The 55939-nt window shown below is 63.6% G+C and carries 55 protein-coding genes, 1 tRNA gene and 1 pseudogene (1 of these 57 only partly in view); 20 read left to right on the top strand and 37 right to left on the bottom strand.

The genetic code is table 11. The annotated features are described in order from the left end of the window. The 5 genes from C484_RS02830 to C484_RS02850 all read right to left on the bottom strand — a co-directional run. A protein-coding gene (locus C484_RS02830) for a glutathione-independent formaldehyde dehydrogenase (RefSeq protein ID WP_006824465.1) crosses the window boundary here: on the bottom strand, window positions 1-1085 show its 5' portion. The gene continues 73 nt to the left of window position 1, outside the view; 1085 of the gene's 1158 nt are visible here — the first part of the coding sequence; it begins with the start codon at window positions 1083-1085; the stop codon falls past the left edge of the window. A 165-nt stretch (window positions 1086-1250) separates the two neighbouring features. Beyond that, window positions 1251-2150, bottom strand: a complete 900-nt coding sequence (pstB, locus tag C484_RS02835) for a phosphate ABC transporter ATP-binding protein PstB (RefSeq protein WP_006824466.1) — start codon at window positions 2148-2150, stop codon at window positions 1251-1253. A 2-nt stretch (window positions 2151-2152) separates the two neighbouring features. After that, window positions 2153-3043 carry a phosphate ABC transporter permease PstA gene (pstA, locus tag C484_RS02840; protein ID WP_006824467.1) on the bottom strand — a complete coding sequence of 297 codons (891 nt, stop codon included), beginning with the start codon at window positions 3041-3043 and terminating at the stop codon, window positions 2153-2155. Then, entirely contained in the window at window positions 3043-3966 is a 924-nt protein-coding gene (gene pstC, locus C484_RS02845; protein ID WP_006824468.1) for a phosphate ABC transporter permease subunit PstC, read from the bottom strand. Before pstC ends, pstA begins: the two co-directional genes overlap by 1 nt. Further along, window positions 3963-4937 carry a PstS family phosphate ABC transporter substrate-binding protein gene (locus C484_RS02850; protein WP_049914991.1) on the bottom strand — a complete coding sequence of 325 codons (975 nt, stop codon included), beginning with the start codon at window positions 4935-4937 and terminating at the stop codon, window positions 3963-3965. Before C484_RS02850 ends, pstC begins: the two co-directional genes overlap by 4 nt. A 393-nt stretch (window positions 4938-5330) precedes the next feature. On the opposite strand from C484_RS02850, the gene C484_RS02855 reads away from it, so the two are divergent. Then, window positions 5331-6326 (top strand): phosphate signaling complex PhoU family protein, encoded by a 996-nt coding sequence (locus C484_RS02855; RefSeq protein WP_006824470.1) that lies wholly within the window; start codon window positions 5331-5333, stop codon window positions 6324-6326. A 111-nt stretch (window positions 6327-6437) separates the two neighbouring features. On the opposite strand, the gene C484_RS02860 is transcribed toward C484_RS02855, so the two are convergent. The 5 genes from C484_RS02860 to C484_RS02880 all read right to left on the bottom strand — a co-directional run bounded on the left by C484_RS02860 (window position 6438) and on the right by C484_RS02880 (window position 12900). After that, the gene (locus C484_RS02860) at window positions 6438-6764 is read right to left on the bottom strand and encodes a hypothetical protein (protein WP_006824471.1); all 327 of its coding nucleotides are present in this window, start codon (window positions 6762-6764) and stop codon (window positions 6438-6440) included. A 304-nt stretch (window positions 6765-7068) separates the two neighbouring features. Then, a complete protein-coding gene (locus tag C484_RS02865; RefSeq protein WP_006666300.1) occupies window positions 7069-7443 on the bottom strand; it encodes a 30S ribosomal protein S8e in 375 nt (124 codons plus the stop codon). Window positions 7444-7509: 66 nt separating this feature from the next. Further along, window positions 7510-8904 (bottom strand): outer membrane protein assembly factor BamB family protein, encoded by a 1395-nt coding sequence (locus C484_RS02870; RefSeq protein ID WP_006824472.1) that lies wholly within the window; start codon window positions 8902-8904, stop codon window positions 7510-7512. Between the two features lie 163 nt (window positions 8905-9067). Next, window positions 9068-10414 (bottom strand): NAD(P)/FAD-dependent oxidoreductase, encoded by a 1347-nt coding sequence (locus C484_RS02875; RefSeq protein WP_006824473.1) that lies wholly within the window; start codon window positions 10412-10414, stop codon window positions 9068-9070. 236 nt (window positions 10415-10650) lie between these two features. Continuing rightward, the gene (locus C484_RS02880; protein WP_006824474.1) at window positions 10651-12900 is read right to left on the bottom strand and encodes an NADP-dependent malic enzyme; all 2250 of its coding nucleotides are present in this window, start codon (window positions 12898-12900) and stop codon (window positions 10651-10653) included. 138 nt (window positions 12901-13038) lie between these two features. Between C484_RS02880 and C484_RS02885 the strand changes: the two genes are divergently transcribed. Beyond that, entirely contained in the window at window positions 13039-13506 is a 468-nt protein-coding gene (locus C484_RS02885; RefSeq protein WP_006824475.1) for a phosphopantetheine adenylyltransferase, read from the top strand. A gap of 202 nt (window positions 13507-13708) precedes the next feature. Here C484_RS02885 and C484_RS02890 read toward each other — a convergent pair whose 3' ends face one another. Continuing rightward, window positions 13709-14017: a transcription factor TFIIB cyclin-like protein gene (locus C484_RS02890; RefSeq protein ID WP_006824476.1), complete on the bottom strand. Its 309-nt coding sequence runs from the start codon at window positions 14015-14017 to the stop codon at window positions 13709-13711. A 571-nt stretch (window positions 14018-14588) separates the two neighbouring features. On the opposite strand from C484_RS02890, the gene C484_RS02895 reads away from it, so the two are divergent. From C484_RS02895 to C484_RS02910, 4 genes are all read left to right on the top strand, one after another. Continuing rightward, a tRNA-Leu gene (locus tag C484_RS02895) sits at window positions 14589-14673 on the top strand. 217 nt (window positions 14674-14890) lie between these two features. Further along, window positions 14891-15898: a hypothetical protein gene (locus C484_RS02900; RefSeq protein ID WP_006824477.1), complete on the top strand. Its 1008-nt coding sequence runs from the start codon at window positions 14891-14893 to the stop codon at window positions 15896-15898. Between the two features lie 139 nt (window positions 15899-16037). Further along, the gene (gene dacZ / locus C484_RS02905; RefSeq protein ID WP_006824478.1) at window positions 16038-16859 is read left to right on the top strand and encodes a diadenylate cyclase DacZ; all 822 of its coding nucleotides are present in this window, start codon (window positions 16038-16040) and stop codon (window positions 16857-16859) included. Window position 16860: 1 nt separating this feature from the next. Next, window positions 16861-17625 carry a mechanosensitive ion channel domain-containing protein gene (locus tag C484_RS02910; protein WP_006824479.1) on the top strand — a complete coding sequence of 255 codons (765 nt, stop codon included), beginning with the start codon at window positions 16861-16863 and terminating at the stop codon, window positions 17623-17625. Window positions 17626-17664: 39 nt separating this feature from the next. Here the strand turns inward: C484_RS02910 and C484_RS02915 are convergent, their stop codons facing one another. After that, window positions 17665-18486 (bottom strand): nucleoside phosphorylase, encoded by an 822-nt coding sequence (locus C484_RS02915; RefSeq protein WP_006824480.1) that lies wholly within the window; start codon window positions 18484-18486, stop codon window positions 17665-17667. 60 nt (window positions 18487-18546) lie between these two features. Here C484_RS02915 and C484_RS02920 point away from each other — a divergent pair, with 60 nt between their 5' ends. After that, window positions 18547-18972: a DUF488 family protein, N3 subclade gene (locus tag C484_RS02920; protein ID WP_006824481.1), complete on the top strand. Its 426-nt coding sequence runs from the start codon at window positions 18547-18549 to the stop codon at window positions 18970-18972. A 25-nt stretch (window positions 18973-18997) separates the two neighbouring features. Here C484_RS02920 and cdd read toward each other — a convergent pair whose 3' ends face one another. From cdd to C484_RS02955, 7 genes are all read right to left on the bottom strand, one after another. Next, window positions 18998-19471, bottom strand: coding sequence for a cytidine deaminase (cdd, locus tag C484_RS02925; protein ID WP_006824482.1), 474 nt, complete (start codon window positions 19469-19471; stop codon window positions 18998-19000). Between the two features lie 188 nt (window positions 19472-19659). After that, on the bottom strand, window positions 19660-20706 hold the full coding sequence (locus C484_RS02930; protein WP_006824483.1) for an ABC transporter permease: 1047 nt from the start codon (window positions 20704-20706) through the stop codon (window positions 19660-19662). Beyond that, window positions 20699-22000 carry an ABC transporter permease gene (locus C484_RS02935; protein WP_006824484.1) on the bottom strand — a complete coding sequence of 434 codons (1302 nt, stop codon included), beginning with the start codon at window positions 21998-22000 and terminating at the stop codon, window positions 20699-20701. Before C484_RS02935 ends, C484_RS02930 begins: the two co-directional genes overlap by 8 nt. Then, entirely contained in the window at window positions 21997-23673 is a 1677-nt protein-coding gene (locus C484_RS02940; protein ID WP_006824485.1) for an ABC transporter ATP-binding protein, read from the bottom strand. Before C484_RS02940 ends, C484_RS02935 begins: the two co-directional genes overlap by 4 nt. 4 nt (window positions 23674-23677) lie before the next feature. After that, window positions 23678-24727 carry a BMP family lipoprotein gene (locus C484_RS02945; RefSeq protein WP_049903726.1) on the bottom strand — a complete coding sequence of 350 codons (1050 nt, stop codon included), beginning with the start codon at window positions 24725-24727 and terminating at the stop codon, window positions 23678-23680. A gap of 156 nt (window positions 24728-24883) precedes the next feature. Then, window positions 24884-26263 (bottom strand): phosphoglucosamine mutase, encoded by a 1380-nt coding sequence (locus tag C484_RS02950; protein ID WP_006824486.1) that lies wholly within the window; start codon window positions 26261-26263, stop codon window positions 24884-24886. Between the two features lie 72 nt (window positions 26264-26335). Continuing rightward, window positions 26336-26605 carry a hypothetical protein gene (locus C484_RS02955; RefSeq protein ID WP_006824487.1) on the bottom strand — a complete coding sequence of 90 codons (270 nt, stop codon included), beginning with the start codon at window positions 26603-26605 and terminating at the stop codon, window positions 26336-26338. 294 nt (window positions 26606-26899) lie between these two features. Between C484_RS02955 and C484_RS02960 the strand changes: the two genes are divergently transcribed. Together C484_RS02960 and C484_RS02965 are read left to right on the top strand one after the other, a co-directional pair. Further along, the gene (locus C484_RS02960; RefSeq protein ID WP_006824488.1) at window positions 26900-27565 is read left to right on the top strand and encodes a 20S proteasome subunits A and B; all 666 of its coding nucleotides are present in this window, start codon (window positions 26900-26902) and stop codon (window positions 27563-27565) included. Beyond that, a complete protein-coding gene (locus C484_RS02965; protein ID WP_006824489.1) occupies window positions 27562-28431 on the top strand; it encodes an archaeal proteasome endopeptidase complex subunit alpha in 870 nt (289 codons plus the stop codon). Before C484_RS02960 ends, C484_RS02965 begins: the two co-directional genes overlap by 4 nt. Before the next feature lie 5 nt (window positions 28432-28436). Here the strand turns inward: C484_RS02965 and C484_RS02970 are convergent, their stop codons facing one another. From C484_RS02970 to C484_RS02980, 3 genes are read right to left on the bottom strand one after another with little or no spacing between them, the layout of a single operon-like run. Further along, complete coding sequence (locus C484_RS02970) at window positions 28437-29501, bottom strand: DUF7351 domain-containing protein (RefSeq protein WP_006824490.1); 1065 nt, start codon at window positions 29499-29501, stop codon at window positions 28437-28439. A 41-nt stretch (window positions 29502-29542) separates the two neighbouring features. After that, window positions 29543-30058, bottom strand: a complete 516-nt coding sequence (gene moaC / locus C484_RS02975) for a cyclic pyranopterin monophosphate synthase MoaC (RefSeq protein WP_049915004.1) — start codon at window positions 30056-30058, stop codon at window positions 29543-29545. Continuing rightward, window positions 30051-31520, bottom strand: coding sequence for a bifunctional ADP-dependent NAD(P)H-hydrate dehydratase/NAD(P)H-hydrate epimerase (locus C484_RS02980; protein WP_049915005.1), 1470 nt, complete (start codon window positions 31518-31520; stop codon window positions 30051-30053). The genes moaC and C484_RS02980 overlap by 8 nt, the downstream gene beginning before the upstream one ends. Before the next feature lie 74 nt (window positions 31521-31594). On the opposite strand from C484_RS02980, the pseudogene C484_RS02985 reads away from it, so the two are divergent. Then, window positions 31595-32092: pseudogene (locus C484_RS02985) on the top strand (hypothetical protein). A gap of 16 nt (window positions 32093-32108) precedes the next feature. On the opposite strand, the gene C484_RS02990 reads toward C484_RS02985, so the two are convergent. From C484_RS02990 to C484_RS03005, 4 genes are all read right to left on the bottom strand, one after another. Next, window positions 32109-32393, bottom strand: a complete 285-nt coding sequence (locus C484_RS02990; RefSeq protein WP_006666325.1) for an acylphosphatase — start codon at window positions 32391-32393, stop codon at window positions 32109-32111. A gap of 56 nt (window positions 32394-32449) precedes the next feature. Further along, the gene (locus C484_RS02995) at window positions 32450-32776 is read right to left on the bottom strand and encodes a DUF3784 domain-containing protein (RefSeq protein WP_006824493.1); all 327 of its coding nucleotides are present in this window, start codon (window positions 32774-32776) and stop codon (window positions 32450-32452) included. Between the two features lie 182 nt (window positions 32777-32958). Further along, entirely contained in the window at window positions 32959-33177 is a 219-nt protein-coding gene (locus tag C484_RS03000; RefSeq protein ID WP_239640913.1) for a hypothetical protein, read from the bottom strand. 142 nt (window positions 33178-33319) lie between these two features. Beyond that, window positions 33320-34201 carry a DNA-3-methyladenine glycosylase family protein gene (locus C484_RS03005; protein WP_006824495.1) on the bottom strand — a complete coding sequence of 294 codons (882 nt, stop codon included), beginning with the start codon at window positions 34199-34201 and terminating at the stop codon, window positions 33320-33322. A 130-nt stretch (window positions 34202-34331) separates the two neighbouring features. Here C484_RS03005 and C484_RS03010 point away from each other — a divergent pair, with 130 nt between their 5' ends. Continuing rightward, window positions 34332-34826, top strand: coding sequence for a DUF555 domain-containing protein (locus C484_RS03010; protein ID WP_006824496.1), 495 nt, complete (start codon window positions 34332-34334; stop codon window positions 34824-34826). A 220-nt stretch (window positions 34827-35046) separates the two neighbouring features. Here the strand turns inward: C484_RS03010 and C484_RS03015 are convergent, their stop codons facing one another. The 3 genes from C484_RS03015 to C484_RS03025 all read right to left on the bottom strand — a co-directional run bounded on the left by C484_RS03015 (window position 35047) and on the right by C484_RS03025 (window position 36916). Further along, complete coding sequence (locus tag C484_RS03015) at window positions 35047-35283, bottom strand: UPF0058 family protein (protein WP_006824497.1); 237 nt, start codon at window positions 35281-35283, stop codon at window positions 35047-35049. A gap of 235 nt (window positions 35284-35518) precedes the next feature. Next, window positions 35519-35698: a DUF7836 family putative zinc-binding protein gene (locus C484_RS24140; protein WP_006108603.1), complete on the bottom strand. Its 180-nt coding sequence runs from the start codon at window positions 35696-35698 to the stop codon at window positions 35519-35521. A 135-nt stretch (window positions 35699-35833) separates the two neighbouring features. Continuing rightward, a complete protein-coding gene (locus C484_RS03025) occupies window positions 35834-36916 on the bottom strand; it encodes a transcription initiation factor IIB (RefSeq protein ID WP_006824498.1) in 1083 nt (360 codons plus the stop codon). A 313-nt stretch (window positions 36917-37229) separates the two neighbouring features. On the opposite strand from C484_RS03025, the gene C484_RS03030 reads away from it, so the two are divergent. The 3 genes from C484_RS03030 to C484_RS03040 all read left to right on the top strand — a co-directional run bounded on the left by C484_RS03030 (window position 37230) and on the right by C484_RS03040 (window position 39838). After that, window positions 37230-37934 carry an MBL fold metallo-hydrolase gene (locus C484_RS03030; RefSeq protein ID WP_006824499.1) on the top strand — a complete coding sequence of 235 codons (705 nt, stop codon included), beginning with the start codon at window positions 37230-37232 and terminating at the stop codon, window positions 37932-37934. Between the two features lie 165 nt (window positions 37935-38099). After that, the gene (locus tag C484_RS03035; RefSeq protein WP_006824500.1) at window positions 38100-39452 is read left to right on the top strand and encodes an Nramp family divalent metal transporter; all 1353 of its coding nucleotides are present in this window, start codon (window positions 38100-38102) and stop codon (window positions 39450-39452) included. Window positions 39453-39526: 74 nt separating this feature from the next. Continuing rightward, window positions 39527-39838, top strand: coding sequence for a nucleoside triphosphate pyrophosphohydrolase (locus C484_RS03040; protein ID WP_006824501.1), 312 nt, complete (start codon window positions 39527-39529; stop codon window positions 39836-39838). 26 nt (window positions 39839-39864) lie between these two features. Here the strand turns inward: C484_RS03040 and C484_RS03045 are convergent, their stop codons facing one another. Both C484_RS03045 and C484_RS03050 read right to left on the bottom strand, forming a co-directional pair. Continuing rightward, window positions 39865-40956, bottom strand: coding sequence for a DNA topoisomerase IV subunit A (locus C484_RS03045; RefSeq protein WP_006666334.1), 1092 nt, complete (start codon window positions 40954-40956; stop codon window positions 39865-39867). After that, window positions 40953-43418 (bottom strand): DNA topoisomerase VI subunit B, encoded by a 2466-nt coding sequence (locus C484_RS03050; protein ID WP_006824502.1) that lies wholly within the window; start codon window positions 43416-43418, stop codon window positions 40953-40955. Before C484_RS03050 ends, C484_RS03045 begins: the two co-directional genes overlap by 4 nt. Window positions 43419-43648: 230 nt before the next feature. Between C484_RS03050 and C484_RS03055 the strand changes: the two genes are divergently transcribed. Then, on the top strand, window positions 43649-44293 hold the full coding sequence (locus C484_RS03055; RefSeq protein ID WP_006824503.1) for a helix-turn-helix domain-containing protein: 645 nt from the start codon (window positions 43649-43651) through the stop codon (window positions 44291-44293). 142 nt (window positions 44294-44435) lie between these two features. On the opposite strand, the gene C484_RS03060 is transcribed toward C484_RS03055, so the two are convergent. Then, window positions 44436-45545, bottom strand: coding sequence for a M24 family metallopeptidase (locus tag C484_RS03060; RefSeq protein WP_006824504.1), 1110 nt, complete (start codon window positions 45543-45545; stop codon window positions 44436-44438). A 327-nt stretch (window positions 45546-45872) separates the two neighbouring features. Between C484_RS03060 and C484_RS03065 the strand changes: the two genes are divergently transcribed. From C484_RS03065 to C484_RS03075, 3 genes are all read left to right on the top strand, one after another. After that, window positions 45873-46724, top strand: a complete 852-nt coding sequence (locus C484_RS03065) for a hypothetical protein (protein ID WP_006666338.1) — start codon at window positions 45873-45875, stop codon at window positions 46722-46724. A 129-nt stretch (window positions 46725-46853) separates the two neighbouring features. After that, window positions 46854-47705: a helix-turn-helix domain-containing protein gene (locus C484_RS03070; protein ID WP_006824505.1), complete on the top strand. Its 852-nt coding sequence runs from the start codon at window positions 46854-46856 to the stop codon at window positions 47703-47705. Window positions 47706-47788: 83 nt separating this feature from the next. Then, window positions 47789-48454, top strand: coding sequence for a uracil-DNA glycosylase family protein (locus C484_RS03075; protein WP_006666340.1), 666 nt, complete (start codon window positions 47789-47791; stop codon window positions 48452-48454). A gap of 4 nt (window positions 48455-48458) precedes the next feature. On the opposite strand, the gene C484_RS23860 is transcribed toward C484_RS03075, so the two are convergent. From C484_RS23860 to C484_RS03110, 5 genes are all read right to left on the bottom strand, one after another. Beyond that, complete coding sequence (locus C484_RS23860; protein WP_193364798.1) at window positions 48459-50096, bottom strand: J domain-containing protein; 1638 nt, start codon at window positions 50094-50096, stop codon at window positions 48459-48461. A gap of 126 nt (window positions 50097-50222) precedes the next feature. After that, the gene (locus tag C484_RS03095) at window positions 50223-51671 is read right to left on the bottom strand and encodes a DNA polymerase Y family protein (RefSeq protein WP_049915007.1); all 1449 of its coding nucleotides are present in this window, start codon (window positions 51669-51671) and stop codon (window positions 50223-50225) included. Between the two features lie 79 nt (window positions 51672-51750). Further along, the gene (locus C484_RS03100; RefSeq protein WP_006824510.1) at window positions 51751-52074 is read right to left on the bottom strand and encodes a transcription factor S; all 324 of its coding nucleotides are present in this window, start codon (window positions 52072-52074) and stop codon (window positions 51751-51753) included. Window positions 52075-52142: 68 nt separating this feature from the next. After that, entirely contained in the window at window positions 52143-53207 is a 1065-nt protein-coding gene (locus C484_RS03105; protein ID WP_006824511.1) for a beta-ribofuranosylaminobenzene 5'-phosphate synthase family protein, read from the bottom strand. A gap of 216 nt (window positions 53208-53423) precedes the next feature. Beyond that, window positions 53424-53753: a hypothetical protein gene (locus C484_RS03110; RefSeq protein ID WP_006824512.1), complete on the bottom strand. Its 330-nt coding sequence runs from the start codon at window positions 53751-53753 to the stop codon at window positions 53424-53426. Between the two features lie 188 nt (window positions 53754-53941). Here C484_RS03110 and ilvD point away from each other — a divergent pair, with 188 nt between their 5' ends. Both ilvD and C484_RS23535 read left to right on the top strand, forming a co-directional pair. Next, window positions 53942-55678 (top strand): dihydroxy-acid dehydratase, encoded by a 1737-nt coding sequence (gene ilvD, locus C484_RS03115; RefSeq protein ID WP_006824513.1) that lies wholly within the window; start codon window positions 53942-53944, stop codon window positions 55676-55678. Window positions 55679-55753: 75 nt separating this feature from the next. Next, on the top strand, window positions 55754-55909 hold the full coding sequence (locus C484_RS23535) for a hypothetical protein (protein WP_006666350.1): 156 nt from the start codon (window positions 55754-55756) through the stop codon (window positions 55907-55909). The last annotated feature ends 30 nt before the right edge of the window (window positions 55910-55939 follow it).

Raw genomic sequence — 55939 nt, forward strand, 5'->3', positions numbered from 1 at the left:
TTGAGTTCAACCTCGTGGGAGACGAGAAAGCCTGGTTCAGCCCGGCCGGAGACGATCATGTCGCGGAGCCGTCGGTTGTAGCGCTTGACCGGGCACTGTCCGGTTCCGAACTGGAGGCCTTTTTCGAAGGCGATGCCGAGATCGATGTTGAGTAATCCCTGTTCGTCGACCTGCTCGGGCGGGTCGGGTTCCTCCGAGATGTAGAGGCCGACGATGCCGATCTTGCCGGTCGCTTCGACCGCTTGAATCAGTTGGTTGATCACGAGCGAGGGATTCTCGCGTTCGTGATCGTAGGGGCGGTCGCCGTCGCGTTCGCTGTCGATCGCCTGGTAGCCGACGGCGTCGACGCCCTTGTCTACCGGGCCGCCGTGGGCGTCGACGATGGCCTCGGCTGCATCTACGTCCTCGAAGTTGATCGCCGTCGCGTCGCAGTGGTCCTCGGCCAATTCGAGGCGACTCTCGACTCGATCGACGATGTAGATTTCCGAGGCTCCCTTGAGCTTCGCGCTGTAGGCAGCCATGAGGCCGACGGGACCAGCGCCGAAGACGGCGACCGATTCGCCGGGCTGGAGGTCGGCGAGTTCGGTGCCGTGCCAGCCGGTGGGGAACACGTCGGCGAGCATGATGAAGTCCTCTTCGTGGCCCTCCTCGGGTAAGGAGAGGGCGTTGAAGTCGGCGTAGGGGACGCGGACTTTCTCGGCCTGCCCGCCCTGATAGGGACCCATCTTGACGTAGCCGTAAGCGCCGCCGGGCGTCTCTGCGACGGACTCGCAGTAGTTGTAGTTCCCTTCCTCGCAGTTTTCACAGAACCCGCAGGCGATATTGAACGGGAGGACGACTCGATCGCCGGGTTCGAGCGTGTCGACGCCCTCGCCGACCTCGGCGATTTCGCCCATGATTTCGTGGCCGAAGACCATCCCCTCGTCGGCACCGGCCCGTCCCTCGTACATGTGTAGGTCCGAGCCGCAAATCGCGCTCGTCGTCACGTCGAGTATCGCGTCGTTCGGGTGTTCGAGCGTCGGTTCGTCGATTTCATCGACCGATACGTCGTGAGAGTTGTGGTAGACAACGCCTCTGATGGACATCGATGACACCTACCGGTCGCGACTTCGACCCTGTCCCTAAAGATTCGCGGTGCACGTGCAACTCGGTCCCGGTGTGGATGATCAGCACGGGAGACGCGAAATAGCGAGCACGGGACGACGGAGAACAGCGAATGAAACACGGCAAACGGAGACTGAACTCCCAAGCTACCCGAACTTGCCCGTGATGTAATCCTCGACCCGATCGCTCTCCGGATTCTCGAAGATTTTCGTCGTGTCGTCGAACTCGACGAGGTTCCCCCCGGTGAGGAAGACGGCGGTCTTGTCGGAGATACGCGCCGCCTGCTGCATGTTGTGGGTGACGATAATCACCGTGTACTCCTCGGCCAGATCCTCGATCAGATCCTCGATCTTCGAGGTTGCGACGGGGTCGAGCGCCGACGCCGGCTCGTCCATCAGGATGACCTCCGGGTCGGGCGCGATCGCTCGCGCGATACACAGGCGCTGTTGTTGGCCGCCCGAGAGATCGAGGCCGCTCGAGTCGAGTTGGTCCTCGACCTCGTCGAGCAACGCGGCGCGTTCGAGGGCCGTGTGGACCTTCTCGTCTAAGTTGTCGTCTTGGCCCTGCACTCGAAGCCCGTAGGCGACGTTGTCGTAGATGCTCTTCGGGAACGGATTCGGCGACTGGAACACCATGCCGATCCGCCGGCGCAGCGCAACCGGGTCGACATCGTCGTCGTAGACGTTCTTCTCGCGGAAGAACAACTCCCCGTCGACGCGGGCGATATCGATGAGGTCGTTCATGCGGTTGATCGAGCGCAGGAACGTCGATTTCCCGCAACCCGAGGGCCCGATAAGTGCCGTCACCTGCTGTTCCGGAATCTCCATCGAAATCCCGTTCAGCGCCTGGTCGTCGCCGTAGTACACATCCAGATCGCGCGACTCGATGATCGTTCGGTCGGTCACCGTCGCCGGGTCGTCTCGTGAACTCGTCTCGACGCCGATATCGGTTCCGCGGTCCGCGAGACTGTCGGTGCCCGGCGTGGGATTGGGTTGCTGGTCGTCAGTCTGTTCCGTTTCCGAGGACGTCATCTGTTTGTTAGTCATTGTCAGGTTCGCTGTTGATATCGATTCCGGATGATGATCGCGACCGAGTTGATCGTTAGCAGGATCACGAGCAGCGTCACGACGCCAGCCGCAACGACGCCGTACTGGAACTCCGTCTGTGGGTACGACGCCCAGTTGTAGATTTGTAAGGGCATGGCGCTAACCTTGCTGAGAAGGCTGTTTGGAACCCCGAAGACGGTCGTCGGTGCCGCGATCATGATCAGCGGTGCCGTCTCGCCGATTGCGCGACCGAGTGCGAGGATCGTCCCAGTCATGATCCCGGGCATTGCCCGTGGAAGAACGACGTTCCGGATCGTCTGCCACTTCGTCGCGCCCATCCCGTAGGATGCCTGTCGCTGCGAGTCGGGAACCGATCGTATCGCTTCCTGTGCCGAGATGATCACGATCGGCAGGATGAGCAAGGCGACGGTAAACGCCGCGGCCAGCACCGACCCGTAGCCGATGTTAAACAGTCCCACGAACAGTCCCAGTCCCAGCAGGCCGTAGACGACTGAGGGGACACCTGCAAGGTTGGCGATGTTGAGCTGGATGAACCGCGTGAGGTAGCCGTCACTGGCGTACTCTTCGAGGTAGATCGCAGCCCCGACACCGAGCGGGAAGGTGACGAGCGCGATCATGATCATAATCGCGATGGAGCCGACGATCGCGGGCAGGAATCCGGCATTGTTCGGGTTCGGATGGGGCGGGTTCGTGAGGAAACTCCAGTCGAGCCAGCCGACCGCGTCGACGGCGACGTTCAGGAGCAACGCCGCGAGCGAGACGATGCCGATGAGCGTCGCCGCCAGTGCGAGCAGCCGAAACGCCACGTCTTTCGTGCGGCTGATCTGGCCGAACCCGGAGTCGACCGATGCCTCCTGCGTATCGGCAGCCATTAGCGATACACCTCCCGATAGCGCGAGGCGACGAGTTCACTGACAAGGTTCATGACGAAGGTGATGACGAACAGAGTGAGCCCGACTGCAAAGAGGCTCTTGTAGGCGGCTCCCTGACCGACGATGTCGCCGGTGCCGATCTGGACCATGGCAGAGGTCATGGGTTGGATCGAATCCAGGAACATCCCCGCCGGATCGGTCAGATCGACCATCCGCGGTGTCTGCCCCGCTGCAATCGCGACGATCATCGTTTCGCCGATCGCCCGCGAGAGGGCGAGGATGAACGAGGAGATGATTCCCGAAAGTGCTGCCGGCACGACGACGGAAGTCGAGACGGTAAACTTCGTCGCCCCGAGTCCGTAACTGGCCTGTCGAAGCGAGTCCGGGACTGCGCTCATCGCGTCCTCGCTGATCGAGGACACCATCGGGATGATCATGATCCCGACCATGATCGACGCCGAGAGTGCATTGAACGTCGAGAGCGGCAAGATCGTGTCTAGCGCCGGCGTCACGTAGACAAGCGCGAAGTAGCCGTAGACGACCGTCGGTACGCCAGCCAGCACCTCGAGCGCCGGCTTGAGGTAGGCTCGTCGGCGCTCGGAGGCGTACTCGCTGAGGTAAATCGCGGTCAGCAACCCGATCGGCAGCGCGACCAGCGCCGAGCCGAGGGTGATGATCAGCGTGCCCGAAATCAGCGGTAGCACGCCGAACGCGACCGGGTCGTTCGTCGGACTCCAGCGCGTTCCCGTAAGGAACTCGATCGGCGAGACGGTCGCGAAGAAATCGACTGCGTCGATGAGAAGCGTCGCGACGATGGCGACGGTGGTCAGGATCGATAGGAGCGCACACAGCATGAAGAGATAGCGAAATGCCGTGCCGCGGGCGGTGCGGATGCCGTCGTGAGAGAAGTCCGGCTGGCTCATTCGGTCACCTCGGCGATCGCCTCGTCGAGTTTCGCTACGTTTTCATCGCGTTGGTCCTCGGTGATCGGGACGTAACCGACCTCGGAAACCAGATCCGTCGCAGCTCGTTCCATATAGAAGCGAGCGAAGTCGCGGACGGCCGAATCCGCGAGCGATTCCTTCGCGACGTAGATGAACAGCGGCCGCGAGAGCGGGGTATACTCACCGGACATCGCCGTCTCGATCGAGGGCTCCACACAGGTGCCGTCGTCGTCGATCGAGAGCGCCTTGATCGAGTTCGGATTCTCGCTGTAGTACGAGAAGCCGAAGTAGCCGATCGCGTACTCCGATCCCTGCACGCCCTGTACGATCGTTCGGTCGCGCTCGGTCGCGTGGTAGTCACTTCGGTGGTTTTCCTCCTCGCCGATGACCGCCTCGTTGAAGTAATCGAACGTGCCGGAGGTCGTCGCAGCGCCGTACAGTTCGAACTCCTCGTCGGGCCAGTCCTCGTTGATATCGCTCCAGCGCTCGGCTCCACCGGCGCGCCAGATATCGTGGAGTTCGTCGACGGTAAGGCAATCGACCCAGTCGGCCTCGGGATTGACGACGACCGTCAACGCGTCCGTCGCGACCTGGAACTCGATCGGCGTAATATCGTTCTCTCCACACTGTTCGGTTTCGGCGTCGGCGATCGGCCGACTCGCGTTGTTAATGTCGGTCCGTCCCGCACAGAAGAAGTTCCCGAACCCGCCGCCGGTCCCGGTTTTACTGAGCGAGAGGTTAACGGTCGGGTTTTCCTCGGAGAATGCGGAGCCGATCGCCTCGGTCACGGGAAACACGGTACTGCTTCCCGCGATATTCACTTGATCGCCCTCTTCGGCGAAGACACCGGCACAACCGGCCATTCCGCCGGAGAGAGCAACACTTGCCGCGGCGAGAAAATCACGCCGACCGAGTCCGGTCGGCAAGGACGCCGTGGTATCTCTCGACATCACTGAAGAATCGCCAGCACCCAAATAAGTACTCTACTATGATGGCTATATATCTATATATAATATCCATCCTGAGTTTCCGCAATGAGCTAGATAGCCAGTCTGGTCGTCACCCCCGCCATGCGCCGGGATGACGAACGATTACGAACCTGTTACGAATCAGTAGTCTTAACATAGCTTTGGATATCTATACTGCATTGCTGTCGTCTCACATACAGACGGAACTGTTCCGGAGTGATCCACAGTTATATGTATCTAGTTACCCCATTCGTTCTGATGGCCATAGTGATCGGTGAATGGCCAATTTCTGGGCCCAATACATCCATTTTATAGCTGGCAGTGATCTCTATAGATAGCAGGGTATTTATATTCGAACGCTCAAACACCTCCGGTATGGAAACGCGGAAGGTTCAGGTGACCGGCGGATCGACGTACACCGTCTCACTGCCCAAGACATGGGCGACCGAAAACGATGTCGAGGCCGGAACGACAGTCGAGTTCTATCCAGAGGATGACGCGCTCTTGCTCACGCCGGCAAGCGATATCGAGCGCCAGGAAGGAACGCTCGACGTCTCTGATCTCGAAGGCGAACGCCTGACCAGGGCCGTGATGACCATGTACGTCAGCGGGTTCGACCTCATCCGGCTCGAGGCGACCCGGATCACGACCGACCAGCGCCGGGCGATTCGGAACGCCACGCAGAGCCTCGTCGGTGTCGAAGTCCTAGAGGAGACCAACGACAGCGTCGTCATCCAGGATCTGCTCGACTCCGCCGAACTCTCGATCGTCAACGCCGTCTCGCGCATGCGCCTGATCGCGAGTTCGATGCTCGCGGATGCGATCACTGCCCTCGTCGAGAACGACGACGACATCGCACTCGACGTGATCCAGCGCGACGACGACGTCGATCGCCTCTGGCTCGTCGTCTCTCGTATCTTCCGGGCGACGCTGCGCTCCCCGCGCGCCGCGGAAGAACTCGGCGTGCCCCGCGAGGACTGTTTTGACTACCACTCGAGCGCGCGCCAACTCGAGCGCATCGCCGACCACGCCACCAAGATCAGCAATCTCGCGCTCAAACTCCAAGAGATTCCGGAATCGGTCGCCGAGGCGGTCGTTGCGCTTCACGAAGACGCTGCCGACGTCCTGGAGAAGTCGATGGACGCGCTGGTCGCCGACGATTCCGAGGAAGCGAATCGACTGGGACACGCCGCCCGCCAGGCCGTCGTCGAAATCGACGAACACACCCGAACGATCGACGACATGCTCCGTGAACTCGATCCCGTCCAGGCCCAGTCGCTCGGGCTGATCGTCGACTCGCTTTCGCGAAGCGCAGACTACGGTGGGAACATCGCTGAGACGGCGTTGCAGAAGGCGGCTCCGCGGCCCTAATCGTAATCGTAACTCTAACCGGCACTCCGAGCGCCAGCGTTCGTTCTCCGCACTGTTCCGCCGCGGCCGGTTTGACTCGAATTCAATTGAAATCCGGTGTGCAATCCACGATCACGACCAGCGGTCGGAGACGCGACGGGCCAGCGGTCCCGTCTCGGCGTCAATCTGTCGGTGAAACAGGTACTGGGCGAACGCCGGGAGTGCCCCGAAGATACCGATGAGTCCGAGTACCGTCATCTGGGAGACGGCATTCGTGGCGATTGCAACCAGTCCGCCCACGCCGAGTAGCACCAAGAGGAGGACGGAACCGAGATATATGCGCGACCGGACAGGGGCCGCCGCCTTCTCGTCCGCATCGTATAGGAAGAACTCGTAGAGACAGAGGACCCCCGCGAGCACGACGATGAACGAGAGGACGGCGGCGAACGGAGCGAGCATACGTACTAGTTAGCGAGGCACTACTATAAAATAACCGACCTCACCGATCCCTGCGGTAGTGACTGGTGCGGGTGTCGGCGTGAGAGGCAACCTGAAAACAAATCGTCGGCGTAGCGAGAGCGGACGGATACGACGAGTCACCGCGTATTGGTCCTGCTGTCCCGTCTGCAACCGGTCGCAGTTCTCAGTAGTTGATTCGTTCGTGGCTGCCAACAGGGATCCGACAGGGCCACAGAATAGGCGTCTGATTCGGCCACTGCTGGAGCTACAGAACCAGCATCGGAGAGAATCGAATCGGCGCCGATCAGTTATCGAGCAGCACGGCGTTGACCTGGCCGGTCTGGCCGGGCCGGGACGTAACGCGGGCCTCACCCTCGGAGGTCGCGATAACGGCACCCTTCGTGATGATGTTTCGGCGGACGTAGTTCGGGTTCGCGTCGTTCTCGACGACGTCCTCGATATCCGCGGCGACCGTCTCGTCGCCGGTGTTGACGCTTGCAACGTCCGTCGCGAGCGCACGCGTCTTCGTGTCGTTACCGCGGACATCGACGGTCCGGAAGCGCGGTTCGCCGACCTGCGTCTCCGTCGGCAGTCGGCCGAGTTCATCCTTTCGGCGCTTGCGAACGTTCTTCAGTCGACCGCCGGTTCGCTTTCGCGTAGAGCGTCCCTGATCTTGCATACGCGGGAACAATCCCGGCAAATACTTGAATGCACGCTTTCGTACCGGCGAGACTGGTACTGAGTCTCAGTCGTCGGCGACCAGACAGTAAGCGTGCCCCGGTTCCTCGAGCGTCGTCGTCTCCTCGTCATCGTCGTAGTAATTCGAAATCACGCCGCGCTCGGCGTAGTAGATCCGCCCGTCGACGGGGACTGGAGCGCTGGTGACCCGCCCACGGTTTTCGACGCGCCAGCGACGGTCTCCAGTTTCCTTGTCCAGAGCGTACAGGTACGAATCGTACGAGCCGGCGAGTACCGTCTCGGCCGTGACCGTCAGCGCTCCGATGACGCGCCCGTTGACGTTCGTCGACCACAGTTCCTCGCCAGATTTGGCATCGAGCGCGTAGACGTAGTTGTCATCGCTTCCCATGTAGACGATATCTTCTTCGACATCGACCGCCGGATTCGACATCACCGACGCTCCCGTCTCGAACACCCACTCCTCCTCACCGTCCGCCAGATCGAGACAGTAGAAGTTGTTGTCCCAACTCCCAACGTAGCCGTAGCCGTCGTGGGCCGCGACGGTCCCCTTGATCTGGGCACCCTTCCGAAACGCACCGTCCGCGCTTTCTTCGCCGTCCGCGTCGGCCTGATACTGCCAGCTGAACTCGAGTTCAGGGAACTCCCAACAGTAAACGGCACCGTCGTTCGAGCCGGCGAGTATCCGCCCGGCGTCGAGGTCGATCGTCGGCGACGGGTGGGCCTGGCCCCAGATTCGGTCGTCGCTCCATGTGGGCTCGCCGGTGTTGGGATCGATCGCCCAGAGCGCGCCGCTCGAGGGCGGGGCGAACTCGGAGATGACGTAGAGCGTGCCGTCGTGGTAGGCCGGGCTCGAGCCGATCGCGAGCGCGCCGTCGAGTTCAGCGGAGCGGGTGCGCCAGACGATGTCGCCGCTTTCGGTGTCGAGCGCGTAGAGGTCGCCGTCGTAGCCGCCGATGTAGGCGGTATCACCGACGATGGCGGGGGAACCGTGGAAGCCGAGTTCGGTCGCGCCGGTTTGAGTCGTCCAGCGTAGTTCGCCTGCGGGTGTGTAAGCGTGAACGCGGCCGGTGTCGCCGGCGAACAGGATTGTATCGCCGTCGGGCGTCGGGAGGGGGCTAGATTTGGCTGCGGTGTGGCCGACGTAGTTGATCGGGAAGGTCCAGTCGACGTGTACGGCATCGGGGACGACCTCGTCGGGGTAGTAGCCGAGCCGACGCAGGTCGTTCTGGAACAGGGAGACGTCTTCGGAGCCGTTGACGAGGCCGCCGAGCGTGTTCGGCAGGTCGACGCAGCCGGCGAGGCCCGTCGCCGCGGCGGTTGCAGTCGCGGTCGCGCCGAGAAAACGGCGTCGCGATGCGTTCGCCTCGCCGTCGGCAGGGGAGGTTCGAGAGCGAGGGAGGGTTCGGGATCGACGAGATCGAGATCGGTGTGGCGGTTCCATAGCGGGCTCTAGCAACAGCCACGGTTGAGACCGGCTAAATACCGGCGATTTATTGTGCGAGTCGCCTGATGAGTGGTGCCGGGGAGAAAGCGGAGGCGAAGATACCACGACGAGTATGTGGTGTTCGCTTTACGGGAACGAAGAGCACGCGGTCTGTATTCACCTATGGCTTGAACACGCGCCAGACGACGCGGGGATGCAGTAGTGCGGTCGGTGGTTTCTCCATCATTTGCACACTGAAGAAGAGTTCCCAGAGTTCGCCGTCGGTGTGGGCCTTCCGAAGAAAGCGAGACAGATACCAGTTCAGGAAATCCGTTCCGCGCGGTTTCGGCCCCTCGGTTTGGGGGAACTGGTGGTCGCTGCCGACCGCCAAGTTCCACGCCAGATCCACTGTCTCCTCGATTCGGTCGAAAAACCGAGGCGCGAGATTCGTGTGACTATCCGCCACGAGCGCGTGTTGGAGCTGGGCGGCCTCGAAGGCCGCCACCGACATGCCCTGGCCATAGATGGGATTAAAGCTGGCGACCCCATCGCCGATAACGATCAGTCCCTCCGGGAATCGGTCAAGGTCCTCGTATCGGCGGCGAAGGTTGGACGGAAACGGGTAGTGTGCGATATCGTCGGTTCGCCACGGCTGGTCGTTGAGCATCCGCTCCAGGTCGGGGACGGGGAGACTGGCTGCAAAATTTGCGAAGCCCGCCGGATCGGTTGGGGGAGCATCACCGTGCATTCCCCATAATGTCATCACCCATCGTCCATCCTCGACAGGGACGAACGTGCCGCCACGAGGGCGCTGCGGTGAGGGTGCCACGATAATACCGCGGCGGTCGGTGGCAGGACGCTCGACAATGGTGCTGCTGTAGGCCACGTCGATACGAACCTCGTCAACGGACGGCCGAGTGTAACCGTGCTCGTCCAACCACCGCGGGGTCCGGCTTGTGCGGCCGGTGGCATCAACGGTCAGGTCGGTAGTGATCTCCGTCGTCTCCCCGCCTTCATCCTGTACCAGAATACCCGTTACGCTCGTTGCTGCATCGGTAACGAGGTAGTCAGTGAACTGGCTGTTCGAGCGGAAGTGAACGCCCTCGAGAGCAGCAACCTGCTCGCGTACTACCTGCTCGTACAGTGGCCGGGTCGCACCGTACACAGTGCAGCGCCGGGGACCGTTTGCGAGAAAACCACCTTCCATGTAGAATTTTACGTCACGCGCGGCATCGTGTGACACGCCGCCAGCCGAGAGCAGTTCCTCGCCGAAGCCCGGAAACAGGTCCTCCAGCGTGGCCCGTCCTCCTTCAAGAAGGACATGGATGTGTTGGGACTGGGGAACCCCGCGGCGGGTAACGGGCTTGTCGGACAGCGAATCCCGCTCGACGATCGTGACTTCGGTAAACCCGTCGGCGAGAACTCGAGCGGCGCACAGACCGGCCATTCCGGCCCCGATAACCGCAGCACGGTCACCACTCTCGAAACTCCGAGTCGGATCGTACCGGGAAACGGTTTCGAGAGTCATTGTGACTGCCCCCTCGGTATGTAGTTCTCGGATTGGTGTGTTAAATGCTATCACACCATGCGTATTTGATGCGTAGACTACTGCTGAACGCAGACAGCTATTCCGCACAATCCGCTGAAAACAGTCGAAACCGCACACAGTGTCCACCAGTACAGTTGAACAGATACTGATCGGACAGCACTCCGTTCAACCGTTTCGAACGGAAGAATCCGCCTTCCAAACGCCGGTGCTCGTCGCTACTCCTGTTGTGCGTCGACGACCGCGACGCTCGCCAGATTCACGATGTCCTTGACCTCGTCGCCGCGCTGGAGGACGTGCACCGGACGGTCCATGCCGACCAGCATCGGGCCGATGGCGTCCGCGCCGCCGAGACGCTGGAGGAGTTTGTAGCCGATGTTCCCCGATTCGAGGTTCGGGAAGACGAGCACGTTCGCCGGCTCCTCGAGTTCGGAGAAGCCGTAGGTACCCTCGAGAATGTCGTCGACGACGGCGGTGTCCGCCTGCATCTCGCCGTCGACGGGGAAGTCGACCTCGGGATCGTCCTGTAGCATCGTCGCGGCGCGACGCGGTTTACGCGTGCCGTCGTTGTCGACGCTGCCGAAGTTCGAGTACGACAGCAGTGCGGCGCGCGGTTCGACGTTGAACCGGCGGGCGAGTTTGCCGGTCTGTTTGGTGACCTCCGCGAGGACCTCCTCGTCGGGAGCCTGATTGACCGTCGCGTCGGCGACGAAGACGACGCGATTCTTGAAGGTGAGCATGTAGACCCCGGCGGCGTAGTCGACGTCGTCCGCGGTGCCGATCACCTGCAGCGGCGGTCGCAGCGCCGACGGATAGTGATGGGAGAGGCCGGTCAAGAGCGCGTCAGCGTCGCCCTGTTCGACCATCACGCTGCCGAAGTAGTTCGAATCGCCCTCGATGAGTTCGCCGGCTTCCGTTCGCGTGATACCCTTGCGTGCGCGCAGGTCGTGCAGGCGGTCGGCGTACTCCTCGTAGTCGCCGACCGAGGGGTCCGCGACCTGCGGCGTGAACTCGAGGCCGAGACTCGATGCGGTCTGGCGAATCTCGGACTCGTCGCCGATGAGAATCGGTGCGGCGATGCCTTGCTCCTGAATCTGGTAGGCCGCCCGGATCATCTTCTCGTTTTCGCCCTCCGCGAGCGCGACCGTCTTGGGGTCGCTCTTTGCCTTGTTGAGGACGACGCGCATCATCTCTCGGGACTTGCCGAGGCGAGCCTCGAGTTCTTCCTCGTAGGCGTCGAGGTCGAAGTCGGTGCGGGCAGCGCCGGACTCGATCGCGGCCTCGGCGACGGTTGGGGCGACCTGGAAGAGCACGCGCGGGTCAACGGGCTTCGGAATGATGTAGTCGGGGCCGTACTGGAGCGGTTCGTCGCCGTAGGCTTTGACGACGGCGTCGGGAACGTCCTGCCGGGCGAGGTCGGCGAGCGCCTCGGCGCAGGCGACTTTCATCTCCTCGTTGATCTCCGTCGCGCGCACGTCGAGTGCGCCCCGGAAGATGAAGGGGAACCCGAGGACGTTGTTGACCTGATTCGGGTAGTCAGAGCGGCCGGTCGCCATGATGACGTCGTCGTCGCGGGCGGCCTTTGCCTCCTCGTAGCCGATTTCGGGATCGGGGTTGGCCATTGCGAAAATGACCGGGTTGCTGGCCATCGACTGGACCATCTCCTGGGAGACGATGCCGCCCACCGAGAGGCCGACGAAGACATCCGCTCCCTCCATTGCGTCCGCGAGATCGCCACTGGGGATATCGCGGGCGAACTGGCGTTTGTACTCGTTGACCTCCTGCGCCCGAGTTTCGGTGATGATACCCGAGGAGTCACACATCGTGATGTTCTCGGCGCGACAGCCGAGCGAGACGTAAAACCGGGCCGTCGCGATGGCGCTCGCGCCCGCTCCCGAGAACACGATCTCGAGGTCTTCGAGGTCCTTGTCCGCGATATCTGCCGCATTGAGCAGTGCGGCACCGGAGATGATCGCCGTCCCGTGCTGGTCGTCGTGAAACACCGGGATGTCGATCTCCTCGCGCAGGCGCTCCTCGATCGTGAAACACGACGGTGCTGTAATGTCCTCCAAGTTGATCCCGCCGAAGGTCGGCTCCATCATCTTCACCGCCTCGACGAACTTGTGTGGGTCCGACTCGTCGAGTTCAATGTCGAAGACGTCGATGTCAGCGAAGCGTTTGAACAGGACGCCCTTGCCCTCCATGACGGGCTTTGAGGCCTGTGCACCGATGTCACCGAGTCCGAGCACGGCAGAGCCGTTCGAGACGACACCGACGAGGTTCCCTTTTGCCGTGTACGTGTACGCTTGGGTCTCGTCGTCGTCGATCTTTCGGCAGGGCGCAGCAACCCCCGGCGAATACGCGAGTGAGAGGTCTCGCTGCGTGTTCGTCGACTTCGTCGTCGAAATTTCGATCTTTCCCGGCGGGTCAGTCTGGTGGTACTCCAGCGCGTCCTCGTCAAGTCCCATACCATGGACAGTGTGGGCATTCACTAAAAACAATTCGAAGGCGGATATCGACAATTGTCGAATCATAGCGTAGCTCGTCTCGCTCAGCTCGTTTCCAGATTCGACCGTTTTATACGGGCCGCGCCAGTGAGGTGGGGTATGGACGTCGCGCTTGGTGGGACGTTCGACCCCGTTCACGACGGCCACCGGCGGCTCTTCGAACGGGCGTTCGAACTCGGAGACGTCACTGTCGGCTTAACCAGCGACGAACTCGCCCCGAAGACACGACATGTAGAGCGAACGGTCCGTTCGTTCGACGATAGACGAGCCGACCTCGAAACCGAACTCGAAGCGATCGCAACCGAGTACGATCGCTCGTTCGAAATCCGACGGCTCGAGGAACCGACCGGCATCGCGACTGAACCCCAGTTCGACTACCTGGTCGTCTCGCCGGAGACCAGATCCGGTGGCGAACGGATCAACGAGATTCGCCGTGAGCGCGGCCACGACCCGCTCGAGGTCGTCGTCGTCCCTCATCTGCGTGCCGACGACGGCGATATCATCTCAAGTACCCGAATTGTCCACGGGGAGATCGACGAACACGGCACCGTTCTCGAAGGCGACTAGTCACCGACCGTGTCCGTCGCGGAATCTGCACGGACTGCACTGAATTCGAACCGAATCGAGTGAACTCGGCAGCCCCATATCCAATGGAAATTACAGGGGGCTACTAATACTGTCTTTCCAGCCATGTATCGTAAACTTACGGTCGGTAACGGTCGGTGGCGCGGTGGCGTGGGAAAGTGTCGGTTCTGATGAATCAGTCGCGTTACCAGCTGGGTGGTTCGAGACCGGCTGCAGCCAGTCGGTCCTTCCAGCGGGTCTGGATCGAGAGGCGAGAGACATCCGCCGCGTCGGCAACGGCTCCCTGCGTTCGGCCATCCCCGGCGACGAGCGAGCCGGCGTAGATACTCGCAGCGAGAACGGCCCGTTTCGATCGGTCTTCCGATGGTACATCGCCGAGAAAGAGTTCAGTAGCACAGGAGCGAGCGTCACTGGAGAGATCGAGTCGGTCGGCGATCTGCTCGAGTTCGGTGAGCCAGGTATCGTACTCGATGCGATCGCGGGCGCTGTGCATAGGCGAGGTAGCGCGCCATCGGAGATAAATCTGCGGACGTGAGCGTCGGCGAACGGGAGCGGGGTAGTCGGGACGTGGACCGTCGTAGTCGGTGGGTGACTGGAGTATGTGTAATGGAGAATCAGTGTAGTGGCCCTCGGAACGGGTCTGTTTCAGACCGTTGTGAATCCCAATAGCGCGCTACTTGCGCCAAGAGCCAGCTACGAACAGGTCGCCGAATCAGCCGTTCTGCCTGGGTTTCACTAGGAGACAACTACTAAAGCCCGAGAATCGCCAAGTGAGAAGCACCGTTGGGTTCCGGTCTCGGTACGGACTGGACCTGCGTCCCGTCATGAAGGAGCCAACTTGCAAGCTCGTCTGCACCGGCTGTGGTCTCGAGATGCCGTACCGAGACCGATCGTTAGCCGAGCAGGCGGCAGAGCTACACCAACTTCGCGATGCCGAGCACGTGACCTTTATCGTTCCACCGGATTGGTCGCCCGAAGAGCCGGTGAAACATCAGTAACCGGAAGTCACGGGGTGCCGTCCGGACCGACAGTTACTTACTGGATTCGTGAAAAGCGAAAGGTGCGCGCGGGTAGCCAAGCTAGGCCAACGGCGCAGCGCTTAGGACGCTGTCCCGTAGGGGTCCGCCGGTTCGAATCCGGTCCCGCGCATTCTCCGCGAACAACATCGTGAGCGGAGACTGCGATCAGCGGGTTCGAACCCTGCAAGACGCAGTGCGAACGCAGTGAGAGCCTGTCTTGCTCCGATTCGAATCCGGTCCTGCACCGTCACATCTATTATACTTTCCCGACCCCGTGTATGAATACGATAGTTTTGGGATGGAATAATGTCGGCAACCTTTTGCCACACGCGCGATAATACGAGCGTATGCCGGGAACCACGAGCTGGCATACCCTTCTCGAGCACATCGCGGAGTTACCACCCGATGCGACACTCCTCACGCCACTCTCGCGGGACCCCTTTCGGATAACTGAGACGCAAGAACACCGGCTTCTCGTCGAGTACGAACACGAATCTGAGACGGTTCCACTGCAACGCGAACAGTTCGAGACGCTGCTTCAACGAGTTCAGGACGCGGCCGGCGGCTTCAGTCTTGACCGGCTTCCCTCGGAGGCGGAACCCTATGCGACGGTTCTCAGTCTTCATCCGCGATTTGAACTCGATGACAGGGCCGGAACGCTAACCGAAATCGACACGCCATCCGGCTCGCCGCTCGTCGATACAGATGCGGGCTTCGAGTCCAGTTCGGCTGCCGCCGCAGAGCACACGGAGCGCGAAGAGCCCGATCTCCCCGTCTACGCCGACGCTCTACTGTTGATCGACGCTCTGGAACGACACGATCCAACCGCACTCGACGGGATGGAGACCGCGGCGTTGGTCAATCTCTATACGCTCCTTTCGGACGTGCAGCGAAACGCCGACGCCCTCCGGCAGGAGGTCAGCGAGAGCTTGCTCGGCCGACTCCACCACGACCGTCAGGTCAGCGGACAGTACGGGTCGATCCAGCGGACTGCCCGCCGGAATCGATCGCTCAAGGACGATGCGGACGTCCTGGCCGTTCTCGAAGACGCCGGAATTGACCGCGACCGCGTCACCAGCGTCGACCCAGCGAAGGTCGACGAGGCGCTCGCGGTGACTGAACTCGCCGAATCCGCGGTGTACGAGATCGAACGCAGCGAGTACGTCCGCAAAGCCGAGGTCGATGAGGAAGAGAAAGAATCGCGACTGCAGGGGCTCAAGGATCAACTGGCCGGGGCGGACGAGGAAACCGACGAACTGCAGCAAGAAATCGAAGCCCTGGAGGCGCGTATCGACGATCTCACCAGCTTCGATTCCGGTGCGTCGTTTCGCTCTCCATCCGGCGGGGAAACCTGATCACACCCTGATCACAACCACCCGCATAGCGATGGCCCTCCCATAGTGACCGCTCCACGATTAAAGCATAGCCTGCTGTGGCAGACACACGTCTGACGCTCCATAACGCTTATTCGCGCGGAAACGACTTGTATGAGCAATGGCCGGGTTAGACGATGTGTTCGGGCAGCTCTTCTCGAACGCCGATGCTGTCGCTCTCTTTTCACCGAGTAGCTCCGATTACGAACGCTGTCAAACAGCCGACGGTCTCGACGATCTCGACGTACTCGTCGTCGCCACCGACAACGATGTCGGCGCAGAGACGTTCGTCGAACTCCCCCTCGAGTTCGAGGACGTCGCCGAACGGATCAGCTTCGGCCTCGAGGGGGCGCTCGAGCAGGACGTTATCGAGGACGGCGACGAACTCGTCTGTGCAACGCGCGTCTTCGGGGACGAAATCGACACCATCTCGCGCGTGCGAGCCAACGCGGACGACCGGACCGGGATCTACGACCTCTTCGCGAAGTCGCGGGCCGAACCGACCGTCATCAAAGCCGTCCTCGAACTCGCAATTGAACTCGGCAAGAAGGGCCAGAAGGGCAAGCCGGTGGGGGCGCTCTTCGTCGTCGGCGATGCGGGAAAGGTGATGAACAAGTCTCGGCCCTTGTCGTACAACCCCTTCGAGAAGTCACACGTTCACGTCGGCGATCCGATCGTGAACGTCATGCTGAAGGAGTTCTCTCGGCTCGACGGCGCGTTCGTCATCTCCGATGCGGGCAAGATCGTCTCGGCCTATCGGTATCTCGAGCCATCCGCGGAGGGCGTCGACATTCCGAAAGGGCTCGGCGCACGCCACATGGCCGCCGGCGCGATCACGCGCGATACGAACGCGATCACGATCGTGCTGTCGGAGAGCGATGGGCTCGTCCGGGCGTTCAAGGCCGGCGAGCTCATCATGGAGGTCGATCCGGAGGCGTACTGATATGAACTGGCAGACCCTTATCGACGAGCCGGCCGTCATAGCTGCGGCGGTGCTCGTACTCGGGCTGGTAATCGGCTACCTGGTCGGTCGACTCAACAAGGAACTGCTCTCGGCCTCGGGTGTGCCAGAAGCCGTTGAGGGGACGCCGTTCGAGCGCACCGCCCAGTCGATCGGCACCTCGTTGGTCGACATCGTCGCCAGATTGAGTTCGTGGTTCATTTACGGAATCGCCGTCCTGACAGCGATTCATATCGCGCAATTGCTCGACACCGAGGCGTTCTGGATTCGCGTCGTCGAGTACATCCCGCAGGTGTTCATCGCCGTCCTCGTGCTCATCTTCGGGTTCATCGTCGCGGACAAAGCGGAGTTAGCCGTCAGCGAGTATCTTCGCAGCGTCAAACTCCCCGAAGCCTCGATTATCCCCCGAGTCGTCAAGTACTCCGTCCTGTACGTCGCCTTTCTCATCGCACTGGGGCAGATCGGCGTCTACGTCCTGCCACTGCTCATCCTGCTTGCCGTCTACGCACTCGGCCTCGTCTTCGTCGGCTCCGTCGTCTTTAAGGACTTCCTGATCTCGAGTGCCGCAGGGATTTACCTGCTACTCAACCAGCCCTACGGAATCGGCGATCGGGTCCGTATCGGCGACCAGGCCGGCATCGTCCAGGAAGTCGACCTCTTCGTCACCAAAATCGAAGACAACTCCGAGGAGTACATTATCCCGAACCGGAAGGTCTTCGAAGACGAACTCGTTCGCGTTCGAGACTGAGCGATCACCGCAGCGCGAGGACTGCGTTCGCTTTTTCGCTTACTCCAGCGAGAGCCCGGGATGCCACCGATCCGCCCCCGCCTCGCGCTTGATCGCATCCATTCTTGCGAGCAAGTGCGTCGCAAGCGTCGCCGTTTCAGCCGCACGGGACTCGCCTTCCGTTCTGAACTCGCCAGTCCGGCGGTTCGCGTAGACGGAACAGACCGCGCCCGCACGCAGCCCGTAGATATTCGCGAGCGTGAAAATCGCACTCGCCTCCATCTCGATGTTCTTGACGTTCGCCTCGACGAGTTCATCGATCAGGTCGTCCGCGCCGGCGGCTTCGAACTCGTCGTAACCGGGACGGCCCTGACCGGCGTAGAAGGAGTCGGCGCTCATCGTGATGCCGGTGTGGTAGTCGTAGCCGAGTCGTTCGGCGGCGGCGACGAGTGCGGAGACGACCTCGTAGTCTGCGCTCGCGGGGTAGTCCTCGCGGACGTACTCGTCGCTCGTGCCCTCCTGTCGGACCGCACCGGTGCTGATCACGAGGTCGCCGACGTCCATGTCGGCCTGGATCGCCCCGCAGGAGCCGACCCGGATGAACGTCTCGCAGCCGACGCGGGCCAGTTCCTCGACGGCAATCGCGGCCGACGGGCTGCCGATTCCGGTCGAGGTGACCGAAATGGGCGTGTCCTCGTAGGTGCCGGTCGCGGTCCGGTACTCGCGGTGGTGGGCGCGAATTTCGTGGTCGTCCCAGTGGTCCACGATCTTCTCGAGGCGTTCGGGATTGCCGGGCAGGAGGACGGTATCGGCCACGTCCGCGCCGCTGACCTCGAGATGGTACTGTACGTCTGCGTTCGGGTCTTCGCTGTCGCCGGTCATCGAGTGGCGGCGATTCGCACCGACGCCGTATATAAATGCGGGGCGGCCGTATCGACGGGTATGGCACGCGGAACCCTCACGGACACGTACGTCGCCGCGCTCCAGCACGAGTTCGCCGACGTGCCCGCGGACGCGACGCGAGTCGGCGTCGTCCGCAGCCCAACCTCGTGGTTTCACGCCGCGGTCGACGAGAACGTTCCCGAACTCGGGCCGCCGGCCGAGTTACTCGACGCGATCCGCGCCGCCGAGGAGGACCTCAAGATGCGCGGCATTTGCGACGAGGAAGCCCACAACGCCGCGTGGGACCAGGTCGCGTTCGGAGACGCCTACCGCGAGCACCTCGCGACGGCCGACGAGGCGCGGACGGCACTCGCGGCCCTCTCGACGCGGCTCGACGACGGCGAGGACCTGGCGCTCGTCTGCTACGAAAACACCGAGAAAAAACGCTGCCATCGAACGATCCTTCGAACTGAACTCGAGCGGTAGCGTCGGTGCTCGAGCTAAAAGCCGGCTACTCCAGGGTCTCTTCGGTGATCGTATTCGGCAAGAGTTCACCGAGCGTGTACTCGGTTATCTGGATCTCGGTCTCAGTTTCAGCCGCAGTCGCTCCGTCGTCGCTCCCGTCACCTTCGTCGCACCACACCACGAGTTCGTCGTCACAGAACTCGGCCAGCGTCTGCCGGCACATCCCGCAGGGCGTGACGCCGTCTTGTCGGTCGGAGCTCACGGCAAGGTGACTGAACTCGCGGTGGCCGTTCTTGACCGCTTCGGCGATGGCGACCTCCTCGGCGTGGAGGCTGTTGCTGAAATTGGCGTTTTCGAGATTGCAGCCGACGAAGACGTCGCCGGCTTCGGTTTCGAGTGCGGCACCGACGCGGTACTCGGAGTAGGGGACGTGGGCGGCTGACTGGGCGTCGCGGGCGGCCGCGACGAGGGCGGTGCGATGATCGGTGGCGGCGCTATTGCTGTCGTCGTGCGGAGTCACACCGGATAGTACCGCGAGTGAGCGCAAGAAGGCATCGGCCGCTCTTCAGGTATAGGTCTAGGTCCAGATCCAAGTCCAGGGAAGGGGATCCACCGTGCTACCCGGCTCATACGGACTGCTGTAAGTCATTTCCGGCGCAACCGCAGGACAGACACAGTTGCGCCGATAAATCGGTACAGCAGACCGTATCAGTCCTCGCCGGACTCGTAGTGGTCGCCGGCAGCGTCCGGCAACCGCGTCCGGCCGACGAGCACGAGGACGACGATGACCGACATGTGCGGGATCGTGCGAATCAGTTCGGTCGGGATCGCGTAGCCGGCCGACTGCAGTGCAGTCTGGAGCGAGTTCAGTCCCGCGAAGAGGAACGAACTCAGAACGGCACCGACGGGGTGGTAGTTCGCGAGGAGGTAGGTCGCGATCGCGATGAACCCGCGGCCGTTGATTGCCGTGTCGCCGCCGCCGGCGAACGTCCCGAGGGTGCCGAGCGCGAAGCCGGCACCGCCGAGGCCGGCGAAGACGCCCGAGAGCAACACCGCAGCGTACCGGACCTTGCGAACGTCGACGCCGGCCGTATCGAGCGCCTTCGGATTCTCGCCGCTGGCGACGACCCAGCGGCCGAAGGTGGTTCTGGAGAGCAGGTACCAGCCCGCGACCGTGCCGGCCAGCATGAGATAGACCTGCGGTTCCGTATCGAACAGGAGATAGCCGACGATCGGAATTTCCGACAGTCCGGGGACCGTCACGCTTCCAAAGCGTGCGACGCTCGCGGTGTTGGGGCTGCCGAAGACGATCCGCGACGCAAAGGGCGCGAGCCCCAGCGAGATGAGCCAGATCGCGAGGCCGGCGATGATCTGGTCGGCCTTGAACTCGATGCAGACGATCGCGAAGATCAGCGCGAACAGGACGCTGACGAGGATGCCGACCAGCAGTCCCCACCACAGGTTCGACACGCCCATCGTCGCGCCGCCGTCGCCCAGCCAGTAGACCGCGATGATCGAGCTAAACGCCGAGACGATGAGGAGGCCCTCGATACCGATGTTGATGACGCCGCTTTTCTCGGCGAAGATGCCGCCGATCGCCGCGAGCGCGATCGGCACGGCGAGCCGGAGCGTCGAGGTCTGCCAGCTTGCGGGAGTCGCCCAGAGGAACGCCAGGGCGATGGCGACGGCACTCAGACTCGCCGCGCGCGGGTGTCGACCGATGAACTCGCGCGTGCGGCGGAATCGCTTACCCACCGTCCTCACCTCCGGATTCGTCGGTCGCCTCGTTGTCGTCGTCGGGAACGCTTCCCCCGTCGGCTCTGGCGGGTTCCGGTGAGCGAACGTCAACGTACCGCGTCCCGATCATGCGGAAGAACTCCGGCATCGCGACGAAGAGGATGATCAACCCGGAGAGAATGCCGACCAGGTCGGGCGGCACGTTCGTCGTGGAGCCGATTGCGCTCTCGCCGCTATCGAGCATGCCGAACAGGAACGCCGATGCGCCGACGCCCAGCGGATTGCTGCCGGCCAGCACCGAGACGGCGATCCCATCGAACCCGATCGACGGGACGTTCTTGAGCCACCGTCCGTGGACCATCAGCACCCAGAACGCGCCGGCGATGCCGCCGAGTGCGCCCGAAAGCGACATGGTCGCGACGGTCATGCGCTTCCCGTCAACGCCGCCATAGGCGGCTGCGGCCGGCTGAATACCGCTCGTGCGGAGTTCGTAGCCGAACGAGGTGCGGGCGAACAGCCAGGCGATGCCGAGCATGAGCACGACGGCGAACCCGAGCGCGAGCAGCGAGAAATCCACCCGTTCATCGAATCCGATGTACGGAATGGTCGGAACCTCAGCGTACTCCGGGACCGGCGCAGTTTGTGCGGTAGTGCTGTTGTTATCCTGGAACTGCCAGGACAGTAGCGTCGACGTGATACCGACCGCGACGAAGTTGAGCATGATCGTCGTTATCACCTCGTTCGCGTCGGCGTAGGCCTTCAGGGCTCCCGGAATCGCGCCGTAGAGGCCGCCACCGATCGCGCCCGCGAGCACGCCGAGGGGGATGAGAACAAGCATCCCGACCAGGCCGCCAGGAACGATCGGTTCCGCGAAGACGACGGTGATGGCCGTCACGAACCCGCCGATGACGAGCTGGCCCTGCGTCCCGATGTTGAGGAGGCCGGCGCGAAACGCCACCGCGACCGACAATCCCGCGAAGATCAGCAGCGTCGTCTGCTGGAGCGTCTTCGCGAGGCTCAAGTTTGTCGGCGACCAGCCACCCTGCAGCGGGTTGCCAAGCGCCCCGAGGAACAGCTCGTAGAAGACCTGCATCGGGTTGTAACAGAACGTCACGCCGGCTATGTCGAGTCCGGACCGACACGAGGCGACGCCGCCCGAGACGAAGACGAACGCACCGCCGACGAGCACCGCTGCGAACAGCGCCGCGACGCTAATGGCGATCCGTTCCATGGCTGACGCCCGGACGAGCCGTTCGAGGAGTCGCCGTATCCGACCGGGCGCATCCGAATCCGAACCCGAATCCGAACTCATCGCGACTCACCGCCGTTCGTTCCGACCGTGCCAGCATCGCTGGCACCCTTTCCAGTCTCGTCCACCTGCTGGCCCGCCATGAGTAATCCGAGTTCTTCTTCGGTGATCGCATCCGGGTCGGTGACGTCGATGAACTCGCCTTCGTACATCACGGCCAGCCGATCGGACAGCGCCTGCACCTCGTCGAGCTTCGAGGAAACCAGCACGATCGCGACTCCCTCCCGGCGGAGTTCGAGCAGTCGGTCGTGGATGAACTCGGTCGACCCGATGTCGACCCCGCGGGTGGGATACGTCGCGATAACCAGCGAGGGATCGCGCTCGAACTCGCGGCCGACGATGAACTTCTGTTGGTTCCCGCCGGAGAACGAGCTGGCATCGGCGTCGGCGTCCGGCGGTCGGACGTCGTAGGTGTCGATGAGGTCATCCGTGTAGTCGCGGACGGCGGTCCAGTCGATGCGGCCGTCGGCTGCGAACTCGGGGGAACGCTGGCTTCCGAGGATACTGTTTTCGACGAGGTCGAACGGCATGACCAGCCCGCGCTCGTGGCGGTCCTCCGGAATGTAGGACATGCCGGCGTCGATCCGCCGGCGGCGAGACCAGTCGGTGATGTCCGTGCCTTCGTAGGCAATCGTTCCCGCATCGGGCGTTCGGAGGCCGGTGATCGCCTCGATCAGTTCGGCCTGGCCGTTCCCGTCGACGCCCGCGATACCAACGATCTCGCCGGCGCGAACGTCGAGATCGATGCCGGAGACGACATCGACGCCGCGAGCGTCCTCGACGGCGACGTTCCGCGTCGAGAGGACGACCTTACCCGTCGTGACGGGGTCGGCGTCGACCTCGAGAAGCACCTCGCGACCGACCATGCGCTCGGCCAGGTCTTCGCGGTCCGTGCGTTCGGGCGCGACCGTCCCCACGGATTCGCCGTCCCGAAGAATCGTAATCGCGTCGGCTGCGTGGGTCGCCTCCTCGAGTTTGTGCGTGATGAAGATGACCGTCTTTCCCTGCGCAGTGAGTTCGTCGAGCACGTCGTAGAGGTCCTCGACCTCCTGGGGTGTGAGGACGGCCGTCGGTTCGTCGAGAATCAGTACGTCCGTGCCGCGAAACAGCGCTTTGAGAATTTCGACGCGTTGCTGGACGCCGACGCTCAGGTCCTCGACGGTCGCCTCGGGATCGACATCGAACCCGTACCGATCGCAGAGGTCGTCGATCTCGCGGGCGATCTGCTCGCGGTCGACCGCCATGCCGAACCACTTGGTCGGCTCGTTCCCCAGGGCGATGTTCTCGGCGACCGTCATGGAGTCGACCAGCATGAAGTGCTGGTGGATCATCCCGATACCGGCGTCGATGGCATCCTGCGGCGAGCCGAACCCGTGCTCGGTTCCATCGACGACGACACGCCCCGCCTCCGGTTCGTAGAGCCCGTAGAGGACGTTCATCAGCGTCGTCTTCCCCGCGCCGTTCTCGCCGAGCAAGGCGTGAACGCTCCCCCGTTCGACGCGCAAATCGACGTCGTCGTTCGCGACGACGCCGGGGAATCGCTTGGTGATTCCGTCGAGGTGGACGGCGAGATCCGTCCCCGCCTCCCCCGTTCCCGTCCCGCGGTCGGCGGTATCTACCTCCGACCCGGCGGCCAGTTCTGCTCCGTCCGTCGTTCCCGGTCCCGGCTTGGTCATGCGGTTACAGTGCTGTTGGAACGTCGATCTCGCCGTCGATGATCGCCTGTCTGGACTCCTCGACCTGCGTCTTGACTTCCTCGGGAATCTCGTCGCCGATCGTATCGCCGTAGACCGCAGCGACACCGTCTTCTTCAAGCCCCAGGCGCTCCTCGCCGGCCTCGAACTCGTCGTTGACGGCGGACTCGACGGCGGAATACACCGCGTTGTCGACGCGCTTGACCATACTCGCGAGAATCACGTCGGCGAGGTCCTCGTTCGAGACGGACTGGTCGTCGTCGACGCCGATCGCGAACCGCCCCTCGTCTCGCGCCGCCTGGAAGACGCCGATACCGGTTCGGCCGGCCGCGTGGAAGATGATGTCCGCGTCCTCGTTCTGGTACATCGTTCTGGCGGTTTGCTGCCCGCCGCCGGTGTCCTCGAAGCTCCCGACGTACGCCGAGACGACCTCGGCATCATCGTTTGCGTACTCGACGCCGGCTCGGAATCCGGCCTCGAAGGACTCGATCAGCGGCGATTCGGTCGCCCCGACGAAGCCGACCACGTCGGCGTCCGGATTCGTCTCGCCCTCGCCGGCCGCGAACTCGCGATCCGTCAGCAGTCCGGCCAGATGACCGACCTGGAACGATCCTGCGGGCTCGTCGAAGATGTAGCTTCGAACGTTATCCGCCTCGACGACCTCGTCGACGATGATGAAGTTCTGCTCCGGATACGCCGGCGCGTTCTCCCCGAGAGCCTGCGCCTGTGCGTACCCGATACAGTTGACCAGATCGTACTCGCCGGACTCCGCAAACGTGCTCTGTGCGCTGCTAAACTCCCCGTTCGAATCCGGCTCCCGCTTGTCAACCGCGATATTGAACTCGTCCCGCGCCTGGTCGAGTCCTTTCTTTGCCATGTCGTTGAACGAATCGTCGCCGAGGCCACCGACCGCATACACCGTTCCGATCTGAACATCGGCACTCCCCTCGTCACCGAACCCGCCGACACATCCGGCAAGGCCTGCCAACCCAACAGTGCCCACTCCCGTAAGGAACCGCCGTCGATCTCGTGACATACGACCGGCTAGCGTACACAATTGGTTTATACCCGTCGAAATTCCCGCTTAGAGCTCACGATTCGAGACACAGTTCAACAGCCGATCACGACTCACCCCAGACAGTGAGACAATCTCACAAAATCCGCCGGCGGAATTCCGAGTTCAGCCGTGCGATCACCGATCCGAGGCGGCGTCCGCGACCGCCGTCTCGATGACCGCTTGCGCCTCGGCGACGAGTTCATCGACGCCCTCGCTTTCGGCGTAGAGGCGGACGTACGGTTCGGTGCCGCTCGGCCGAACGAGGAGCCACGACGCGTCGTCGAACTCGAGGCGGATGCCGTAGTCGGTGTCGACGGTCGTCTCGGGGAACGCCGCGGGCAGTTCGCTCTCGAGCGCCGCCATCACGTCGGCTTTGCGCTGGTCCGGACACTCGACGCTGACCTTCCGGTAGGGTCGTTCGGTAACGGGGGCGCGGAGAGCGTCGGTGTCGCCCGCGGCGGCGACCAGTGCGGCGACGACGGCCGCGCTCGTGACGCCGTCGATCCACCCGCCGAAGGCCGTGTGAATGTGCTTCCAGGGCTCGGCCGCGAAAACGACCTCGGTGAACTCGTCTCCGGCGGCGCGTTCCCGGGCGATGCCCTCGTGAAGCGCCCCCAGACGGACGCGTTCGACGCGCCCGCCTGCGTCCCGAACTCGCTCGTCGATCCGCGCCGAGGCGTTCGGCGTCGTGACGACGACCGGATCGTCGGCGTCGCTCGTGGCCGTATAGTGCGCTGCGACGACGGCGAGGATGGTGTCTTCGTGGATCACATTGCCGTCGGGATCGAGGACGACCAGCCGGTCCGCGTCGCCGTCGTGTGCCAGCCCGAGGTCGAACGAGCCCTCTGCGAGGAACGCGGTGAACGACGAGAGCGTTTCCGGCGTCGGTTTGCTCTCCCGAGCCGGGAAGTGGCCGTCGACGGTCGCGTTCACGCCGACGACGGTCGCGCCGAGGGCGTCGAGGACCTGCGGCGTTGCGAGCGCGCCGACGCCGTTTCCGCAGTCGACGGCGATCGAAAGACCGGCGAGGGGCGACTCTCCAAACTCGTCGAACTGGTCGCGAACGTACGCGGCGACCGCGGTTCGGTACGGGTCGAGTATCTCGAGTTCGTTCGATCGACCCCACTGATCCCACGCGGATTGCGACGAGCCGGCGTCGATGGCACCCTCGATGCGCTGTTCGGCGTCGCGATCGAACTCGACACCGTCGGCGAAGAGTTTGATGCCGTTGTCAGTCGGCGGGTTGTGACTCGCGGTGAGCATGACGCCCGTTCGTCCTCGCGAGGCAAAGGCGAGCGCCGGCGTCGGCACCTGGCCGAGACGGCACACGTCCGCGCCGGCACTCTCCAGACCGGCTTCCATTGCCGCTGCCAGTGCCGGTCCCGTTTCGCGTCCGTCGCGGCCGACGACGACCGTCTCGCCGGGTTCGCCGACGGCCTGCCCGACCGAGAGGGCGAGCGACGGCGTGATTTGCTCGACCGGTCCGCGGATGCCCGCGGTCCCGAATAGTGTCATACTGGCCCGTTCCGCGAGCAACTACTTATATGACGTGACACGAGCGCTGCGCGCTGGGTCGCATCGGAGCAGTCAGGAGATGATTGCACGCCAGCCCGGTTTGTAACAGAGACCGTACGCCGCGGGGAGCGTACCGACCAACAGCGGCGGGACGAACAGGAGCATGCTGAACGGATCCGGCGGCGCGATGATCGACCCGACGATGTACGCGGTACCGATACCGATACCGGCCGTGCCGATCAACCGTTCGCGCCGCGTGGCCGGTTCGCTCCGGTCGGGAAGCCGTCTCCTGTAGACGAGGTACGCAAGGGCGGCGATAGACAGGGTAAAGAAGGTAGCCAATCCCCAGTACCTCCGTCCGCTCCGCGAGCGGCAGCATCGGCGCTGACGGCGTAGCTGAGACAGAGTCCAGCCAGCGGGAGCGCGAGGAGGAATACGAATCCGACAAGAACGGGGATCATTGTTTGTAACGTGGATGGAGACAGCAAATAATACTGTTTCGGTCACCGGCCGCGAAGACGTATCCGTCCGTTCCGTACGCCAGCGAACCGCGAGCCGAGTTCGTACGCCCGGTGCGCTAAAATATATTTTAGCTAACACCTATTCCGACGGGGACCCTCGATTCTCACGAGGATAATGCACGGGACAGACTCCGACGGAATCATCACGACAGGCACGACGACGGTCGGCCTCGTCGGCGCGGACGGCGTCGTCCTCGCAGCCGACAGCCGAGCGAGCCTCGGTGGCCGATTCGTCACGAACCGCACGGCCCGGAAGGTCGTCCCCGTCGACGACCGAACGGCGCTTACCTTCGCCGGCAGCGTCGGCGACGCCCAGTCGTTCGTCCGCCGCCTCCGCGCCGAACTCGCGCTGTACGACATGGATCACGAACCCGGCGCGTCGGTCGACACCGCAGCGACGGTCGCCGCCGATCTCATCCGCCGCGACCCATCCCCCCAACTCGAACTCGTTCTGGGCGGGGTCGCTCCCGAACCGACCGTCTACCAGATCGACCCCGCTGGCGGCGTTATGGACGCTCCGATCGCCGCCAGCGGGAGCGGGATGCAACTCGCCTACGGCTACCTGGAAGACGCCTACGACCCCGAGCAGTCGGTTGCGGAACTCCGAGCCGTCGCCGCGATGGCCGTCCGAAACGCGACCGAGCGCGACACCGCCAGCGGCGACGGCATGACCATCGCGACGATTACCGCAGACGAACTCGAACGCGAGCAGTACGACGGCATCGAACGCGCCGTTTCCGCCGCTACCACCCAGCCCGCAGACTCGGAGGTGGCTCGATGAACACGAGTTCACGTCAGCAGGCCTACGATCGCGGGCATACGATTTTCTCTCCTGATGGCCGGCTCTACCAGGTCGAGTACGCCCGCGAGGCGGTCGAACGCGGCTCCCCGAGCGTCGGCGTCGTGACGAGTGAGGGCGTCGTCCTCGCGGCGCGCAAGCGCGTTCGGTCGCCGCTGCTCGAGCCGGATTCGGTCGAGAAGATCCACCGCGTCGACGAGCACCTCGCCGTCGCGACCGCCGGCCACGCCGCCGACGCGCGCCAACTCGTCGAGGCGGCCCGCAAGCGCTGCCAGCAGCATCGGCTGCAGTACGGCGAACCGATCGGCGTCTCGGTCCTCGCGAGCGACCTCGCGGATCACATTCAGGAGCAGACCCAGTCCGGCGGGACGCGACCGTATGGGGCTGCGGTGCTCGTTGGGGGTGTCGATCCGGGTCCGGGTCCCGACCCGGATTCCTCCCCCACACCCGACGACCGATCCGCCGACGAAATCGAGTCCGAACCCGAGCACGAGTCAGCCACCGAACGGACCGTCCAGCCAGCACTCTACGAGGTCGATCCGGGTGGCACGTTCTACGGCTGGCGCGGAACCGCCATCGGCGACGGCACCGCCGAGATCCGGTCGTTCCTCGAGACTGAACTCGACGGCGGCGACAGTACCGCCGAAACTCCCAGTCTGACCCGAGATCACGGGCTCTCGATCGCTCTCGACGCGCTCGCAACCACGGCCGCGGACGACCGCCCGCTCTCACCGACGACGGTCACGGCTCGCGTTCTCGGACCGGGACCGGAATCGAGTTCGGAACAGTCGACGCCAGTCGGCGACGACGAACTCGAACGGGTACTCGCCGCACTCGAATCGGACTGAGCGGGTCACTTCGCGGTCTCCGCCTCTTTCGCCGATTCTGCCGTCTCTGCTGTTTCCGTCCCATCCGACGATGGTGCTGTCTCCGACGACGCCCGCTGCGTATCGACCACCGCGACCTGTTCGTCGACGTACAACGCAAGCACCGAGTCGTCGAGTTCAACCACGACGCGGACAGCGAGCGGGTCCTCGGAAAGCACCGTCTCGGCCCACTCGTGGCCGACGTTCCAGATCGGGCGGTCGCGCACATCCCGGTCGTGATCGTGGTAGAACGAGACGACGGCCGGGTGTGAGAGCAACGAGAGCGCGACGGGCGCACGCAGCGTCATCCCGCAGCGCGAACAGCTGAACTCGGCCTGGACGTGGTCGGTGTGCTCGGCCGGGAGCAGGTCTTCGGTTGCCGGCGAGAGCGTCGCAAGCCGAGCATCGACCGCGCCGCTGCAGTCGGGACAGACACCGTCGCGCACGAGCGAGAGCCGGTGTCTGTGGTGGCGGTCGAAGGCGGCCGGGAACGCCGCGCCGTGGGAGTCGAGCCCGGCGGGTGGAAAGCCGAGCCGAAGGAGCCGTCGGTCGCAGTGCCCACAGCGCACCGTTACTCTGTTATCGTTCGCCTGCGCCGTCAGCGCCGCCTGGCCACAGAACGGACAGTCGTCGTCGAGTTCGGTTGGGGGATGATCGACCCGCTGGGTGTACGTTCCGGTGGCGATCGCTCGTGCGATCCGCTCGCCGGCGTAGGTGAGTTCGTAGCCCTCACCGCCGTCCTCGGCACCGGACTCCACCTTTCGGAGGTACGGCCCGACGAGTTCGTCCAGGTGATAGGCGAACCCGGCGGTGGTGTCGACCGCGGAGGCGTCAAAGAGTGTCGAGAAGGTGGGCGTCGAAGGTGTGGCTTCAGTGGTGTCAGTATTGTCACTGTCGCCAGTGCCGTTCCCATCGCTGAACTCGAGCATCGTCTCGAGAATCCCCATCCGGATCTCGTTGCCGAGCGCCTGGAAGGCGTCGCTTGGGTCCGAGACGCGGTCGCTGGGCTCGGGGGCGGCGATCGGTAATTCCTCTCCGTCCTCTGCGGACATAGGATACTGTATACTTGGGCTGCGTGGAGAAGTAGCTTCGTTTATCCCCGGTGCTTTTCCTTCTCGAGTACCCGCACGCGCTCGATTCCGGTCTCCGGATACTGGCCGCTCTCGTCCTTCTCGAGGGCTTTGACCATATCCCAGACGACGTTGAGGCCGGTCGTGACGCCCTCGAGCGCCTCCATCTCGCAGCCGGTCTTGCCCGTCGTCTCGACCGCCACCGCGAGTTCGACGCGGTCCTCGGCGACCGAGAACTCGGTGTCGACGTTCGTGATCGGGATCTGGTGGCACATCGGGATCGTCTCCCAGGTGTGTTTGACGGCCTGGATCGCGCCGATTCTGGCGGTCGCGAGCACGTCTCCTTTGCCGATTTCGTCCTCGCGGATGGCCTCGACGGTCGACTCTTGCAGCCGGATTTCGCCCGCCGCGACGGCCCGGCGCTCGCTGTCGGGCTTGTCGCCGACATCGACCATCTGCACGTCGCCGTCGTCGGTGGTGTGTGTGAGGTCGCCGGTATCGGCGTCCTCGCCGTCCGCCGGCGGTGAATCGTCAGTCATCGGTTCCATCCTCGTTCCAGAGCGCCTTGGGGATTTCCTCGAGAACCTCCGAGGCGAGGAAGCCGAACTCCCGTGACGCAGCCAGGCGTTCGCCGGCGACGCCGTTGACCTGCGCACCGGCGGCGGCCGCGTCGAGCGGGTCGGCGTGCTCCATGAGCGCGGCGACGATACCGGTGAGCACGTCGCCCGTCCCGCCGACTTTCATCCCCGCCGTTCCCGAGCGGCTGAGTCGCGTGCGCTCGCCGTCCGTCGCCACGTCGGTCGCGCCCTTCGCGAGGACGACGTGTCCCAGGTCGGCCGCGAAGGCCTCGATCTCGTCCGCGGCTTCCCGCAGGTCGTCAACGTCGGGGCCGCCCATCCCGGCGAGTTCACCGCGGTTGGGCGTACAGATCAGCGTCGCCTCGGTCTCGAGTTCGGGAACGACTTCGAGCGCGTCGGCGTCGACAACCGCGGGGCCGGTGTAGGTTTCGAGGAACTGGCGGGTAGCCGCGAGCGTTTCGTCGGCGGTTCCGAGTCCCGGGCCGAGGATCACCACGTCGTCGTAGCGTTCGGCGGTGTCGACGAGGTCGTCGACCCGGTCGGGCGTCAGGCGGTCGCTCTCGTAGGACTGGACGATCAGGTCCTCGGCGTAGCCCTGGATCTCGCCGGCGACGGACTCGGGCGCGGCGACGAAGGAGAGTTCCATCCCGGCCCGGAGCGCGGACTGGGCGGCCAGCGCCGGCGCGCCGGTGTAGGGGCCGCCACCGACGACGAACGCCCGGCCGCCACGGTCGTCGGGTCGCGCAAGGCGCACGTCGCCGGGGCCGACGAACCGCTCCGCCGCCGCCGGAATGCCGATATCGGCGACGGTCACGTCCGCGTCGAGCGCCGAGAGGCCGGGTTTGGTGTCGTGAAAGGTGGCGACGCGGTCGGCCTCGACGGCGTTGGCTGCAAGCGGCTTCTCCGAGTCACGGTCGCCGTCACCCCCGCCAGCAGCGGCGTTCGCGTCGAATCCGGACGGGACATCGACCGACACGACGGTCGCGTCGGCCTCGTTGATCGCTTGCGCTGCCGTCGCCTCGGGTTCGCGGAGGTCGCCGCTGATCCCCGTTCCGAGCATCGCGTCGACGACCACGTCGCACTCCGGCACCTCGAACGCCGTGGAGTCGGTGACCTCGCGGGCGTCGTACCCCGCCCGCTGAAGCGCCGCCCAGTTTCGGCAGGCGATTTCGGTCCCGATCGTCTCGGCCCGTCCGAGCAAAAGCGTCGTCACGCTGAACTCCTCTAAGAATCGGGCGGCGACGAACGCGTCCCCGCCGTTGTTGCCGCGGCCGGCGACGATCACAACGCTTGCGTCCGGCTCTGCGACCTCCCGAACGACGCGGGCAACGGCGTTCCCGCTCGACTCCATCAACTGCTTTCGCGGAACGCCGAGCGCCGCGGCGTTCGCGTCGACGGCGGCCATTCGTTCGCCTGTAATCATGGGCGAGCGTTCGACGGGCCGACCGTTGAAGATTGCGGACGACACCCTCATATCCCCGATCATCTCTCGTAGACGTGAACGTCTTCTGGCTCGACGAGGACCCGCGGCTCGCGGCGCGCTATCACTGCGATCAGAACGTCAACAAGTTGTTACTCGAGGCCGCGCAGGTCCTTTGTACGGCGGCCCGCGAGAACGGGTACGACGCCGAGTTCTGCTACTAGTCGACCCACGTCGATCATCCCGTCACGAAGTGGGCGACGGGATCGCGGGCGAACTGGCTGCGCCTGTGCGAACACGCCCACGCGCTCAACGCCGAGTTCACCGAGCGCTACGAGAAGGACGAGGACCACGCGAGCTGGCAGGTCATCGAGCGGATCGATCCGGACCTGATCGAGTTCCCGTCCGCGGAACCGACGCTACGACCGCAGGCGATGCCCGACGAGTACAAGCGTCCCGGCGACCCGGTCGCCGCCTACCGCGCCTACTACGCCGGCGAGAAGGCCGAGTGGGCGGAGTGGCAGTATACGGAAGAACCGCCGTGGTTCGCGACATCCCTCGCCGAGACGGCCTGATGTATCCCGAATCCCGTTAGTACCGAATCTCGAATCCGTCCTCGCCCTCCGGGTCGTCGAACTCGGCGTCGACAGCCTCGACATCGGCGGCCGGACTGCCCGTGTGACACCACTCGACCATCGATTCGACGGCGTCTTCGGGGCCCTCGAAGACCGCTTCGACGCGGCCGTCGTCGAGGTTCTTCACCCAGCCGTCGATTCCCTTTTCTCGGGCCGTATCGCGTGTATTCGCCCGGTAGTAGACGCCCTGGACAGTTCCCGACACGAAGACGTGGGCTCGCGTTCGCGTTGTGTCTGCCATGTGCGGGCGGTCGATTGCGAGCGGCAAAAATCCCGTCGTCTGCGATTCCCCGCGTCCTACCGTTCGCGTTCTCGTTCGTAGCGCCGCGATCCGACGATCATCCAGCCTGCCAGTGCGACCACGGCGACGAAAAATACGATCCAGGCGACATCGGTTGCAGCGCCGTCGGCCGGCTCGGTGAACTCGACGAGTGCGAGGACGACGAGGAGCCCTGCGACGGCGAGCGCGTTCGTCCCGATGAACGACGCCAGCCCCTCCTCGTCGGTGACGCGATCCGGATCGTAGCCCGCGATCAATTCGACCCGCCCGAAGTACTTGATCAGGACGCCGAGCGCGCCGACGAACGCGGCACAGGCCAGAAGGATACCGGATCCGACACTCATACGCAGTTAGTTATTATAATCCAACAAAAGTGCTTCTACCACCCGTCCGTAGAGTTGCTACCGAGTTCGAAGACGAGGGCAGGGAGAGTCGTCTCCGGGTCGGAACGGCCACACTGAACTCGAGCAGCGGAGTCAGGCGATTCGACGGGAAATGTGGCGTTCGATCCGAAAACTTACCAGCATCAGCGCGATGCCAATTGGTGTAAGCACTCGTTTCCGACGAGTAGGAACGCCGGAAGCCCGCCAAGAACGAAAAACACCGCCACCGGAAGCATCTGAACCGGATGTTCGAGCGCGAACAGCGGGTACTCCAGCCGAGCGGCGTACCACGAGAGAAGCACCGCGCTCGCAGTACCGCCGAGCACGAACGCGCCGGTCACAGAAAGACGACGCTCCACCATGAGTGCACAGTACTGAATATTCCACATAGTATTTGGCCCGGAAAGGGGAGAAGAGGCTGCCGAGAACAGTCCGAGCATCGTATCTCCTGTCGCTGAACACGGCACACGCCCGACCGAACGCAGCAGACGGAGTGCAGCGTCGTCAGTCGCCGGTCCGCAGATGGTGAAACACGTACGTCTGAGCGTATCCCGCGTACTTCCCGCCGAACTGCTCGCGCAGTGCCCGCGAGGTCTCGGCGTACGAGCCACGGTCGCAGTCGGGATAATACTCCTCGATCGCCGACCTGAGCCAGGTGTCGAGCGGCACCGCCTCGTCGAACTCGAGGGCGAACAGGAGCACGCAGTCGGCCACCTTGTCGCCGACGCCGACGAACTGACAGAGGAACTCGCGCGCCGCCTCGTACTCGAGTTCACGCGCGTCGGCCGGGTGGGCTTTTCCGTCGGCGACCATTTCAGCGGTGCGGACGACGTAGGGGGCGCGGTAGCCGAGGCCGAGGTCCCGAAGCTCGCTTTCGGTGGCGGTCGCGAGCTGGTCCGGCGTCGGGAACGCGTGATATGTCTCGCCGTCGAAGGAGACTACGTCGCCGTACTCCCGGGCGAGCGTCGAAACCATCGAGTGGATTCGGCTGACGCGCATCTGCGCCGAACAGATGAACGAGATCAGGGTGCCGAAGGGCGGGTCCGTGACGAGTCGCATGCCCCGATGGGCCGCATAGGCGTCGTCTAACAGCGGATCGTCGGGTGCGGCGTCGACGATCGCTTCGAGGTCGTCGTCCAGTCGTAGGAGGCGGCGCACGGTCGGTTCGGCGTCCGTCGTCGACTCCCATTCGAGCGCGTCGTCGGTCGTCCGCACGCGGATCACCTCGCCGTCGACGACGGTGACGTACCACTCACCGGGGGCGGGCATCCCGCCGTACATGTCGCCGTCGCCGCGCCGCCAGAGGTAGGTCTGGCCGCTCTCGAGCGTCCGATACAGATCGAGTCCGCCCGCGAGTTCATCGCGGCGGATCGTCCCCGTTTCCATTCGTTCATCCCTACGGTGGCGTCGGCTTGGGCCTTTCGAACCGGTTGCTTCGCCCGTGCAGGTGACGGTGAACTCGCGCTGCGTGTCGCTGAGGCGAACCTTCATACTGCAGGCGATACAATGGCTCTGTATGAACTGCAGGGTTGTCGTCGAGGCCGCGGTGCCGGTATTCGACGTCGAGACAGCAGACGAGGCGATTCGGATCGCCATCTCGAAGACGGGCGAGATGCTGAACCCTGACTTAAATTACGTCGAGATCAACATGAGCAAGCGAATCTCTCCCGAAGGAGAGGAGCTCCCACCTGCGTTTATCGCTGCCGACGAGGCGCTCGTCGCACTCGAACTCGAGATGACCGTGTTCAACGTCGAGAGAGAGGAACACGCCTCGCGGATCGCCCGCAAGGAAATCGGGCAGCGACTCGAGAACATCCCGCTCGAGGTCGAGCAAGTCGAGGTCATCGAAGAGGACGACGAGGGGACCGACGAAGACGACGAGACGGATGAAGACGAGATGGCTGATGACGAGTCAACCGACGCTGCTGTGACGGACGATCAAGACGAGGACGCACAATCTGACGACGAGGACGACGAAATCCTGCCCGAGTTCGAGGATCTGGTCGAGTAAGAACTGCTTACCGGTTCACTTGCGTACCGTTCAGTCGAATTGCTGCGTTTTTATCGGATGGGAAACGGAGTCACTTCGGGGGCAGTCACGAGTATCGCAAAATCGAGTCGTGGACGACGGCAGGAGCATGGCGTTCGAACCCTGTGCGGAGACGAGCCAGACGAGTCTGAGCAATCTTACCAGTAGGAGACAATAGTACCTGAAGGATGCTCCGAGTGCTTCAGTCTGCGGTGGCGGCGACTGCTTCCTGTTCGTCCTCGCGCATGTTCATCGTGATTCCGCCGGCGAGTGCAAAAACAGCGGCTTTGTGATCGGTCTTCGATTTGTGGATTGATGTCGGTCGAATACCGAGAGAATCGTACTCCTCCAGGTCGATCTGGCAGTTGTCCCACGCCGCACACTGGTTCGATACTTCCGCGAGAAGGCCGTGAAGGTGAATGAGCTCCTGCTTCTTCATAACCATGCAATGCTATCCACTGCAGGGTTATATTATTATCTTGAGTCGCGTTACCATGCAACCTGTATCAGGGCGAGAGAGGGTCAGGAAAAACAACCGTTCGAAGAGGGAGTCTAGTTGCGTAAAACAGTCTCCAAGCTACTGTTAGTTCAGTCATAGACCTCCCATAAATCCGAGTGATATCGTCCACAGCGCGCCTCATTTGAGCTAGCGATTCTGCTCGAAACGGTCTCGCCTATCCGAGTTGCTTCAACGTCTGGAGATCGCGATCGGTCCGCATGAACTCGGCGGTCCGCCGGGAGGCATGACAGTTCGGGCAATGAAACATTTCGGTTGATGTCGGTAACTCGCCCGGTTCCGTTTGCCAATCCTTCGTACACTCCGGACACAATAGTTGAACGGTCGTCTCGACCATGCCAGGCCATTACACACCACGGGTGAAAAACCTTGTCTCAGCACAGTCGTGTACACCAAAGCAAACGGAGATCGGCAGCGTCAGGGTATCCAACTAGGAGATGAACGGTCTCGGTCCGAAGCGGCGCTGAACTCGTTACGCCGGTGCTGCCGTGTCCGAGGCTTCGAGGAGTTCCTTGTAGCGGTTTCGGATGGTGACCTCGGAGATGCTTGCAACTTCGCTGACCTCGTTCTGGGTCACCTTCTCGTTAGTCAGGAGCGCCGCAGCGTAGACGCCGGCAGCCGCGAGGCCGACCGGCGACTTGCCGCTGTGGACGCCCTCCTGGCGGGCCGACTCGAGCAGCTCGCGGGCCATCCGCTCCGTTTCGTCCGAGAGGTCGAGGTCGCTGACGAATCGCGGGACGTAGTGTTCCGGATCGGCGGGCTTGACCTCGAGACCGAGTTCACGAATGATGTAGCGGTAGGTCCGCGTGAGCTCCATCTTGTCGACGCGGCTGACGGCCGAAATCTCGTCGAGGCTGCGCGGGGTCCCGGCCTGCCGAGCCGAGGCGTACAGCGAGGACGTGGCGACGCCCTCGATCGAGCGGCCTGGGAGCAGGTCTTCTTCGAGCGCGCGTCGATAGATCACGCTTGCGGTCTCGCGGACGTTCTCGGGGAGGCCAAGCGCGCTTGCCATGCGGTCGATCTCGCCGAGTGCCTGCTTGAGATTGCGCTCCTTGGAGTCGCGGGTGCGGAAGCGCTCGTTCCAGGTGCGCAGCCGCTGCATCTTCTGGCGCTGGCGGCTCGAGAGGGACTTACCGTAGGCGTCTTTGTCCTGCCAGCCGATGTTGGTCGAGAGCCCCTGGTCGTGCATCATGTTGGTCGTCGGGGCACCGACGCGGGACTTTTCGTCCTTCTCCGCGGCATCGAACGCCCGCCACTCGGGACCGCGGTCGATCTCGTCCTCTTCGACGACGAGCCCGCAGTCCTCACAGACGGTCTCGGCGTGTTCGTCGTCCGTGATGAGCCGACCACCACACTCCGGACAGCGCTCTCGCTCNTCGACGACGAGCCCGCAGTCCTCACAGACGGTCTCGGCGTGTTCGTCGTCCGTGATGAGCCGACCACCACACTCCGGACAGCGCTCTCGCTCCTCGGAGCGCGTCGTCTCCTCCGTCTCGGTTTCGGTCTGCTCCTCGGTTCGTTCGTTCGAGTAGGTTCTGATGTTCGTATCTGTCATGGTGTATCGGGTTGGTTACTCGGGGCTCCCGGGTGGGGTAACCAGAAGAAACCCGGTCGCCTTCAGCTAACATAGAGTTAGGTCGTAAGCCATATAAACCTTTTGCCTTTGTTATAAAGAAACGCGTTTTCTGGTATATGTGTTTCGGATATATGCTTATTAATCGTGTTTCATCTCTCGCTCCGATCGGCGATGCTAATCGAGTAGTAAATCACACTGAAGCGACCCTTGCCATCGGACTGTGCAGGTCGATCCGCGCTAATCACGTACTACGGGTCGAATCTTTTTCGAACTCTGCCGGTAACACGTTCCTATGACCGTTCGATTCGGCGCGATCACTGTCGATTGGCTCGGCCGGGCAACCGTCCGACTCGAAGGAGAGACAGGGACCGTCATCTACGCCGATCCCGGCCCCAAGACTGACGGCATACTCGACGGCCAGGCCCCCCACGACGGCGACCTGATTCTCGTCTCACACGGCGCTCACTACGATCCCGACTCGATCCGCCGCCTTGCCCACGAGAACTCGGTCGTCGTCGTCCACGAATCGATCGACGCCGAGACGATCGACCGGACTGCCGAGCAACCCGACGCTCTCCCTTTTGAAGTCGCTCGTGTCCAGAAAAACGAGTCGTTCATTCTCGGCCCGCTCGACCTCTCGACGACGCCAGCCGAGACCGAACCGGACGGATCCCGCGATGATGAACGAAGCCAACCCGATGGCGCGTCCGACGAGGGCTGCGGTTTCCTCGTCACCATCGATGGCATCACGGCGTTCTGGCCCGGAAACACGGAGCCGCTCCCGTCCCACGACGAACTCGCCGTGGATCTCTTCTTGTCCCCGATCGGCGGTGGCCCCACGATGGATCGACACGAGGCCGCAGCCCTGGCGACGCGACTCGACCCGGATCTCGTGCTGCCAGTCCGGTACGAGACGACTGACGCTCGCACAGCCGACGACGAGGCGTTCGTCGTCGACGTTGCTACCCGCGGCATTCCGGTGGTCTTGGACCGGTAGCGTCCGTCTGTACACACGGAGATAGACCCGTACCTATAAGTCACAACTCGCTAATCCTCGCACGTGAATTTGTGATGGATATTATCAATCACACATTTCTCCACCGGATGGCGATGACACCCGGGCCCGGATGGCAAGCGGGGCGTGACTCGAGAGGTGAGCCGCGTGGGAACTAACACCGGTTCGGAAACCGACATCGAGGCGGCGGAGCTCTCCTACCCGGCCAGCAGTTGGCGAGGTTTTTTTACGAATCACTTCGGCCCATCGATGCTCTGGGCACTGATCAGCATCGGTGGCAGCCACATCGTCCTCGCGCCGACGCTTGGCGGTACGTTCGGGCTCTTTGCCATCTGGATGTTCGCACTCATCTACCTCGCAAAATACGGCGGCTGGGAACTCGGCATCCGCTACAACTACGGCGTCGGCGGCAACCCCGTCGAAGCCTACGATCAGCTCCCCGGCCCGAAAAACTGGATGCAGTGGTTCACTGTCGGCGTCTTTACGATCATCTACACGGGAATCACCGCCGCAGTCGGGATGAGTACGGCCGCGTTCGTCGAAGCATTGACCCCGCTGTCGTTCCAGCAGGCGTTCGTCGTCTTCGTCGGCCTGGCGGGCGTCCTCGTCCTGCTCACACGCTACAGTCTCCTCGAGAAGATTCTGATCGGTTTTACGGTCGCGCTGGGCGTCCTCATCGTCCTCGGCGTGCTCGTCGGCCCTCCGTCGGGTGAGGTCGTCACAGCCACGACCTTCTCTGCGCCTGATCTCACCGGGCCGCTGTTCATCGGCCTGTTCGCCGCGGCCGCCGGGTTCGCGCCGACCGGATTCAGTACCAGCGTCCTCATCGGTAGCTGGAGCACCGCCAAAGGCGAGGGCGCAAGCGAGCTCCGGGCCCGAAACCTCGATCCAAACGACGACCAGTATCACGACTACATCCGCGCCTGGATCCGAACCGGTCGCCGCGACTTCAACATCGGCTACGCCTTCAGCTTCACGCTGATCGTCGCGATGGTGATCCTCGCCTCGAACGTCCTCTACCCCACCCCGCCCGAAGACGCCAATCTCGCCGTCACCATCGGGTCGATCCTGAGCGACTCCTTCGGCGAGTGGTCCTACTACGCGATGGTCCTCGGCGCGTTCGCAGCCCTCTACTCGACCGTCATTACGCTGCTCGATGGGGCCGCCCGGGCCACCGGCGATGTCCTTCCAATGGCACTCGACCAACCTGAACTCGATAGCGAGCGGATCCGCAAACTCGTCGTCGTCGGCATCGTCGCCGTCAGCTGCGGCGTCGTCGTCACGCTCGGCACCGTCCCGGTTACCTTCCTTATCTGGATCTCGGCGATCCTCGCTGTCACGGAGGTCCTCTTTTACCCCGCAAACTGGTACGTCGTCCGGGAGAACCTCCCTGAACAGTTCCAGCCCTCCCGCGCGTGGGTCACCTACTACGCCGTCAGTCTCGTCGTCGTTCTCGTGTTCGGCATCATGGGCGCGGCATCCGAGTTCGGCTACGTCTGAACTCGGCCCCCGGTTCGCTCTCTCCTGGATCCGTCTCATCCAGCTTTATCTCGGCTGGACGAGAGCAATCGGCCATGGAACGGGAGTACGACAAACTCGTTCGCGATGCCATTCCGGCGATCATCGAAGACAACGGGGAGATCCCGGTCACCCGGACGGTCTCCGGTGACGAGTACGAATCGTATCTGCGCGACAAACTGCAGGAGGAAGTCGAGGAGTACCTCGCCGACCGAGACGCGGACGAACTGGCGGACATCTTGGAGGTCGTTCACGCGCTCGGGCACGTCGAAGGTCTCTCCCCGCAAGAACTCGCCGAGCGCAGGGAACGAAAGGCGAACTCGCGGGGCGGGTTCGAGGACGGCATCGTCCTCGAGCGGGTGAACTGAAGTTCAGCCGCCAGGTACGCAGTTGGTTAGATAACACCCATCGCGTCGAGCCGTTCGGGAAGATACGTATCCGTCACGAAATCGAGGCCGTGTGAAGCCAGCGACTGCTGTTCTGACTTCTTCCCGATCTCGAGTTGCAACTCGATCTGTTCCTCCCAGTAATCGGTCTGGAAGCGCGGGTCCTCGAGTTCACTTTCCAGGGCATTGATGTCCGAGTCGCTGAGCGGATCGGTCGGCAGATCGTACTCGACGATGTCGGCGGGCTGGATGCCGATGTAGTCGGCTTCGGGAGTTGCGAGGTACTCGGAGAGGTGGGCCGACTTGATCGAGCCGTAGGCGACGGAGCCGTAGATGCGGTAGGACCAGGGGTCGCCGTCGGTAAAGACCACCACTGGAAGGCCGAGTTCGTCGTGGAAGCGCTTCGTCAGTCGGCGCGTGGCCCGCGCGGGCTGGCCGCCGAGGTGGACGACGATCGCGTCGTACTCCTCGTCGAAGCCGTTCTCGACGAGTCGATCGCGCATCCCGCCGGTCTCCACACAGAGGACGAAGTCGGCGTCGTTGTCGAGGAACTCGATCATGTCCGGGTTGTTCGGGATCTGGTACCCGCCCTGGCCCACGTCGAGCTGGCAGTGGATGTCGCGATCGCCGCGTTTGGTTTGCTCGCGGATGTGGAGCGGTCCCATCACCTTCGCACCGGATTCCTCCGGGCGCATGTGAAAGTCCTCGCGGGTAACCCCCGAGACGATCTCTAAGTCTTCGACCAGGCTGTTCGACTCGTCCTGGCTGGTGAACTGCGCGTTGTCGTTATCCCAGCTTTCCGAGAGGTAGTAGAGTTCACGCAGGGTCGAGGAACGGTCTTCCTCGAGTTGGTCCGCGAGGAACTCAATGGTGTAGACGGCCTTTAAAAGCTTTCTCGCGCCGCGGACGGAGTTTGCCGACCGAGTCGACTCGCGGTCGCCGTAGACCCAGACGTCCTTGTCCTCGTCGTACTCGATGTTGTTCTTCGTCCGCGTCGGAACGGACATGTGCGGGATCTCGCCGAGTTCGAACTGGTCGTAGAACTGTGCGGCGAGATCGATCAACTGTTCTCTGGCCTGCTGGTCGTTGTCTGCGCTCATTGTTTCACCGTGAGTTTCTCGCTTTCGACGCCTTTCACGTCCAGATCGAAGCTCGCGTCATCGGGGGCGACGTACTCTAGGGCGGCCTCGTCGTCACTGGAGACCTCGGCTTCCCACTTGACGAACCACTCGCCGTCCATCTCGACGACGGTCGCGCCGTCCGAGAGGTCGGTCGGCTCGGCCGAGACGATCTCGGTAATTTCGAGGGTTTCGTTCGTTCCCGAGTTGTTCTCGACGACGACGGAGACGGCCTTGCCGTCGCCGTTTGGCTTGACCTCGCGCTCGACGAGGACGTTGTTCATGATGCGGGCGATGGCGTCGTCGATGTTCGGTTCGTCGCGCTCGGTGACCTCGGCGACCTTTTCGGCCATCTCCGGCAGGATGGTGCCGAGGACGTTCTGTTTCTTCCGGCGCTTTTGCATCGAGCGGCGTTTGTTGAGGAAGCTCTTCAAGTCGCGAGCGGCCTCGCGGATCGCGAGTTCGATTTCGTCCTCGATTTCGGGGACGTTCGCGACGGCGTCTTTCGACTCGCTCGTGAAGGGGACGTTCGTCGAGGCGACGTGAACCATGATGACGACGGGGCCGTTCGGCAGGCCCGAGCCGCCGGGCTGGTCCAGTCCGTAGTTGCGCCAGCCGATGGACTTGACCACGTCCGTCGTGGCGCACGCGCCGCGCTGGTAGACCAGCGGGACGCGGTTTGCAAAGCGCATTACGTTCGCGGTGCCCTCAGCGGGCAGATCGTCGCCGTAGGCGATGCCGGCCTCGACGATGAACGGATCGCCGCCGTGGACCTCGGCATCGCGGGTCGCCGAGGCGTAGAAGTCGGCGTCGAACTCCTTTTCGAGGCCGGCCTCGATGAGATCGGCGGAGATGGGCGAGAGACACCGCGTCGGCGGTGCCATGATGTCGGTCGCGCGCATTCCGTCGACGAGATCGCTGGTCGCATCGCGGTCGCCCTCGAGTTCGCGCACGAGCGGCGGGTCGTCGGGGACGGTCACCATCACGTCCCAGATTGCCTCGGTGATGTTCTCGCGCGCCGTCTCGCCGAAGGCGACGTCGTCGTACTCCTCGGTGAGTTCGGCGGCGCGGTCGACGTACTCGCGGAGCGTCTGGTGGGTGAGGCGGTGGCGCGGGTCGTCGTCGGTCTCGTCCTCGAAGGTGCCGGCGAGGCGGACCGCAAAGGCCTGCACGATTTCGTCGTCCTTGCGGGTGCTCGTGGCGTCGTCGACGAGATCGTAGAGATCGGCGACGAGCCGCGACTCGTCCGCGTCGGTTCCGGACGCGTCTGCGACGGAGTCGTCGGTCGGTGCGGCGTCGATGAGCGCGAGCCAGACGGCATCGACGGCGTTCTCGCGGACGGTATCGCCGAAAGTCGTTCCGTGGTCGTCTTCGACGGTGTCGGCGGCCGAGTCGACGATATCGAGCAGTTCGTGGTGGGCGAGTCGATCGCGGCTCGCGACCTCGGTCTGGACGGCCTCGGCGAAGGCGGCCGTCGCGTCGGGGCCCTTGTTCGCGGTGGCGTCCGTGACGGCCGCTTCGAGATCGAGCGCTTCGTGGTTCGCAGGCGGCCGCCAGCGCATCTCCCGGCCGTAGTGGCGGTCGCGGAACGCGCCGATGACCGACTCGGCGGTCTTCTTCCCGACGCGGGTGAACTCTTCCTGCAGGAACCCGGAGACCGTCTGGGAGTCCGTCGCGGCGAGCATCTTGATCACGGTCCCGAGTTCGACGCCGTGGGGATGGGGACGGATCTCCTCGGTCTCCTCCGGTAACTGATCCGTCGCGCGCTCGAACTTGAAGTGTGAACTCGGTTCGCGAAGTTCAAGTCGCGCGTGCGGGTTGACGACCGCGGTGTGCTGGATGTAGTCGTGGAGTTGCTGGCGAGCGCGCATGTTCGCCTCCATCTCGAGTTCGATGCGCGTGCCGTGGGGACGATCCCACGTCGTCGTTTCCTCGACGCTGATCTCGGGTTCGTTGTCGTCGGTATCGACGATGAGTTCGAAGTACTGCGCGTCGCTTGCACCCTCGGTTCGGCTGGTGATCTTCGCGGGCTTGCCGCTCGTCAGTTGCGAGTAGAGGACGGCGGCGGAGATCCCGATTCCCTGCTGGCCGCGTGACTGTTCGCGGGCGTGGAAGCGAGATCCGTAGAGAAGCTTCCCGAAGACCTTCGGCAGCGATTCCTTGGTGAGCCCGGGTCCGTTGTCCTCGACGATCAGGCGGTAATAGTCGCCATCCTCCTGAATCTCGACATAGATGTCCGGGAGAATACCGGCTTCCTCGGCGGCGTCTAAGGCGTTGTCGACGGCCTCCTTGACGGCCGTCACGAGGCCCCGAGCGCCGCTGTCGAAGCCGAGCATATGCTTGTTCTTCTCGAAGAACTCGGCGATGGAGATCGCCTGCTGGCTCTCTGCCAGCTCCTCGGCGATCCCCGGCTCATCACCGAGTGTCGACTGGAACGACGTCATCATCACCCTGTACTAACGGGGAGGCTAAAAGGTGTGTGCAACCGGAGTGAAAGTGATGCCGGTCTGTGTGATTTTGGCCGACTGTTCACACAGGCTCAATTTGCTCGTTTGGCAATTCGAACTCGGTCGTCTCCACGGCCGCCAGTACCTGACCATCAGGTTCGTGATGGTGTCTTTCACCTTACAAAGGTTTAACCGCGAGCGAGACTGTATCTTGGACGAGAGGAGCCATGGATTCAGACGACACCGACGAGCACCGGGTCGACGAGGGCACTGGACGACCACACGGAGAGAACGACACCGGTGTCAGCACGGACGAGACAAACTCACGCCCAGCCGACAGCAGCGACGACGAACTGCGCGCCACGGCTGCCGAGGAAGTCGACCAGCGCATCGTCGACCTGCTCTCGTGGATCCTCGACACCGAAACCCGCGCAAAGATCTACGTCCACCTGCTCGCAAACCCGGCCAGCACCTCCGAAGAGGTCGCCAAAGGGACCGGCCTCTACCCGAGCACCGTCCGCGAAGCCCTCGCAGAACTCCACACGGAAGACCGCGTCACCCGACAGAAACGAGCCAGCGAGGGCGCGGGCAACAACCCCTACGAATACACCGCCATCCAGCCGAGTGAACTCGTCGGTGGCGTCGTCGACCAGGTACAGCAGGAACTGAACACGATTTTCACGCTCGATCGCGTCCTCGACCGGTCGACCGAGGGCGATGACGAGACTATCGACGGTTCCGAACCTGTCACGATCACAGTCGACAATGACGACGAACAGGAGCCAACGGCCCCCGGAGACGAACGGACAAGCGAGTCGACCGACGACGACCACGATAACGACCACAATCACGACTACGACTCCTCCGAGTAAGGTGAGTACGGACACGCTTCGCATCGTCAACAGCCGCAGGCTCTCCCGCCGTTCCACCCTTTCGTTCGATACTGCCCGCTCGTCTCACTCGGGTAGTGTGCCCACTCGACCACAACGCGACGCACAACCCCGTTCTTCCCGTCTACGCCTCATTCTCGAGTTCAAGTACGGCCGGCCGCTCGAACTCGAGGTCACGATCGATAGCCCGGACCGTCGTCGTCGGCCAGGTGTCGGTCGTCGTCAGCACGCTGAACTCGTCGGCGGTGACGAGCACGGTGTCTTCGCTTTTCGCGCCCTGGACGGTCGGGTTCCAGGCGTAGGCCATCGGCTCTGCGACCGGTGCCTCGTGGTCCGGCGTGGCGATCCACTCTCGGCCGGCGAAGCCGGCAGCGCCGCCTTGGTGGTGGTGCTCCCACTCGCCCGCGTGACCGACTGCCTCGTAGGCGTGTTGGATCGATTCGAAGACAGCGCCGGCCGTGCCACCGGCGTTGGCTACCTCTTGTGTCGCTGCGAGCGCCGTGGCCTCGACGCGAGCGGCTGCCTCGTGGCGATCCGCGAGCCACGCCGGCGGGTCGAATGCGACAGTCCGGGTACAGCTCGCGTGCAGGCCGGCTCGTTGTGCCGTCACCGAGACGAGTGCGTAGTCTCCAAGTACGGCATCGGTCGGCGTGTAGTGGCGATACTGCTGGGCGCGCGTTGCGCCGCCGACGAGGACGACCGGGGCCTCGATGTCGCGGGCAGACAGCGCAACTCGCAGTGCCGAAGCGACCTCGCGCTCGCTGTCGTCGGCGCGCAATTCCCGACAGACGGATTCGACGGCGGCCGCCGTCTCCTCGCCGAGCCGCCGGTAGCGCTCGCGGTCGCGTTCGGTCAGCGGTTGGCGCAACGGCGTCGGATCGATCCGATCCAGGCCGGGAACGTCGATATCGGCAGCAGCGTCCTCCCCGGTGCCGACGCGAGCGGCGATCGCATCGGTGAGCGAACCGGTGTACCAGTCGAACTGCTCGACGGAGACGGCATCCGTGTCGAGGTCGGGAAGCTCCTCCGCCGCGATCCGATTGGCTTCGTTGTTCGCCGTAACGACCCGTAGCACCGTTCCGTCATAGCCCACCGCGGCAACGCCGGTCGGTGCCTCGCGGTCGATGACGCTATTGCCGCCCGTCAGCCAGGCGAACGAGTTCGGCTCGGCGAACCACACCGAGTCGAACTCGTGGGTGGTGAGATAGGTGTCAAGTCGCTCGCGTTTGTCCATGCGGGGTGCTGGCGTGGCGGGGTCTTGAATGCGGCGGACCCTTTCGGCGGGCGACAGAGACCGAGTCTCGTGTACGAGGAGCGTACGCGGGTGCGAGCATCGACATGTGGAGGCGATCGCCCGGAGCGAAGCGATATACAGAATGCAGACACTAGAGTGGCCACTGAAAGACAGTCCACACCTACTCGCACAGCTATCGTTCGATTCGTGTGGAAACCGTTTCAGTCGTTACTATCGAGACGGAACTCGACGGGTACGTGTTCGGGCGACTTTGACTATGGCTGACTCGGGCAATGTAAGTACGGCTGGTCCTAACTCCCGCTATCCGTGTCGTCCGACAGTCAGACCTCCGACGTGAGACCTCGCTCGCTGATCGCTCGGTTCGGCTTTCGACACCTGCTCGCGGCGACGCTCGCACTCGTTGCGGGGACGATTCTCCTCGGGATCGCTGCGAAGGCGACGGGTTCGGGACTCGCCTGCCAGCAGAACTGGCCGCAGTGCGATGCCGGGCCGTACAACCTGCTGCCGGCGAACCTGCCCAGTTTCTACGAGTGGTTCCACCGGTTCGTCGCCATGTTCGCCGGATTCGCCATCATCGGCTCCGCGATTGCTGCCTGGCGCAGCCCGACTGTCGACCGCCGAGTCGCAGCGCTGGTCGTTCTCGGGATGGTTCTCACGCCGGTTCAGGTCTACCTCGGTCGGGCGACCGTCACCCAGTACACGATGGACATCCTCTCCCTGCACTTCTGGACCGCAATTCTGATCTTTACGATGTTCGTCGTCGCGACGACGCTCGTCTGGAAGAACTCGCTGTCTACAACCCACGTGCGCGGCGCACTCGGCATCGGGTTGCTTGCCCTCCCGGCACACGTCGCCCTGAGTCCGACCGATCTCGGGATGGTGACCGAGTACACGCCGACGATGCAACTCCTCCAGTACGGCGTGACGCTGACGCTGATCGCCGCAAGCATCGTCGCTACCATGACCGGGCGCTGGCGATACGATGACCGCACGCTAGTCGGACTGCTCACCGGAACGACCGTCCTCGCGCTCGCCGTCGCCTACCTCGGTCGCCGCGCAGTCATGACGTACAGCCCAGTGCTCGATCAGTTCTACGTCGTCCTCGCCACCGCGCTGTTGCTCGCGTTCGCCGCAGGAATCTACCGCAGTGGACAGTAGTCCGCTCCTGTCGCCGTCACCGCGGCACTATTGCCGTTCGACGTCGCCTCTCTCTTATAAATAACTTCGATACCTAACGGAACCCTTCTTGTAAGTCCACGTGAATGTATGCGTGCGAATAATTTAGTAATGAGTCTCATCGCAACCGTCGCCGTCCCCGCAACGGCGTTCCCACTCGGATCGCTTCTCGACACCGCGTCCGCCCCCGAGGCGACGGTTTCTATCGAAACGACGATTCCGACCGGTGACGGTCTCATCCCCTATCTCTGGGTCCCCGCCGCTATCGCCGACACCGTCGTCGCCACGCTCGAGACGCGGTCAGTCGTCACCGACGTCTCCGTCCTCGACGAGTTCATCGAGACGGTCCTCGTGGAAATCGAGTGGACCGACGACAGCAACGGGATTCTCGCCTCGATTCGGGAGAGCGATGCGCTGGTGACGGATGCCGTCGGCACCGCAGATCGCTGGACGTTCCGACTCTGGTTCCCGTCCTACGATGCGCTCTCGCAGTTCTACAGGGACTGTGTCGACTGCGAGATCCCGATCGAACTCGTCCGTCTCCACGAGGCCGTCGGCCCGACCGGCGACGACCGATTCGGGCTGACCCAGCCACAGCGGAGCCTCATCGTCGCCGCCTACGAGGCGGGCTACTTCGACGTGCCACGCGAGACGACGCTCGTCGAACTCGGTGCCGAACTCGGAATTTCCGACTCGGCGGTTTCACAGCGGCTTCGGCGCGGGCTCTCGACGCTCATCGGGTCGACGCTCGCTATCGAGCCACACCAATCGACGCAGTCTCAGTCCTGCCAGCAATCGAGTGTCGACCCGACGCTGCACACTGCCCGGCCGCTGGATGGCGGGTCCGAGTATCGATATGACGAGACAGCGCCGTCCGCCGACGGTGACGGAACCCACGATGGCAGCCAAACCGAACCCGAACCGACTACGGATCGACCCGAAAGCCGAAACGGGACGGACTGAACGCGACTACGGGCGAACTGAACGCCGGCTGCAGGGCCGGAGACGCCGGTCACGGCCAGCCCGCAGCCACAATCGCGGCCGTTATGGGACTCAGTCTCCTTTCTCTATCCGTGCAAACCGTCACCGACAGGACGAGTAACCCGTTCGGACTCAGACCACCGTTCGACCGCACCGGCGCAGACGACCGAACGGCCGTCTTCGGCTACGGTGACGCCAACGCCGATTTCCACGTTATCGGCGACTATCCCGGCGTCCACGGCGGGAAACGAACCGGCGTCCCGTTCACCGAAACCGAGGCCGGCCTCGCAATCCAGACCGCCCTCCGCGACGTCGACCGTGATTTCGCGACGGGGCCACGGGAGCAGCCTGAACTCGACAACTGCTACTGGAGCTATCTGCACATGTGCTGTGTACCGGATGGTCACCGGCCGACCGAACAGGAATACGCGGATCTCGAGCGATACTTCGATGCCGAATTACGGGCGATCAATGCGCACATCCTGCTGCCGGTCGGCGAACGAGCGACCGATCACGTCCTTCGGGAGTACACGACACAGCGCCGGCGCGTCGATCTCGATATGCCGGCGCTTCACGCCAGCGACCTCCGCGGTCGCGGATTCATGGTCATTCCGATCAGGAACCCCGTGGAGTGGGAGGACGGCGATCAGGCGGCGCTCGTGGACAAACTGACCGCCGTTCTCGAGAGCGACTACCGGCAGACCAAAGGCGTCGCGACGCGGGTCGGATAGGCCGTTAGCGGCCGAAATGCTTTCTGATCGTCGCCCGCAGCGGCAATCCGAGTCCGCCGACGACCGGCAGCACGACGAAGGTGACGAGTTCAACCGGTAGCGTCGCGGAGCCGGTAGCCCCGAGAGCGAAGCCACAGAGCGGGGCCAGGACGGGCAGGACGTACAGGTACGAGGGCGTCCAGCCCGGCCCGCGCCTCGTGTGGCCGACGATAACGGTGAACAGGAACGGCATCAGCACCGCGCCGGCGAGCAGCGGGCCGCCGACGAGCGTCGTCGAGATGGCGAGTGCGATCGAGAGCAGGATCGTCTCGTCGATCGACACCGGGTCCCAGGACTCCTCGCGCCAGCCGAGACGCACGGCCAGCAGCGCGAGGAGCACGACGCCGACGAGGCCGGTCAATGCGGCGTACCACTGCACCGGCTCGACCGGCGGCGCGACGAGTTCGGATCTGACGATGAACTCGGTTCCAGTATCGATGCCGTAGCGACCGCTCGTGATGGCCGTCCAGAGGCCGTTCGGATCGGGGCCGATAGCGAGCAGGTCTGTCCGGAGCGTTTCGAGTGCGGTTCGGTTGCCGAGCGCGAAGTCGCCGAGGCCGAGCGCGTAGATGAGCACGGAGAGCCAGAGCAGCGTGAGCCCGAATCGTTGGCGACGCCACCAACGGGCGACGGCGTTGTTTCGGAGCCGCCGGAATCGGGTCGCTTGTTCGTCAGCATTCGAGTCTGTGCCCGCGTCCATTTCCGTCCTGGCGTCGGCTCGAGCGGTTTCCGAACGGGTCTCGGTCCCAGTCCCTGAGGACGAGGACCGACGCCGCTTCCGGCGCTGGTTCGCCCCCGTCCCAGTCCCGGTCCCAGTCGACGCCGAACTCGTCGTTCCACCTGACGACTGACGGGTTCCGGTACTTGACCCGCCTGTCTTTGAGCCCGTACTCCCCCCAGTTCGCGATGCGCTCGCCCCCGCATTCTGCGTCGTATTCGAACGCGACGACCCTGAACTCGAACCGGTACTCGACCCGGACGAACGTGCCGAACTCGCTGCGTTCGACGAACTCGTTTGCGACCGCGATGTCGACTTACTCGAGTTCGAGGAATGACCGGTTGAGCGGCCAGTCGTGCTCGAGGAGCCAGTGGACGACGAACGAGTGCTCGAACTCGACGTAGCGTCGGACCGCGAACTGGTGCCAGAACTGCGGTTGCTCGTCGTCCGGTTACTGCGGCGGTTGCCATCGCTGCTACTCGTCCCTGTTTTCGTCTTCGTTCGCTGCGTTCGTTTTTGCTTCGATCCCGTGTTCGTCCGCGACGAGCCACTCCTCGTTTCACGGCTCGAGTTCTCGCTCGATGCAGTCGCTGAACTCGTGTCGTCGGCATCGGTATCAGTATCGGCCCAGATATCGGGCGAGGGAATGCCGCTCGTCCGCTTTGCGACGTAATCCTTGTGTCCGAGACGATCGTAGGCCTGGCGCTCGACCGGATCGCTGAGGATTTCGTAGGCTTTCTTGACGGCGACGAACTGCGCCTGTGCGCGGTCGTCGTCGTTCAGGTCGGGGTGATAGACGCGGACCTGCTCGCGGTAGGCCTCCTTGAGTTCATCTTGGGAGGCGTCGGCAGAGAGTTCGAGAAGGTCGTAGAAATCCTCAGTCATAAACGATCGAGAGCGTACTGTCTAGAGTGGCGTTATTCGTGAACTGTTATAATATCAGTGTTCTCGTTGTTCGTTTTTTCTTATTAATGGTGTGTTGTTTCAAACACATACCGAGACGATGACGAACTACAGAAAATCACTCAAAAGAGTCTGTCCGACGGGTACAGACGCGCCTGGGGAGGAGTCACCACTATCGGATAGGTGGGTTTCGTCCTGCGCACTGGTTTCATGATGCATATCAGTCGTCTCAGCAACCGTTTCGGGTTCCGTTTTCCGCGCTGATTTCGACGGAGATGGTGACGGTGTCTCATCGGCTTTCCCACCGTCGTCACCATCATCACTATCGTCACCATCGTCACCGTCGTCCACCGCGGGCTGTTCCCGCTCAGTGGCGGCGACAGCACCCTCCCACCCGTCGAGACTCGTCTGATCAGCCGTCGCGAACTCGAGATTGGCCACGCGAACGCCGAGTTTCCGGACGGGTTCCGTGTCGAACTCGGTGAAGAGTTCGCGCGCGATCCGGTCGACGAGTTCGGGGTCGTCGACGGGCCCGGGGAGCGACCGGGCCCTGGTGTTGACATCGAACGGCGGGAGGACGGCCTTGACGCCGACGGTTCTGTACAACGCGCCCTCCCGTTGCGCACGGTCGGCGACGGCTGCGGCGAGGGTTTCGATCTGTTCGTATTTCGGGTCCGGATCGGAGACGGGGTCGGCGAAGGCCGATTCGCGGGAGAAGCTCTTCGGATCGCCCTTCGGTTCGACGCGGCGGTCGTCCTCGCCGCGCGCGCGGTCGTACAGTTCGCGGCCGCGTTCGCCAAAGCGGTCGACGAGCGGGTCGGGGTCCGCTTCGGCGACGTCGGCGGCCGTTTCAAGCCCTATCGCTCGGAGTTCACGCGCCGTGACGGGACCGACGCCGTGAAGCAATTCGACATCGAGCGGGGCCAGAAACTCTCGGACCTCGCCGGGCCGGACGACGGTCAACCCGTCGGGTTTGTCGAAGTCGCTTGCGATCTTGGCGGCGCTCATCGTCGGCGCGACACCGATGCTAACGTCGATGCCGACTTCGCGTCGAATGCGATCCTTGATGTGGCGAGCGAAGCCGTCCGCGACCTCCCAGGCGGTTCGCTCCGTCACGTCGAGGTAGGCCTCGTCGATGCTCACTTCACGGACGGTCTCCGCGCAGTCGTGGAGGATCGTTCGAACGTCGGCGGCGACGGACTCGTAGTAGTCCATGTCGACGGGGCGGTAGTAGCCGGTCTCTTCCCGTTCGAGTTCGGGATCGTGGTCGTCCCCCACCGGCGAGAGCGCAGCGCGGCGCGGCAGGTGCTCGAGCGCCGTCGAGATCGCCTGTGCGCTTTCGACGCCGAACTCGCGGGCCTCGTAGCTCGCCGTCGCGACGGCCCCGACCGTCTCGCCGGGTTCGTAGCCCATACCGACGACGACGGGCGACTCCTGTAAAGCAGGCTCGCGCAGGCGCTCGCAGGAGGCGTAGAAGCAGTCGGCGTCGACGTGGAGAACGATGCGGTCGGTCGTCTCCGCGGCCTCGACGCCGGGCAGTTGCGGCCCGTCAGGCATTCGTGTATTCGTGTAGAGGTAGGAGCGGGGAGTTGTGAACGTTGCGTCCGCCGCTGGTTGTTCGTCGATCGGGTCCGGCTCAGTTGTAGCCGCGCCAGCGGTGGCCACACTCGGTACACTTGAAGAATCGCGTCGGCGGCTCGTCGGCCGAGGCCGTCTGCTTCAGTGTGTACCAGGCTTCTTGGTTCCCACACTCGTCACAGACGATGTCGGTCGCCTTCGGCTTGCCCTCGAAATTCGCGTTCGCGTCGGACTCGATGACGTCGTCGTCGGTCTGGGCTTCGGTCGTGACGAACTCGTCTTCGCGCTCGCGGTCCCGCTCGCTCGTCGCACCGCAGTTCGCACAGACCATGCGATCGCCATCCGCCTTCATCATCGAGCCGCAATCGTCGCAAAACTGCATACTATCGCGTACGAACGCACGCGGCAAAAGCCCCTCGCCTTCCCGCAGTCTGCCATTTGGCGTTTCGATCAGCCGACCTGTATTCTGGCACCCGCTCCTGACGAAGCGGCACGCGAAAGCATGACCGAACCGCCGAGTTCACGATCTGCGAGTGCGTTCTCGGCCGCAGCCACCGCCTCGTCAGCGTGCTCGCGGTCGGTGATGCCGTAGACGACCGGCCCCCACGAGGACTGGCCGACGCCGGAAAGCACCGGACAGCCCTCGAGTTCTTCGACGAGTTCGCCGGCGGGCGGGCGGAAGACGCCGCCCTGGGCATCGGCGTACCACGCGCCGTTCTTGTGGCCGATCTCGCGGACGGCTTCGCCGAAGGCTTCGAGTCGGCCGGCGGCGGCCGCGGGGAGCAGTTTTCGGGTGACAACGCCGGCGAGTTCGTCCGCGATCGCGGGGTCGGCGCGTTCGACGACGGTGCGCATACTCTCGTCCTCGTCCTCGCCGCTGCGGCCGGGTTCGGCGTCGGGAACAACGACGAGAAAGCGCCAGTCGTCAGGCAGGTCGTGGCGGGCGACGACCGGGGGAACGGTCCAATCGCCCTCCTCCGGCGGGGCGGTCGTGAATCGATTCGTCGGGTGGCCGGCGTCGACGACGAAGCCGCCGTTTTCGAAGGTTGCGACGCCGACGCCGCTGCGGCCGCCGCGGCCCATGGTGGGTGCGCGGGAACGGATTTGCGGGTCACAATTGTGATTGTGATCGTGATCGGGGTCGTGATCGTGAACTCGAGCGGTCGCCGCGAGGATCGAGAGGGCGAGTTGCGTGCCGCTGCCGAGGCCGACGTGACGAGGGAGTTGCTCATCGACGGTCAGCGAAACGCCGGGAACGCCGAGGATATCGACGGCGCGGCTCGCGTACCGCCGAACGAGGGGATCGTCGGCGACGACCTCAGTTGCGCGGGTGGCGACGACGGTGACGCGAGGTTCCGCGAGGCCGATACCGATACCGCCGTAGAGGCGCTCGCGGGCGAGCGAGAGGTTCTGAAAGCCGACGTGGAGTCGAGCGCCGGCGCTGACGGTCACCCTGTCCGTGTCCGTCGCTGACGACGAGGGCGCGGGCGTGGCCGGGTCGCTCGAGTGCCGCATGGAAGTCGTGTCCATTGTATGGGTGGTTCCGGCAAGGGGGTTTCGACGCTGGCAACGCCTGACGGCAGTGCCGAAGCGACGAGAGAACCGGAGACGGTCGTGGACTGCTGTCGAGCGTTCTGTGGCCGTAAACAGCGCCCAGCGATCTCACTGCCGGTGAGTCGGACTTCGAGAGAAAGACTCGCAGATCAGTCGGATCCGCGGCAAACGCGGTCGCTATCGTTCCGGCGATCCATACTCGACGTGAACGGTCGGCGTATTCGGCGATTCGGACGCCGGAACGCCGTTCCAATCGACGACGTGGATGTTCGCCATCTCGCCGGCGAATCGGAAGCGCTGGACACCGACGTCGATCGTTCCCTCGGCGACCTTTTCGGAGACGATTGTCGCCTCCGCGACCGGGTCGTCCGCGAGCATCTCGATCTCGCCGTCGACGGCGATCTCGAACGTCGAGGGGACGCCGCGTCCCACGATCGTGACGAGGTTCGGAAACTGTTCAGCTGATTGTACGCTCGTATCCTGTGATACCGGATCGTCGCGTGCCATGCTTCGATGAGCTAAACGCCAGGATATAAGCTTTCTTCCTCCGGAATCGTTCAAAATCCGTGACCATCAGGCGTAGACGACTTCATTCGTCCGATCCGCCGCTTCGCCGTCCGGCGATCCACGCACTCGCCGCTGGAAAGAACGTCCGAGAAACGGTGACTTATGGTTCCCCGCCACAAGGTCCGAGCATGAGCAGCGACGAGTTCGACTACGGCAAAGACGAGCGCCTTCGGAGCCGCGAGGTCACCGAAGGTCCTGACAAGGCACCCCACCGCGCAATGTTCCGCGCGATGGGGTTCGACGACGAGGACCTCTCCTCGCCGATGATCGGCGTTCCGAACCCGGCAGCGGACATCACGCCGTGTAACGTCCACCTCGACGACGTCGCCGAATCGGCCCTCGACGCTACCGACGAGGCCGGCGGCATGCCCATCGAGTTCGGCACGATCACGATCTCGGACGCGATTTCGATGGGGACCGAGGGGATGAAAGCGTCGCTCATCTCGCGGGAACTCATCGCCGACAGCGTCGAACTCGTCACGTTCGGCGAGCGCATCGACGGGCTCGTCACCGTCGCGGGCTGTGACAAGAACCTGCCCGGAATGATGATGGCCGCGATCCGGACGGACCTCCCCTCCGTCTTCCTCTACGGCGGGTCGATCATGCCGGGCCAGCACGAGGGCCGGGACGTGACCGTCGTCAACGTCTTCGAGGGGGTCGGCACCTACGCCGCCGGCGAGATGGACGCCGATGAACTCGACGACCTCGAGCGCGACGCCTGCCCCGGGGCGGGCTCGTGCGGCGGGATGTACACCGCGAACACGATGGCTTCCCTCTCGGAGGCGCTCGGCCTCGCACCCCTGGGAAGCGCGTCTCCGCCCGCCGAGGACGAGGAGCGCTACGAGGTCGCCCGCCGCGCGGGTGAACTCGCCGTCGAAGTCGTCGAAGAAGACCGCCGTCCCTCCGATATTCTCACGCGCGAGTCCTTCGAAAACGCCATCGCGCTCCAGACCGCCGTCGGCGGCTCCACGAACGGCGTCCTCCACCTGCTCGCGCTCGCCCGCGAAGCCGGCGTCGACCTCGACATCGAGGACTTCGACGACATCTCGCGCCGGACGCCGAAGATCGCCGACCTCGCCCCCGGCGGCGACCGCGTGATGAACGACCTCCACGAGATCGGCGGCGTGCCGATCGTCATCCGCCGCCTGCTCGAAGCCGACCTGTTCCACGGCGACGCGATGACCGTGACCGGGCGGACCGTCGCGGAGGAACTCGACCGACTCGACCTGCCGGCCGACGACAACGTTTCCGCGGACTTCCTCTACCCCATCGACGATCCCAAGGAGGACGAGGGCGCGATCAAGATCCTCTCGGGCAACCTCGCCCCCGACGGCGCGGTGCTCAAGGTCACCGGCGACGACGAGTTCTACCACCAGGGGCCGGCCCGGATCTTCGAGGACGAGGAGGGTGCCATGGAGTACGTCCAGGAGGGTCACATCGAGAGCGGCGACGTGATCGTCATCCGCAACGAGGGACCCAAGGGCGGTCCCGGTATGCGCGAGATGCTCGGCGTCACCGCGGCCGTCGTCGGCGCGGGCCACGAGGACGACGTGGCGCTCATCACGGACGGGCGCTTCTCCGGTGGCACGCGCGGCCCGATGATCGGCCACGTCGCCCCCGAGGCGTTCGTCGGCGGCCCCATCGGCCTACTCGAAGACGGCGACGAGATCACGGTCGACATTCCCGACCGGACGCTCGATGTCGACGTTGGAGCGGATGAACTCGCGACGCGCCGCGAGGAGTGGGACCAGCCGGATCCGGCCTACGACAACGGCGTGTTAGCGAAGTTCGGTCGGGATTTCGGCTCGGCGTCGAACGGAGCGGTGACGAATCCGGGGCTTAAATCCGACATAGACGAAGCGTAAGCACCGTCTACCGGCCGCTCCCCCTTCTATTTCCTGCACGAGATTTTCCCCGAACTATCACCGAGGGACGAGTAGATGTACAAGTACTGTCTCGAGTGTGACTGGCAGTTCGATACGGCGGGCGACCACACCGAGGCCGAGATTTCGAAACGCGCAATCGAGCACTTCGTCGAAACGGGACACACTGTCGATTCACTCCGCTTGCCACCGCCAGTCGTGCGCAGAAATTGACGCGACTGGCTTCCCTCTGGTGGGCTTGTA

Origin of the sequence: Natrialba taiwanensis DSM 12281, from assembly GCF_000337595.1 — an archaeon.
Lineage (GTDB): Archaea > Halobacteriota > Halobacteria > Halobacteriales > Natrialbaceae > Natrialba > Natrialba taiwanensis.

Coding starts and splice junctions, on each gene's coding strand:
- pstB (WP_006824466.1), bottom strand. CDS start 2,150: ATGACTAACAAACAGATGACGTCCTCGGAAACGGAACAGACTGACGAC.
- pstA (WP_006824467.1), bottom strand. CDS start 3,043: ATGGCTGCCGATACGCAGGAGGCATCGGTCGACTCCGGGTTCGGCCAG.
- pstC (WP_006824468.1), bottom strand. CDS start 3,966: ATGAGCCAGCCGGACTTCTCTCACGACGGCATCCGCACCGCCCGCGGC.
- C484_RS02850 (WP_049914991.1), bottom strand. CDS start 4,937: ATGTCGAGAGATACCACGGCGTCCTTGCCGACCGGACTCGGTCGGCGT.
- C484_RS02855 (WP_006824470.1), top strand. CDS start 5,331: ATGGAAACGCGGAAGGTTCAGGTGACCGGCGGATCGACGTACACCGTC.
- C484_RS02860 (WP_006824471.1), bottom strand. CDS start 6,764: ATGCTCGCTCCGTTCGCCGCCGTCCTCTCGTTCATCGTCGTGCTCGCG.
- C484_RS02865 (WP_006666300.1), bottom strand. CDS start 7,443: ATGCAAGATCAGGGACGCTCTACGCGAAAGCGAACCGGCGGTCGACTG.
- C484_RS02870 (WP_006824472.1), bottom strand. CDS start 8,904: ATGGAACCGCCACACCGATCTCGATCTCGTCGATCCCGAACCCTCCCT.
- C484_RS02875 (WP_006824473.1), bottom strand. CDS start 10,414: ATGACTCTCGAAACCGTTTCCCGGTACGATCCGACTCGGAGTTTCGAG.
- C484_RS02880 (WP_006824474.1), bottom strand. CDS start 12,900: ATGGGACTTGACGAGGACGCGCTGGAGTACCACCAGACTGACCCGCCG.
- C484_RS02885 (WP_006824475.1), top strand. CDS start 13,039: ATGGACGTCGCGCTTGGTGGGACGTTCGACCCCGTTCACGACGGCCAC.
- C484_RS02890 (WP_006824476.1), bottom strand. CDS start 14,017: ATGCACAGCGCCCGCGATCGCATCGAGTACGATACCTGGCTCACCGAA.
- C484_RS02900 (WP_006824477.1), top strand. CDS start 14,891: ATGCCGGGAACCACGAGCTGGCATACCCTTCTCGAGCACATCGCGGAG.
- dacZ (WP_006824478.1), top strand. CDS start 16,038: ATGGCCGGGTTAGACGATGTGTTCGGGCAGCTCTTCTCGAACGCCGAT.
- C484_RS02910 (WP_006824479.1), top strand. CDS start 16,861: ATGAACTGGCAGACCCTTATCGACGAGCCGGCCGTCATAGCTGCGGCG.
- C484_RS02915 (WP_006824480.1), bottom strand. CDS start 18,486: ATGACCGGCGACAGCGAAGACCCGAACGCAGACGTACAGTACCATCTC.
- C484_RS02920 (WP_006824481.1), top strand. CDS start 18,547: ATGGCACGCGGAACCCTCACGGACACGTACGTCGCCGCGCTCCAGCAC.
- C484_RS02935 (WP_006824484.1), bottom strand. CDS start 22,000: ATGAGTTCGGATTCGGGTTCGGATTCGGATGCGCCCGGTCGGATACGG.
- C484_RS02940 (WP_006824485.1), bottom strand. CDS start 23,673: ATGACCAAGCCGGGACCGGGAACGACGGACGGAGCAGAACTGGCCGCC.
- C484_RS02945 (WP_049903726.1), bottom strand. CDS start 24,727: ATGTCACGAGATCGACGGCGGTTCCTTACGGGAGTGGGCACTGTTGGG.
- C484_RS02950 (WP_006824486.1), bottom strand. CDS start 26,263: ATGACACTATTCGGGACCGCGGGCATCCGCGGACCGGTCGAGCAAATC.
- C484_RS02960 (WP_006824488.1), top strand. CDS start 26,900: ATGCACGGGACAGACTCCGACGGAATCATCACGACAGGCACGACGACG.
- C484_RS02965 (WP_006824489.1), top strand. CDS start 27,562: ATGAACACGAGTTCACGTCAGCAGGCCTACGATCGCGGGCATACGATT.
- C484_RS02970 (WP_006824490.1), bottom strand. CDS start 29,501: ATGTCCGCAGAGGACGGAGAGGAATTACCGATCGCCGCCCCCGAGCCC.
- moaC (WP_049915004.1), bottom strand. CDS start 30,058: ATGACTGACGATTCACCGCCGGCGGACGGCGAGGACGCCGATACCGGC.
- C484_RS02980 (WP_049915005.1), bottom strand. CDS start 31,520: ATGATTACAGGCGAACGAATGGCCGCCGTCGACGCGAACGCCGCGGCG.
- C484_RS02990 (WP_006666325.1), bottom strand. CDS start 32,393: ATGGCAGACACAACGCGAACGCGAGCCCACGTCTTCGTGTCGGGAACT.
- C484_RS02995 (WP_006824493.1), bottom strand. CDS start 32,776: ATGAGTGTCGGATCCGGTATCCTTCTGGCCTGTGCCGCGTTCGTCGGC.
- C484_RS03000 (WP_239640913.1), bottom strand. CDS start 33,177: ATGGTGGAGCGTCGTCTTTCTGTGACCGGCGCGTTCGTGCTCGGCGGT.
- C484_RS03005 (WP_006824495.1), bottom strand. CDS start 34,201: ATGGAAACGGGGACGATCCGCCGCGATGAACTCGCGGGCGGACTCGAT.
- C484_RS03010 (WP_006824496.1), top strand. CDS start 34,332: ATGAACTGCAGGGTTGTCGTCGAGGCCGCGGTGCCGGTATTCGACGTC.
- C484_RS03015 (WP_006824497.1), bottom strand. CDS start 35,283: ATGAAGAAGCAGGAGCTCATTCACCTTCACGGCCTTCTCGCGGAAGTA.
- C484_RS24140 (WP_006108603.1), bottom strand. CDS start 35,698: ATGGTCGAGACGACCGTTCAACTATTGTGTCCGGAGTGTACGAAGGAT.
- C484_RS03030 (WP_006824499.1), top strand. CDS start 37,230: ATGACCGTTCGATTCGGCGCGATCACTGTCGATTGGCTCGGCCGGGCA.
- C484_RS03040 (WP_006824501.1), top strand. CDS start 39,527: ATGGAACGGGAGTACGACAAACTCGTTCGCGATGCCATTCCGGCGATC.
- C484_RS03045 (WP_006666334.1), bottom strand. CDS start 40,956: ATGAGCGCAGACAACGACCAGCAGGCCAGAGAACAGTTGATCGATCTC.
- C484_RS03050 (WP_006824502.1), bottom strand. CDS start 43,418: ATGACGTCGTTCCAGTCGACACTCGGTGATGAGCCGGGGATCGCCGAG.
- C484_RS03055 (WP_006824503.1), top strand. CDS start 43,649: ATGGATTCAGACGACACCGACGAGCACCGGGTCGACGAGGGCACTGGA.
- C484_RS03060 (WP_006824504.1), bottom strand. CDS start 45,545: ATGGACAAACGCGAGCGACTTGACACCTATCTCACCACCCACGAGTTC.
- C484_RS03070 (WP_006824505.1), top strand. CDS start 46,854: ATGAGTCTCATCGCAACCGTCGCCGTCCCCGCAACGGCGTTCCCACTC.
- C484_RS03075 (WP_006666340.1), top strand. CDS start 47,789: ATGGGACTCAGTCTCCTTTCTCTATCCGTGCAAACCGTCACCGACAGG.
- C484_RS23860 (WP_193364798.1), bottom strand. CDS start 50,096: ATGACTGAGGATTTCTACGACCTTCTCGAACTCTCTGCCGACGCCTCC.
- C484_RS03095 (WP_049915007.1), bottom strand. CDS start 51,671: ATGCCTGACGGGCCGCAACTGCCCGGCGTCGAGGCCGCGGAGACGACC.
- C484_RS03100 (WP_006824510.1), bottom strand. CDS start 52,074: ATGCAGTTTTGCGACGATTGCGGCTCGATGATGAAGGCGGATGGCGAT.
- C484_RS03105 (WP_006824511.1), bottom strand. CDS start 53,207: ATGCGGCACTCGAGCGACCCGGCCACGCCCGCGCCCTCGTCGTCAGCG.
- C484_RS03110 (WP_006824512.1), bottom strand. CDS start 53,753: ATGGCACGCGACGATCCGGTATCACAGGATACGAGCGTACAATCAGCT.
- ilvD (WP_006824513.1), top strand. CDS start 53,942: ATGAGCAGCGACGAGTTCGACTACGGCAAAGACGAGCGCCTTCGGAGC.
- C484_RS23535 (WP_006666350.1), top strand. CDS start 55,754: ATGTACAAGTACTGTCTCGAGTGTGACTGGCAGTTCGATACGGCGGGC.